Raw genomic sequence first — 48,170 nt, 5'->3', positions numbered from 1 at the left:
CTCAGTGACAGTCTCTTTCGGCGTGCCGTCGAACGCTCCACCGGCACCGCTCCGCCCGCGGCGGAGGCAGTCGGTGCTGCGCCCACCTGGGACACCGGACGGGTCCTCGAGGAGGCGGAGCAGTTCATCGACCTGTTCTACGGGGAGGGCGAGGGGCGGGACGGCTCGGCAGCACAGCGGATGGCCGAGATCCGCGCCGAGGTGGCCGACACCGGCACCTACACCCACACCGCGGCGGAGCTGACCTTCGGCGCGCGGGTGGCCTGGCGCAACAGCAACCGCTGCATCGGCAGGCTGTACTGGCGCAGCCTGCGGGTGCGGGACAGGCGCTCCACCCGGGATGCCGCTGACATCGCAGCCGAGTCGGTCAAGCACCTGACCGAGGCGGGCGGCGGCGGGCGGATCCGGCCCACCATCACGGTGTTCGCACCGGACCGGCCCGGGGCCCCTGGCCCCCGCTTCCACAACGAACAGCTCATCCGCTACGCGGGCTACACCCGCCCGGACGGCAGTGTCCTCGGCGATCCGCTGAACACCGGGATCACCGAGCTGGCGCTGCGGCACGGGTGGCGGGGCGGGCCCGGGACCCGGTTCGATGTGCTGCCGCTGGTGATCGAGACCCAACGGGACGGGATCGAGCTGTTCGAGCTGCCGCCTGAGGCGGTGCTGGAGGTCGAGCTGTCCCACCCCCGCTATCCCTGGTTCGCCGGGCTGGGGCTGCGCTGGCACGCGGTGCCGGTGATCTCGGCCATGGACCTGGAGATCGGCGGTGTCCGCTACCCGGCGGCGCCGTTCAACGGCTGGTACATGGGCACCGAGATCGGCGCACGGAACTTCGGTGACACCGAGCGCTACGACATGCTGCCGGTGGTCGCCTCGAAGATGGCGCTGGACACCAGCTCCGACGCCTCGCTGTGGCGGGACCGGGCGCTGGTCGAGCTGAACGTGGCCGTGCTGCACTCCTTCGCCAGGGCCGGGGTCAAGATCACCGACCACCACACCGAGGCCAAGCGGTTCCTCACCCACGTCGAGCGCGAGGAAGAGGCCGGCCGCAGCTGCCCCACCGACTGGTCGTGGATCGTGCCGCCGATCTCCGGCTCGGCCACCCTCGTCTTCCACCGCTACTACGACGAAGGGGACCTGCGCCCCAACTATCTGCGCAGGGAGTGCCCCGTCACGGGACAGCAGCACCCCGCGGCGCACCCCGCCGAGGACCACCCCGCGCCAGACGGTCCACAGCCCCCAGGAGGTATCACCGGATGACGCGGGAAACCGGACCCGCCGACCCCATCGCGGTCGTCGGGATGGGATGTCGTGTGCCCGGAGCCGCCGGGCCGGACCAGCTGTGGGCCAATCTGACCGCGGGGACCGACAGCGTGGCCGCGCCGTCGGCGAGCCGGCGCACCGCCGCCGTACCGACCGGTCCCGGGCTGCCCGAGCAGGGCGGATTCCTGGACTCGGTGGACGAGTTCGACGCGGACTTCTTCGGCATCCCGGCCCGCGAGGCGGTGGCCATGGACCCGCAGCAGCGGCTGGCCCTGGAGCTGGCCTGGGAGGCGATGGAGGACGCCGGCATCGTCCCCGGCGAACTGCGCCGGCAGCCGGTCGGCGTGTTCGTCGGATCCCTCTCGGACGACTACGCCCTGCTGGTCTCCCGCGGCGGAGCCCGGGAGCTGTCCCACCACGCGATGACCGGACTCCAGCGCAGCGTGATCGCCAACCGGGTCTCGCACCACCTCGGCGTGCGCGGCCCCAGCCTGCTGGTCGACACGGGACAGTCCTCCTCGCTGGTCTCGGTCCACCTGGCGTGCGCGAGCCTGCGCGCAGGCGAGTGCGAGCTGGCACTGGCCGGCGGGGTGAACCTGGCACTGGCGCCGGACACCCAACTGGCCGCGGCCCGGATGGGAGTGCTCTCGCGGCGCGGCCGGTGCCGGGTCTTCGACCGGGACGCCGACGGGTTCGTACGGGGCGAAGGCGGCGCTCTGGTCGTGCTCAAGCCACTCGCCGCGGCGCTCGCCGACGGCGACCGGGTGTACTGCGTGATCCGGGCCGGCGCGGTCAACCACGACGGCGCGGGCGAGGAGATGGCAGCGCCCGACCGGCGGGCCCAGGTGGAACTCATCAGGTCGGCTCACCGGGCCGCCGGAGTGCGGCCGGCCGAGGTGCAGTACGTGGAACTCCACGGCACCGGCACCCCCGCGGGCGACGAGGCCGAAGCACACGCACTCGGCGAGGTGTTCGCCGGCCGCGCGGCAGGCCCGCTGCCGGTGGGCTCGGTGAAGACCAACATCGGCCACTTGGAGGGCGCCGCCGGGGTGGCGGGGCTGGTCAAGACCGTACTGGCGCTGCACCACCGGAAGCTGCCCGGCAGCCTGCACTTCACCGCACCCCCGGACCGGCTGCCGCTGGAGAGCCTGGGCCTCTCGGTCCTGACCCGCACCTCCGCGTGGCCGGACCCGGACGCGCCGCCGGTCGCGGGCGTCAGCTCGTTCGGCATGGGCGGCACCAACTGCCATGTCGTCCTCACCGGGCACGGGAGCCACGAGCCGGCGCCGGGTGCGGACAGCGCGGCGCCGCTGCCGTACGCGCTCTCGGCGAGGACCCCAGAAGCGCTCGCCCGGGCCGCCCGCGAGCTGCGCACGTACGTGGCGGAACGGCCCGGACTCCGCTGCCTCGACGTGGCCTTCACGCTCGCCACCGCGCGCACCGCGCACCCCTGCCGTGCGGTCCTCTTCGCCCGCGACCGGGCCGGACTGCTCAGCCGCCTGGACGAGCTGTCCGACGCTGCCGGGGCGGTGCGGACCGAGGCAGCGGACTCCGCTGTTCCCGCGCAGGTCCGGCAGTCGGCCGACCGCTTCCTGGCCGGTGAACAGGTGGACTGGGCCGAGGTGTTCGCGGGGCACACGCCGCGGCGGGTGCCGCTGCCCACCTACCCTTTCCAGCGCCGCCGGTACTGGCCCGCCGAGCTGGAGACCACGGCGCCGGGGACCACGGAACCGGAGACCACGGCGCCGGAGAGCGGGCCGGTCGCCGCCCCCGCCGCCGGGGAAGCAGCGTCGCTGGGCACGGTGCTCGACCTGGCCGCCAGGGTGCTGGGGGAGACCGTGGCGCCCGATGTGCCGTTCCGCGACCAGGGCTTCGACTCGATGATGGGCCTGGAGCTGCGGGATCTCGTCGAGGAGCAGATCGGCGCCGACCTGCCGGTCTCCCTGCTCTACGACCACCCCACCCCCACCGCCCTCGCCGAGCACCTCGCGGAGACGGCGCGCGCGGAGCCCGAGCCCGCCGCCGTCCCGGCAGCAGCTCCCGACGAGGCCGACGACCCCGTCGTGATCGTCGGCATGGGGTGCAGATTCCCCGGCGGGGTGCGGACACCGGACGACCTGTGGCAGCTCATGGCCGACCGCCGCGACGCCATCACCCCGCCGCCCGCCGAGCGCGGCTGGGAGCGGATGGGGGTGACCGGTCTGCGCCCCGGCGGGTTCCTGGAAGAGATCGACCGCTTCGACGCGGAGTTCTTCGGCATCTCCCCCCGGGAGGCCGCCGCCATGGACCCGCAGCAGCGGCTGTTCCTCGAAGTGGCATGGGAGGCCATCGAGCGGGCCGGGATCGTGCCCGGAACGCTGCGCTCCACCCGGACCGCGGTCTTCGCGGGCGCCACAGCACAGGACTACGGCGCCCGGCTGCACGAACAGGCCGACGCGGCCGGGGGCTTCCTGCTCACCGGCGGCACCCCCAGTGTCCTGTCCGGCAGGCTCGCGTACGTACTCGGCCTCGGCGGCCCCGCGATCACCGTCGACACGGCCTGCTCCTCCTCGCTGGCCGCCGTGCACCTGGCCTGCCGGTCGCTGCGCAGCGGGGAGAGCTCGCTGGCCCTCGCCGGCGGGGTCACCGTGATGCCGCTGCCGGGGATGTTCACCGAGTTCGCGCGGCAGGGCGGGCTGTCGGCCGACGGGCGCTGCCGGGCCTTCGCGGCGGACGCCGACGGCACCGGCTGGGCCGAGGGTGCGGGCGCCGTGGTGCTGGAGCGGCTCTCCGACGCGCGGCGCAACGGGCACCCGGTGCTGGCGGTGGTGCGCGGCTCGGCGCTCAACTCCGACGGCGCGAGCAACGGGCTGACCGCGCCCAGCGGTCTGGCCCAGCGGCAGGTGATAGCCGAGGCGCTCGCCGACGCGGGCGTCGGCCCGCACGACGTGGACGCTGTCGAGGCGCACGGCACGGGCACCGCGCTGGGCGACCCCATCGAGGCGACCGCGCTGCTGGCCGCCTACGGCGCGGGACGGCCCGCCAGTCGGCCGCTGCTGCTCGGCTCGGTCAAGTCCAACATCGGCCACACCCAGGCAGCCGCCGGACTTGCCGGGCTGATCAAAATGGTGCTGGCGCTGCGGCACGGTGAACTCCCCGCCACCCTGCACGCCGAGCGGCCCTCCCCGCACATCGACTGGGCCGCCGGCGGGCTGGAGCTGCTGACACAGGCGGTGCCGTGGCCGCGGACCGATCGCCCGCGCCGGGCCGCCGTCTCCTCCTTCGGGATCAGCGGCACCAACGGGCACGTCGTCCTCGAACAGCCGCCGCAGACGGACGGGCAGTTGGCCGACGAGCAGCAGGCCGACAGGCAGTCGGCCGGCGCGCCGGAGCCGGGTGCCGGGCTGCCTGGAGCCGAGTCGTCGGGGTCCGAGCTGCTGGGTGCCGAGTCGCCGGGGGCCGAGGCCCCGGTGGTGCTCGCCCTCTCCGCCCGCACCGAGCCGGCGCTGCGCGACCAGGCCGCCCGGCTGCACGCCCAGTTGACCGCCGGCACCGACTGGAACCCGGCCGACGTGGCGCACTCGCTGCTGACCACCCGCACTCGTTTCCCGCGCCGCGCCGCCGTCACCGGCACCGCTCGCGAGCAGCTGCTGCGCGGGCTGGCGGCTCTCGCGGAAGGTGGCCTGGACCCTTCCGTGGTGCTGGGCAGCGCACTGGAGGAGCACCGTCCGGTCTTCGTGTTCGGCGGCCAGGGGGCGCAGTGGGCCGGTATGGGCCGCGAACTGCTCGACTCCGCACCCGCGTTCGCCGAGTCGGTCGCCCGGTGCGAGCGCGCGCTCGCCGCCCACGTGGACTGGAGCCTGACCGGAGTGCTGCGCGGCGACCCCGGGCAGCCGGGGCTCGACCGGGTCGACGTGGTGCAGCCGGTGCTGTTCGCCACCATGGTCGCGCTGGCCGAACTGTGGCGGGCCCACGGCGTGGAGCCGGCCGCCGTGGTCGGGAACAGCCAGGGCGAGATCGCCGCCGCCTGCGTCGCCGGGGCGCTGAGCCTGGACGACGCCGCGCTGGTCGTCGCCCGCCGCTCGCGGGCCCTGGTGGCACTGGCCGGGCGCGGTGCGATGGCCTCCGTCGCGCTGCCCACGGACCAGGTGCTCCCGCTGCTGTCCGAGTGGGGGGAGAAGGTGTCGGTCGCCGTACGTAACGGCCCCAACGCCACCACCGTTTCCGGTGAACCCGAGGCGGTCGCCGCGCTCGTGGAGCGGTGCGTCGCGGACGGGGTACGCGCCAAGGTCATCGCGGTCGACTACGCGTCACACTCCGCGCACGTCGCCGAGCTGCGGGAACAGCTGCTCGCCGAACTCGCCGGTGTCACCCCCCGGGTGCCCGCCGTGCCGCTGATGTCCACGGTGGACGCCGGCTTCGTTGCGGACGCCGGTCTCGACGCCGACTACTGGTACCGCAACCTCCGCCAGATGGTGCGCTTCGACGAGGCGGTCGGCGCGCTCCTCGCCGCAGGGCACCACACCTTCATCGAACTGAGCCCCCACCCGGTGGCACTGTCCGGCATCGCCGAGTGCGCGGACGAGGCAGCCACTCCCGTCACTCTCGTGGAGTCGCTGACCCGCGACGAAGGCGGCCTCGAGCGGTTCCTGCGCTCCCTGGCGAAAGCGGACGCGCACGGGCTTCCGGTGGACTGGTCCACGTCCGTACGCGGCAGCGCGGTCCCGCTGCCCACCTACCCCTTCCAGCGGGAGTCGCACTGGCTGACAGCCCCCGCGGGCGCCGGTGACCTCGCGGCAGTGGGACTGGAGGCGGCCGCGCACCCGTTGCTGGGCGCCACCGTCGAGATCGCCGAGGGGGGCGGGGCCGTACTGACCGGAAGCCTCTCCCTCGACGGCACGCCCTGGCTGGCCGACCACGCCGTGCTCGACACCGTCGTGCTGCCCGGAACGGCGTGCCTCGAACTGGTGCTGTGCGCCGCCCGCAGGACCGGCTGCCCCGGAGTCGCCGAACTGGTGCTGGACGCCCCCGTCGTGCTGCCCGCGCAGGGCGCGCTGCGCATCCAGCTGGTGGTGGCCGAACCGGACGAGAGGGGCCGCCGTACGGTGACGGTGCACAGCCGCGCCGACGAGGACGGCGCGGTGTGGACGCGGCACGCCACGGCGCTGGTGGAACCCGGCGCGGCCGGCGAGCCGTCCCGCACGGGCGCATGGCCGCCTCCCGAGGCGACCGCCGTACCGGTGGCCGGGCACTACGAGCGGCTGCGGTCGGTCGGCCTGGAGTACGGGCCCGTCTTCCGCGGTCTGCGCTCGGCCTGGACCGACGGCGAGGACCTGTGGCTGGAGGTCGCGCTGCCGGACGGCTCCGACGGCTCCGACGGCTCGCCGCAGGGATTCGGCCTGCACCCCGCGCTGCTGGATGCCGCGCTGCACGGGATCTGGCTGCGCGAAGCCGACGACGGGACCTGCAAACTCCCCTTCTCCTGGGCCGGGGTGCGGCTCTTCGACAACGCCGCGACCGCCCTGCGGGTACGGCTGGCACCCGCGGACGAGGACGGCGCCGTGGCGCTTTCGGCATGGGACGAGGACGGGGCGCCGGTCCTCACCGTCGACCACCTCGCGCTGCGCCCGGTCGCACCCGAGCTGCTCACCGGCTCCGCCGGGCTGTTCGCACCGGACTGGACCGAGGTCGCCGAAGCGGGTGACCGGCCCACCGGCACCGAGCCGCCCACCCCCCTCGTGCTCGGTGCCGAACTGCCCGCAGAGGTCCCCTCCGTGGCCGTACTCGGCTGCCCGGCCGGGCAGGAACCCGCGGCGGCGGCCACGCGCGTACTCGACGTGGTACGCGCCTGGGTACGCGAGGAGCGGTTCTCCGCCTCCCGTCTCGCGGTGGTGACCACGGGCGGCGACGGGGAGCTGTCCGACCCCGGGCACGCGGCCGTGTGGGGCCTGGTGCGGTCGGCGCAGACCGAGAACCCCGGACGGTTCCTGCTCCTGGACGCCGACGGGGCCGACCCGGACCCGGCGCGGGTCACCGCGGCGGTCGCCACCGGCGAGGACCAACTGCGCGAGCGGAACGGCACGTTCTCCACCCCCGCGCTGCGCCGTTCGGCGGGGCAGGAGCCGGGCGCCGGCAGCCCGCTCGGCGGCACCGTGCTGATCACCGGCGGCACCGGCGGACTCGGCGCGCTCGTCGCCCGCCGCCTGGTGACCACGCACGGCGTCCGCCGCCTGCTGCTGCTCAGCAGGCGCGGCCCCGGGGCCCCAGGCGCCGCCGCGCTGGTCGCCGAGCTGACCGCCCTCGGTGCCGAGGCCGAGGCGGTGGCCTGCGACGCGGCCGACCGTACGGCCCTGGCAAGGGTGCTTCGCACCATCCCCGAGGAGCATCCGCTGACCGGGGTGGTGCACGCCGCCGGGGTGCTCGACGACGGGCTGGTGTCCACCATGGACGCCGCGGCGCTCGACCGCGTGATGCGGCCCAAGGCGGCAGCGGCACTGGCACTGCACGAACTGACGGCGAAGATCCCGACGGTCGCCGTCTTCGTGCTGTTCTCCTCGGTCGCCGGGCTGCTCGGCACCGCGGGACAGGCCAACTACGCGGCGGCCAACGGAGTCCTCGACGCGCTGGCCCGCACGCGGCAAGCGCAGGGACTGCCCGCCACCTCGATCGCCTGGGGGCTGTGGTCCCAGCGCAGCGGGATGACCGGCCAGCTGGACGAGACCGCGATCCGCAGGCTCGCCGCCGCGGGCATCGGGGAGCTGGACACCGACACCGGGCTGCGGCTGTTCGACGCGGCGCTGCGCGCCCAGGCACCGCTGGTCGTGGCGGCCCGGCTGCACGGCACCGGCGGCTCCGGCATGCTGCGCGGGATCGCGCCCGCGCGTCCGCGCCCGGCGGTACGGCAGGCCCCGGCGCGCTCGGTGACCGACGAACTGTCGGGCCTGCCCGTCGCCCAGCAGCGCGAGCGGATGGTCGCCCTCGTCAGCGAGCACACCGCGGCCGCGCTGGGACACAGCACGCCCGAAGCGGTCGATGCGACCGCCTCGTTCAAGGCGCTCGGCTGCGACTCCCTCATCGCCGTCGAGGTGCGCAACCGGCTGGCGGCGCTGACCGGGCTGCGGCTGCCCGCGACCGTCGTCTTCAGCCACCCCACCCCCGCGCAGCTCGCCGACCGGCTGCTCGACCAGCTGGGGCTGACCGGCCAGGCACAGCCGGCCGGGGGCGACGAGCCGGCCGCGACCCCCGACGCCCCGGCCGCGACCCCCGACGACTCCGGCGGGGCGCAGCAGCCGCCGCGCATGCCGCAGGAGCCGCAGCGCACCGGCGCCGAGGAGATCGCACACATCCTGACCGAAGCGGACGTCACCGAGCTGTTCGAGTTGATCGACTCCGACCCCGACCCCGGCATCGACACCGGCCGACCCGACGGCTCCGATGCGGCGGTCTTCCTCAAAGGGGGCTCCGATGGCCGATGAGAACGAGCTCGTCGCCTACCTGCGCCGGGCGACGGCCAAGCTGCAGCAGACCCGGCAGCGGCTGCACGCCGTCACCGAGGCCGCACACGAGCCCATCGCGATCGTCTCCATGGGCTGCCGGTACCCCGGCGGGGTGCGCAGCCCCGAAGACCTGTGGCGGCTGGTGACCGAGGAGACCGACGCCGTCGGCGGGCTCCCCGAGGACCGCGGCTGGGACATCGCGGCCCTCGTCGATCCCGAGCCGGGAGTACCGGGCCGCACCTACGCGAGCGCCGGCGGCTTCCTCGACGACCCCTTCGGGTTCGACCCGGTGTTCTTCGGTATCAGCCCGCGCGAGGCGGCGGCCATGCACCCGCAGCAGCGGCTGCTGCTGGAGATCTCCTGGGAGCTGCTGGAGCGCGCGGGCATCGACCCCGACTCGCTGCGCTCCAGCGCCACCGCCGTCTTCGTCGGCGCGATGGGCGACCAGTACGGGCCGCGGCTGGGGGAGGCGGACCAGGAGTCGGCCGGCTATCTGCTGACGGGCACCGAACTCAGCGTCGCCTCCGGCCGGCTGGCGTTCCGGTACGGACTGCACGGTCAGGCCGTCACCGTGGACACCGCCTGCTCGTCCTCGCTGGTGGCCGTGCACCAGGCGGTGCGGGCGCTGCGGCTGCGGGAGTGCGATCTGGCCATGGCGGGTGGCGCGACGGTGATGACCTCGCCCGGGGTGTTCGTCGAGTTCGCCCAGCAGCGCGGGCTGTCCAGGGACGGCCGGTGCAAGTCATACGCCGCAGCGGCGGACGGCACCGGCTGGGCCGAGGGCGCAGGGCTGCTGCTGCTCGAACGGCTCTCCGACGCCCGGCGGAACGGGCACCAGGTGCTGGCCCTGGTGCGGGGTGGCGCCGTCAACTCCGACGGCGCCAGCAACGGGCTCACCGCGCCGAGCGGCCCCGCACAGCAGCGGCTCATCGCCGACGCGCTCGCCGACGCGCGGCTCGCCCCCGCCGACGTCGACCTGGTCGAGGGGCACGGCACCGGCACCACCCTCGGCGACCCGATCGAGGTGGAGGCGCTGCGCGCGGGCTACGCCGAGCGCCCCGCCGGCCGGCCGCTGTGGCTGGGCTCGCTGAAGTCGAACATCGGCCACGCGCAGGCCGCGGCCGGTGTGGCCGGCGTGATCAAGACGGTCATGGCGCTGCGGCACGGGGTACTGCCGCGCACCTTGCACGTCGACCGCCCCACCGACGAGGTCGACTGGGCGGACGGCCCGGTACGGCTGCTCACCGAGGCACAGCCCTGGCCCGACCGCGACGCACCCCGCCGCGCCGCCGTCTCGGCGTTCGGCATCAGCGGCACCAATGCGCACGTGATCCTCGAACAGGCCGATGGCCAGGGGCAGTCGGGTGAGCTCGGGCAGGCCGACAGCGGTGAACAGTCCGGTGAGCTCGGGCAGGCCGGTGAGGGTGCGTCGGTGGGCGTGAGGGCTGCCGACGGGTTGCCGGTTGTGCTGTCGGCCGCGACTCCGTCCGCGCTGCGGCGTGTGGCCGGGGATCTCGCCGGGCACCTGCGCGACCACCCGGAGACGGGCCTGGCTGATGTGGCCTACACGCTGGCCGTCGGCCGGGCCGCGCTCCGCCACCGGCGGGCGATTCTCGCCGCCGACCGCGACGATCTGCTGCGGCGGCTGTCCGAACCCGCGGAACCCGGCGCCGGGGCAGCGGTGGTGTTCGCGTTCGACGCGGGCGTCCCCGAGGCCGAGGCCGCGGCCCGGTTGGCGGAACTGCTGGAGACCGAGCCCGCCGCCGCTGCTTTCGCGGCCGAGTGCGGCGATGCCGCGCCCGCCTTCACCCTGCTGTACACGCTGGCCCGGCTGCGGCTGAGCTGGGGGCTTGCCCCACAGGCCGCGTACGCGTGCCGCAGGTCGGCCGGGATCGCCTACGCGGTCGCCGGAGCGTGCGACCTGGCGACGGCCCGCCGGGTGTGGGACGGCCCGAAGACGCCGGTCGAGCCCGCCGGTTCCGCTTTCCCCGTCCATCCGCTGTCCGAACTGCCCGGTGACGCGGTGGCGTTGGCCGACGAGTCCCCGGCCGAGTCGCTGTGCCGGGCCTGGGAGGCGGGAGCCACCCCCGACTGGAACGCCGTGTACGCGCAGCGGCCGGCGCGGCGCGTCGTCCTGCCGACGTACCCGTTCGAGACCGCGATGTACCGGCTGGCCGCCACCGGGCGGCACTCGGCGTCGGCGCCGCCCAGGACGGCGGCCGAGGCGGACGCCGGGGTGCCGGGCGCGGTGGCGGTGCACGCCCGCGAGGTGGCCGTCACCGGGACCGAACCGTTCCTCGCCGAGCACCTGGTCCGGGGCGTTCCGGCCCTCTCGGCCGCCGCGGGGAGCCTGCTGGGGCTGTCGGCCCTGCGGGCGCTGGACCCCGGCGTCACCGGGCTGCGGCGGGTCACCTTCGACCGGCTGTGCGAGGTGCCGGGTCAGCGGACGCTGTCGGTGACCGCGAAGGCGGCCGACGGGGGCCGGTTCGAGATCACCGCCGACGGCGTCACCTACAGCGCGGGCAGCGCGCTCACCGGCCCGGCCGGCACCCCCGAAGCCGCTTCCGCCAAGGAGCCGGTCCGTGTCGCCGGGGGAACGGTGGTCGGGCACGCCGACTGCTACGACCTGCTGCGCGCGGGCGGCCTGGACCACGGCCCCGGCCTGCGCGGTCTGCGCCGGGTCACCGTCGGGGACGGCGCGGCCGTCGCGGAACTCACGGCACCGACCGGCGGTACCGCGTTCGAACGTGAGGCGGCGCTCCTCGACCTGGCGCTCCAGGCCGCAGCCGTGTCCGTCCTGCACACGGCCGAGCCGGGCACCCTGCTGCTGCCGGTCGCGGTGGACACTCTCGTACTCGACGGCGCCGCCGACACCGCCACCACGGCCCACGTACGGACCTCCGCCGCACCGGGCGGCGTCACCGCCGACATCCAGCTCCTCGACCAGCACGGAAAGACCCTGGTCCGCCTCGACGGTGCGGTGCTGCGCACGGTGGGCGACACCGAGGCGGCAGCCGACCGCGGTGCAGCGCTGGTCGCCCGGCACTGGGAGCCCGGCCCGGACCTCGCCGCGCCCGGACCACTGAGCGGCACCTGCCTCGTCTTCGGCGACTCCCCGGTCCTCGGCGATTCCGCGGCGGGTTCCGCGCACGCCGGGGTGGGCGAACAGGTCGTGACGGTCGCCGCCGGTGCGGACTTCCGCCGGGTGGACCGGCTGCGCTACGAGATCGCACCCGGCCGCGCCGAGCACTACTCCCGGCTGCTGGATGCCCTCGCCCGGGACGGCCTCCGCCCGGACCGGGTGCTCCACACATGGGCGCGGGGCGCGGACCCGGACACGGTTGCGGAGGGCGACGTGGACCGCGGGGTCCGCTCGCTGGTGCATCTGTGCAGGGCGTTGCCGGCCATCGCACCGTCGGCGCCGGTGCGGATCGTGATGGCGCACGACGGTGCGCCGTCCGCGCTCGGGCTCGACGGGGCAGCCCGCACCCTGAACGCGGAGGACCCGCGGCTGCGGATCAGCGTGGTCGAGGGCCCGGACGAGGTGCTGCCCGCCGAGTTCGCCGCGACCGACCCGGTGGTGCGCCACCGCGACGGAGTGCGCCGGCTGCGCCGGTACCGTCGGGCCGCGGCCGGCGGAGCGCGCTGGGCGCCCCGCGACGGCGGGGTGTACCTCGTCACCGGCGGCGCCGGCGGTGTCGGTCTGAGCATCGCCGCGAGCCTCGCCGACCGGGCTCGCGTCCACCTGGTGCTGACCGGCCGCTCCGCCGAGCCGCGGCCCCGGGCACGCGCCGCCATCGACGAACTGGCGGGCAGCGCACTGTCGGTGACCTACCACCAGACCGACGTCACCGACCAGGCGCAGGTCGAGGCCCTGGTGGCGCGGGTGCGGGCCGAGCACGGCGGCGTCAACGGAGTGGTGCACGCCGCCGGCGTACTGCGGGACGCGCTGCTGGCCGACATCACCGACGCGGATCTCGATGCCGTACTGGCGCCCAAGGTGCGCGGTGCCGAGGTGCTGCACGCGGCCACCCTGGACGAACCGCTGGAGTTCTTCGCGCTGTTCACCTCCGTCGCCGGGGTCGTCGGCAATCCCGGCCAGACCGGCTACGCCTACGCCAACGCCGTACTGGACGCCATGGCGGAGCGGCGTGCCGCCTCCGGCGCGCCCGGCCACAGCGTGGCGCTGGCCTGGCCGCGCTGGCGGGACGGCGGTATGCGGCAGCAGGACAGGTCGGCGGCGGCCCTGCTGTCGCGCTACGGCCTCGGTGAGCTTTCCACCCGGGACGGCGCCGCGGCGTTCGCCGCCGCGCTGGAGCACCGTCCGGGCGCGCTGCTGGTCGTGCCGGGCGACCCGGGGACGACTCTCACCGCGCTGGACACCTTCTCCCTGGCGCCCGCCGCGACACAGCAGCAGCACCCCGGCGATGGCGCCGACGCAGCACCCGGCGACGGCGGCGCGGAGGACGACGCGGCGGCGCGCGCCCGGTCGCTGCTGCGCACCCTCGTCGCCGAGCAGACGCGGCTGGCGCCCGAGCAGGTCGAGGACACCGTGCCGCTCGAACGCTACGGGCTGGACTCGCTGATGGTCACCCAGCTCTCCGCCGAGCTGGAGATCCGGTTCGCCGCCGGGTTCGACAAGACCCTGTTCTACGAGTTCTCCACCATCGCCGCCCTCGCCGACCATCTGGCCGCCGAGTACGGAGACACCCTCACCCGGCAGCCCCGCCGGGCCCTGCCGGCGGCCGCCGAGCCCGCGAGGGCCGAGGTGTCGGCGCCGGCCGAGCAGTTCACGACTGCCGGGACCTCCGCGTCGGGCCGACCGTCCACGGCTGCCGGGCCTCCCGCCCGGCCGGAGGCGGGGCCGATCGCGATCATCGGGCTCAGCGGTCGCTATCCGATGGCAGACGACCTGGACACGTTCTGGGACAACCTGGTCTCCGGCCGCGACTGCGTCACCGGGATTCCGCCCCACCGCTGGGACCCGGACCGTGACTTCCACCCCGGGCGGGGCAAGCCGGGCACCAGCTACTCGCGCTGGGGTGCCTTCCTGGAGGGCGCCGACCGGTTCGACCCGCTCTTCTTCGGGATCTCCCCGCGCGAGGCCGAGCTGATGGACCCGCAGGAGCGGCTGTTCCTGCAGACCGCCTGGCACGCGGTGGAGGAGGCGGGGTACCGGGCCACGGACCTGGCCCGCCGCCCGGTCGGGGTGTTCGCCGGTGTGATGCACAGCCACTACCAGCTCTACGGCGTGGACGCGATTCGTGCGGGCAAGCCGGTACCGGGCTCGTCGCATGCGACCGTCGCCAACCGGGTGTCGTACACGCTCGATCTGCGCGGCCCCAGCGTCGCGGTCGACACCATGTGCTCCTCCTCGCTGCAGGCGCTCCACCTGGCCTGTACGTCGCTGCGCTCGGGCGAGTCCGAGCTGGCCCTGGCGGGCGGGGTCAACCTGTCCCCGCACCCGTACAAGTACGTCTTCCTCAGCCAGGGCAGGTTCCTCTCCAGCGACGGCCGCTGCCGGTCCTTCGGCGCGGGCGGTGACGGCTACGTGCCCGGCGAGGGCGTCGGTGCCGTGCTGCTCAAGCCGCTGGAGCGGGCCCTGGCCGACGGCGACCACATCCACGGCGTGATCACCGGACACGCCGCTGCCCACGGTGGCCGCACCAACGGCTACACCGTGCCCAGCCCGGAGGCCCAGCACCGGGTGATCGCGGCGGCGCTGGAGTCGGCGGGCGCCGACCCCGCCTCCGTCGCGTACGTGGAGGCCCACGGCACCGGCACCGGGCTCGGCGATCCGATCGAGATCTCCGGGCTGACGAAGGCGTACGCGGGAGCCGGGCGCATCGCCGTGGGCTCGGTCAAGTCCGGTATCGGGCACCTGGAGTCCGCCGCCGGGATCGCGGGCCTGACCAAGGTGCTGCTCCAGATGCGCCACCGCACGCTGGTGCCCTCGCTGCACGCCGACCCGCCCAACCCGGACATCGACCTGGGGCGCACGCCGTTCGAAGTGCAGCGGGAAGCCGCCGACTGGCCCGCCCCGCAGGCCGGTCCGCGCCGGGCCGGGGTGAGCAGCTTCGGCGCCGGAGGGGTCAACTGCCATCTGGTCGTCGAGGAAGGGCAGCCGGTACCCGTTGCCGCCGTACCGGCCGCCCAGCAGCGCCGCGAGCCCCTGCTGTTCGTCCTCTCCGCGCGCGAGGACGACCGGCTGCGCGCCTACGCGGCCCGGCTGGCCGGGTTCCTGCGCACCGCCCGCGTCGACCTGGCGGATGTCGCCCACACCTTGCGCGTCGGACGCGAACCGATGGAGCACCGGCTGGCCTTCGTCACCGGCGACGGCGCCGAACTGGCCGAAGTCCTCACGGAGTTCGCAGCGGGCCGCACCGTTGCCGGTCTGGTGACGGGTGTGGGTCCTGGCCCCGACGGAGCACGGCCGACCGGGCGGGGGAGCGCGGAGCGCCCGCAGGACGCCGATGCCGACCTCGCCGCGCTGGCACGGGCATGGACCGACGGCGCCGAACTGCCCGCCCCGCGCCCCGGCGGACGCCGGGTATCCCTGCCGCTCTACCCGTTCGCCGAGGAGCGCTACTGGGTGGACGTGCCGCACAGCACCGGCGCGCCGCAGGACACCGACGTGCCGCACAGCACCGGTCTGCCGCGCCACCTGGGCGACGCCGGAACCCCGCCGCAGGGCGCCGACTTCACCGTGCGGCCTGACGACCCGCTGCTGCGCGAGCACGACATCCGCGGCACCCGGCTGCTCCCCGGCAGCGCGTGCCTGGAGATGGTGCGCTCCGCAGCCGAGGCGAGCGGGCGCGGGCCGGTGCGCGGGCTGTCCTCGGTGACCTGGGGGAGCCCGGTCACTGCCGACGGCGGCGCGCGGCGGGTGCGGGTAGCACTCGGTGCCGGCGAGCGGGCGACGTTCGAGCTGACCGGCGAGGACGGAACCGTGCACGTACGCGGCCTGGTGGACTTCGGCGAGCCGCTGCCCGCACCGGCACGGCTCGACCTCGGAGCGGTACGCCGCCGCTGCGCCGGGCGCCGCAGTGGCGCGGACGTACACGCGTGGTACCGCGGCGCCGGGTTCGGCTACGGGCCCGCGTTCGACGTGATCGAGGAAGTCCACAGCGGGCAGCACGAGGCGCTGCTGCGCCTCCGCACCCCGGCAGCCGACACAGCCGGCGCGCCGGGCCTGCCGCACCAACTGCTGGACCCGGCCCGGCTGGACGGCGCGCTGCGGGTGTGCCACTGGGTGGGCGGACCGCCCGCCGGAGAACCCGCGGTCCCGTTCAGCACCGGGGCCGTACGCTTCCGTGGCCCGCTGCCCGGGATCTGCTGGGCGTACGCGGCCGTGCGCCCCGGCACCGACCCCGCGCGGCTCCGCTACGACGTGACGCTGACCGACGAGGACGGCCACGAAGTGCTCCGCGTCGAGGACTTCGCGCTGCGCGTCCTGCACGGTCAGGACGCGGCCGCGCGGCCGGCTCCGGCCTGGTACCGCCCCACCTGGCAGCAGGCGGAACCCCCGGTGCCGCCGACTCCCGCACCCACGCTGCTGCTGTGCACGAGCGATCCCGGCCTGACTCCGCACGGGCCGTGGGCGCGGGTCGTGCGGGTGCCGGAGCCCGCGGGGACGGCCGCCGCCGTGCGCGGTACCGAAGGCGACCTCGACGTGCTGCTGGCCTGGGGCCTGGAGGCCGCAGGGCCCGAACACGGCGTACTGGCAGCGCTGGCCCTGGCGCAGGCCGCCGCCGGACGCCGGGTGCGGTGCCTGGCCGTGGCGCCGGACACCGGGGAGCCCGCGCACGAGGCCGTCGCCGGGTTCGCCCGGTCGGCCGGCCGGCACTTCCCCTCCTTCCATCTGGCCACCTTGCGGGTCGGCCGGGGAGTCGACGTGGCACAGGCAGCCGCCGAGGAACTCGGTGCGGCGCGCGGTACCGAGGTGCTCCGCCGTACGGACGGCCGGTTCGTACGCACCGTCGAGCGGCTCGCCGAGTTGCCCGCAACCCGGCCCGCACCGCTCCGCCGGGGCGGCACCTACCTGATCACCGGCGCCACCGGTGCGCTCGGCCGCTGGCTGTCCTGCGAGCTCGCCCGGCGGTACGCCGCCCGGCTGGTGCTGGTCTCCCGCACCGCCGGCCGGCACACCGATCTGGCCGAGCGGGTACGGACGCTGGGCGGCGAGGCGCTGCTGGTGTCCGCGGACGTCGGTGCGGCGGACGGCGCCCGCCGCGCTGTGGCCGAGGCCAGGGCGGCCTTCGGCCCGCTGGACGGGGTCTTCCACCTCGCCGGCGTCTCCGACGACACCCCGCCGACCGAGATGGAACCGGCCTGCTTCGCCGCCGGAATGGCGGCCAAGGCCGACGGCACGGCACACCTCGACGCAGCGACCGCGTCCGAGCGGCTCGCGCTGTTCGTCGTCTTCTCCTCGCTGGCCTCGCTGCTGGGCGACTTCGGCGGCGCCGGCTACGGCACGGCCAACCGGTTCGCCGACGCCCACGCGCTGCGCCGGGGCGGGGCGCTGACCCTCGGCTGGCCGCTGTGGGCGGTCGGCGGACTCGACGAACGGCTCGACGACGGCCAGTGGACGGCCTACCGGGCGCTGGGCTTCGCACCGTTCGACGCCGACACCGGCTGGACGGCGCTGGAGCAGGCGCTCACCGCGGACGAGCCGTGGCTGATCCCCGCCGTGGGCGACCAGGACAGCATCGCCAGGACGCTGAGCGCACCCGGCGCCACCGCCACGCGGACTGACGCATCTGCGGCCGCCACGCGGACTGACGCGCCCGCCGCCGCCACGCCGACTCCCGCGCCCGGCGCCACCGGGCTGCGGGCCGTCGCGCTCGACGTGCTGCGCAACCAGCTGTCGGCCGTGCTCAAGGTGCCCGCCGAGCGGATCGGCGAGAGCGACACGCTCGACCGGTTCGGCATCGACTCCGTCATGATCATGGAGCTGAACGCGGCCCTGGCCGACTCGCTGGCCGATCTGCCGCAGACGCTCTTCTTCGAACACCGCACCCTCGGCGCGCTCGCCGACTACGTGTGCGAGCACCACGCCGATGAGCTGGCGCGGCTGGCCCCCAGCCCGACGCCCGCTCCGGACCCGGCAACTCCCGCTCCGGCGCGCGCCCCTGCCTCCGTAAAGGCTCCCGCAGAGGCCCCGGCGACGGCACCCGCGGAGGCGCCCGCGAAGCCCGCCGCGAAGCCGAGCGCGCCGTCCGGCGCTGCGCGGCCGCCCGTGGAGGACGACATCGCGATCATCGGCATCAGTGGCCGCTACCCGGGCGCCGACGACCTCGACACGTTCTGGGCAAGGCTGTGCGCGGGAGCAGACGAGATCACCGAAGTACCCGGCGACCGCTGGGACGCCCACGCGCACTACGACCCGGAGGGCCGTGCGCCGGACTCCGTCACCGGCCGGTGGGGCGGCTTCCTGTCCGCCGTGGACACGTTCGACTCGCGGTTCTTCCGGCTCTCCCCGCCGCAGGCCAGGGCGATGGACCCGCAGGAGCGGCTGTTCCTGCAGACCGCCTGGGCGGCGCTGGAGGACGCGGGCTACCCGCCGAGCAGGCTGCCCGCGGCCCGGCACGCCGACTCCGGCCTGGACGTGGGGGTGTTCGCCGGGGTCATGTGGGGCGACTACGCCACGCTGGCCGCCGAGGAGACGTTCCGCGGCAACCCGGTCTCCGTACCGGCCAACCGCGCCTCCGTCGCCAACCAGGTCTCCTACTTCTGCGACTTCCGCGGCCCGAGCCTGACCGTGGACACCGCCTGCTCGTCGTCGCTGGTCGCCGTGCACCTGGCGATGGAGAGCCTGCGCCGCGGCGAGTGCGCCTACGCGCTGGCCGGCGGGGTCAACGTACTGGCCCACCCGCTGAAGTACATGAACCTCAGCCGGATGAACATGCTGGCCGCCGACGGCCGCTGCCGTTCCTTCGGCGCGGGCGGCACCGGCTATGTGCCGGGCGAAGGCGTGGGAGCGGTACTGCTCAAGCCGCTGTCGGCGGCCCGGGCCGACGGGGACCGCATCCACGCGGTCCTCAAGGCGGGCGCGGTCAACCACGGCGGCCACACCAACGGCTACACGGTGCCCAACCCGGCCGCCCAGCAGGCGCTGATCGAGCGGGCGTGGAGCGCAGCCGGGCTGGACGCGGCCGGGATCGGCTACGTCGAGGCGCACGGCACCGGCACCGCGCTCGGCGACCCGATCGAGCACGCCGCGCTGGAGCGCACCGTCTCCGGGAACGGCCTGGCTCCCGGCAGCCGTGCGCTGGGATCGGTCAAGTCCAACATCGGCCATCTGGAGGGCGCCGCGGGCATCGCGGCGCTCACCAAGGTGGTGCTCCAGCTGCGGCACCGCACGCTGGTGCCGTCGCTGCACTCGGCCCGCACCAACCCGAACATCGACTTCACCCGGTCCGTGTTCGCCGTGCAGCAGGACCTGGCGCCCTGGCCTCGGACCGCGCCGGGACAGCCGCGCCGCGCCGGCATCAGCTCGTTCGGGGCCGGCGGCACCAACGCGCACCTCGTCGTCGAGGAGTACCGCGACGACCGGGCCGCGCCAGGTGCCCCGGGGCAGCCGGAGCTGCTGGTGCTGTCCGCGCTCACCGAGGACCGGCTGCGCGTGGCGGCCGGGCGCCTGGCCGACGCGCTGTCAGGGCCCTCGGCGCCCGCGCTCGCCGATGTGGCCCACACCCTGCGCATAGGGCGCGAGCCGATGCGCCACCGGCTCGCGCTGACCGCTCGCAGCACCGCCGAAGCCGCGGCCGTGCTGGGCCGGTTCGCGGCCGGGGAGCGGCCGGACGCCGTGTTCTGTGGTGACGCGAGCGCCGCCCATGTGCTCTCGGATGTGCTGTCCGGCACCGAGTCGGGGGCGGAGTTCGTCCGGGGGCTGCTGCGCGAGGGCCACGCCGAGCGACTGGGCCGGCTGTGGGTCTCGGGCGTGGACCTCGACTGGTCGGTGCTGCCCACCGGCCCGGTGCCGCCGCGGGTGGTGTCGCTGCCGGCCTACCCCTTCGAGCCGGAGCGCCACTGGCTGACCACCACGGCGCGGCCCGTGTCCGCGGGCACGCCGCAGCTCGTCGTCCAGCCCGCAGACCCCGTGGTGGCCGATCACGAGGTGGCGGGGGAGCGGGTGTTGCCCGGAGTCGCGCACCTCGCGCTGGCCGCGGGGGCGCTCGCGACGGGGCTGACCGCGTTCACGGTGAGCGACGTGCGCTGGCTGGCGCCCGTCCTGGTCGGCGACCGGCCGGCGCGGCTGGAGCTGAAGACCGAGCCCGCCGAGCACGGGACCGCCTATGAGCTGCGGGAGGCGGACGGCGTCCGCTCGCGCGGAGTTCTGCACCCCGGGCCGGCCGCCGAGCCCGCGCGGGTCGACCCGGCGGCGCTCGCCGGCCGGTGCGGCACCGAGGTGGACCCGGCCGGGATGTACGCGCGGCTGCGCCGAAGCGGCCTGCGCTACGGCCCGTTCTTCCGGCTCGCCACCGCGCTATGCACCGGCGACGGCGAGGTCTGGGCCCGGCTGCGCGCCGAAGCGGCCACCCCGGCGGGACATGCCGTGCACCCCGGGCTCTTCGACGCGGCCCTGCACGTACTGGCCGCGACCGTGCCCCAGGACGACGCGCCCGTGCTGCCGTTCGCCGCGGACCGGGTGACCGTGCACCGGCCGCTGCCCGCCGAGTGCCAGGTGTACGCGGTCGAGCGCGGAGGCCGCTGCGAGGTGACGGTGTTCGACGACGAGGGCGTCGTACTCCTCACGGTCACCGGGCTGGTGCTGCGCCCCCGCACCACGGAAGAGCCCGACTTCCTCCACGTGCCGTCGTGGACGGTGGCGCCGGCCGTGCCGCACCCGGCGCCGGACGACGGCCCCGTGCTGCTCGTCGCGCGCGCGGCCGACGGCGCGCTCGCGGACCGGATCGCCGCGGCGCACCCCACGGCCGAGGTGGTGCGCATCGCGCCCGGGGAGTCGGCGGCGCGCTTTTGCGAACTGCCCTCGGCGCGGCAGGGACTGGTCTACTTCCTCGGCTCCGTGACCGGCCCTGACGACCAGCGGGACGAGTCGGTGCTGGCGCTCTACGGCCTGCTGGCCGAGCTGCGCGACCGCCGGCTGCTCCCGGGGCCGCTGCGGCTGAAGGTGATCACCGGCGACGCCTGCCCGCTGGGCGAGCGGGACGCGGCCCGCCCCGGCGCCGCCGGGCTGGCCGGGCTGGCGATGACGGTGGACAGCGAGTTCGGGGAGCTGGGCACGGCGCTGCTGGATGTGCGGGGCAGCGAGGCCGTGGCCGAACCGGACCGGGTGGCGGCCTCGATCGTCGCGGAGCCGTGTGCGCCGCGCGTCCGCCAGGTGCTGCTGCGGGCCGGGGTCCGCTACACCCGCAGGCTGCGCAGGGCCCGGCTCACCGCACCCGAGGCACCCGCGTTCCGCGACGGCGGGGTCTATCTGCTCGTCGGCGGGCTCGGCACTATCGGGTTCGACACCGCGCTGCATCTGGCGGGGCGCTACTCCGCCCGCCTGGTGCTGGTCGGCCGCAGCCCGCTCGACGACCGCAGGCGGGCCCAGCTGGAGCGGATCGAGCGCGCCGGCGGGCAGGCGGTGTATCTGGCCGCCGACGTCACCGACCCCGCGCAGGTCACGGCCGCCGTCGCCGAGGCCAAGCGCCGTTTCGGCGCGCTGCACGGCGTGATCGACGCGGCGATGGTGCTGGTCACCACCGGCTTCGGCGAGCTGGACGCCGAAGGCTTCGCCGCCGCGCTCCGCGTCAAGGCGGAGGGAACCCGCGTGCTGTGCACGGCCGTTGCCGACGAGCCGCTGGATCTGCTGCTCTTCTACTCCTCCGGCATCTCCTTCGGCGGCAACCAGGGCCAGGCGGGCTACGCGGCGGGCAGCGTCTACCAGGACGCGTACGCGCTGTCCTTCGCCCGCACCGCCCGCTGTCCGGTGCGGGTGATCAACTGGGGTTTCTGGCACTCCGGCGGCGACCAGGACCGTGAGCGGGCCCTGGAGCGGCTGACCGCTTCCGGCGTCTCGCCGATCGGCGCGGCCGAGGGCATGCGGGCGCTGGAGCGCCTCGCGGGCGGCCCGCTCGCCCAAGTGGTGGCCAGCAAGGCCGAACAGCGCGTCCTGGCGGCCATCGGCGTCGATCCCGAGAGCGGCCTGGAGCAGGCCGGGCATGCCGCGCCGGTGCCGCTGCCGGTTCCGCGTACGGCCGCAGAGCCGGGCCGCGCCGAGCGGGCCGCGGCGCAGCTGCGCGCCAACCGGGCTCTCGACGCGCTCGCCGCGCGGCTGCTGGTCGCGGTGGTACGGGACCTCGGCGTCCGCGTCGAGCCGGGACACCGGGAGGACCGCCAGGCGCTGGCCGGCCGGCTCGGCGTGGTGCCCGAGCACCGCGCCCTGTTCGACGCCGCGCTCGACATGCTGACCGCCGCAGGTCTGCTGCGCGCCACCGGCGATCTGATCGAGGTCACCGAACAGGCGGGCGCCGAGAGCGTCGTCGCCGACTGTGCCGACCCCGACCGGGCCGTCTCCGCGCTGTTGGCCGAGCACCCGGCCGCGCTCCCGGCCGCCGAGCTGCTGGTGCGGTGCCTGCGCGCCCTCCCCGACGTGCTCACCGGCCGCCGGGACGGGGTGGATGTGCTCTTCCCCGACGGGTCCGCCGACCTGGTCTCCCGCTTCTACCAGTCCGACCCCGTCATGGAGCAGTACAACCAGCTGCTCGGCCAGGTGCTCGCCGAGGTGGTGGAGACCATCCCGGGCGGCCGGTCCCGCCGCCCGGTGCGGATTCTCGAGGTGGGTGCGGGCACCGGTGCCACCACCCGCGCCGCGCTGGCCGCGCTGGCACCGTTCGGCGACCGGGTCCACTACACCTACACCGATCTCTCCTCCACCTTCCTGCGGTACGGCCGCCGGGAGTTCGGCGAGCGGTCCGGCACCGACTTCCGGGTCCTGGACATCGAACGCCCGCCCGCCGAGCAGGGCTTCGCCGGCGAGCCCGGCTACGACGTCGTACTGGCGGCCAACGTGCTGCACGCGACCCGGCGGATCGAGACCACCCTCGACCACGTCAAGGACCTGCTGGTGCCCGGCGGGCTGGTCGTCGTCAACGAGGGGATACGCCCCGCCGCGTATCTGACGCTGATCTTCGGCCTGACGCGCGGCTGGTGGCTGGCCGAGGACACCGCGCTGCGGCTGCCAGCCGCGCCGGTTCTCACGGCCCAGCGCTGGCTGGACGCGCTCACCGCCGCCGGGTTCGCGCCGGCCGCCGAACTGGCGCTGCCGGACGAACCCGCGGGCCAGCGTCTGATCCTCGGCAGGGCGGACGGGCTGCGGGTGCGCCGGATACGGCAGCAGCCTCAGCACGCGGTTCCGGCCGAACCGGCCCGGCATGCGGGGCAGTTGCACGCCGCCACCGACGCCGCGCCGGTCGCCGCGCCCGCCGTCAGCTCGCGGGAGGCCACCGAGGCGCACGTCACCGCCGTGTTCGCGCGCGTGCTGGAACTGCCGCCCGACCGGCTCGACCCGGAGGCGACGTTCGGCGACTTCGGGGTGGACTCTCTCGTGGCACTGGAGCTCACCAAGGCACTGGAGACCGACTACGGGCCGCTGCCCGCCACGTTGCTGTTCGAGCAGACGACGATCCGTCAGCTCGCCGACCACCTGCACACCCTCCCGGGCGGCCCGTCGGCGGCCCCGGCACCGGACCCGTCCGCCGTCCGGCCCGCCGGGGGAGGGACCGCCGGGCCCGGAACCGCCACCCCGCAGCCGTCCCCGCAGACCGACCCACAGCCCGTCACCGGGCCCACACCGCAACCTGTCGCCGGGCCCGCACCGCAGCTCCTCCCGCAGGCCGGCGAGCCGGCCGGCGCACCGCGGGCCGCAGCGCCCGCGCCGGTGCGCGGTCCGGTCCGGGCCGCGGTGGACCGGCTGTCCGACGCCGAGGTCGACCGGATGCTCACGCTCCTGGGCGCTCTCGCCACCACGACCGACGAGAAGGGCGATACCGCATGACCGTGCCGTCCGAGCCCGGCCCCGGCTTCGTCTCAGGACAGGCCCCGGCCGACCGCCGCGAACTGCTCGCGCGGATCCTCGCCGACCTCGGCGTCGCTGCCGCGCCCGAGACCGAGATCGCCGTCATCGGCGTCGCGGGCCGCTACCCGCTGGCCGACGACACCGGCCAGTTCTGGCAGAACCTGCGCACCGGGCGGGACTGTGTGCGCGAGGTCCCCGCCGACCGGTGGCCGGCGGCCGAGCACTACGACCCGGCGGGCGGGCCGGGCCGCAGCTACAGCAAGTGGGCCGGGTTCCTCGACGACGTCGACACCTTCGACCCGCTGCTGTTCCGGATCTCGCCCAGCGACGCCGAGGACATGGATCCCCAGGAGCGGCTGTTCCTCCAGACCGCCTGGGCCGCTGTGGAGGACGCCGGCTATCCGCCGCGATCCCTGGGCGAAAGCGGTCCGGTCGGTGTGTTCGCCGGTGTCATGAACAACGACTACGAGTGGATCGGCGGCGTCGCCGAGGCACACGGAGTCTTCACCCACGCACGCTCCAACCACTGGTCGGTGGCCAACCGGGTGTCCTACACGCTGGATCTGCGCGGACCCAGCATGACCGTCGACACGGCGTGCTCGTCCTCGCTGACCGCCATCCACCTCGCCGTACAGAGCCTGCGCAGCGGCGAGTCGGCGCTGGCACTCGCGGGCGGGGTGAACCTGATCCTGCACCCGTCCCACCTGTGGCACCTCTCCGACCGGCAGATGATCTCGCCGGGCCGCGAGAACCGCGCTTTCGGCGCCGGGGCCGACGGATTCGTGGACGGCGAGGGCGTCGGCGCCGTGCTGCTCAAGCCGCTGGCCGCGGCGGTCGCCGACGGGGACCGGGTGCTCGGGGTGATCCGCGGTACGGCGCTGAACGCGGGCGGCCGCACCAGCGGTTACACCGTGCCCAACCCGGACAGCCAGGCGGAGGTGATCGCCGAGGCGCTGCGCCATGCCGGAGTGGACCCGGCCGAGGTCGGCTACCTGGAGGCGCACGGCACCGGCACCCCGCTCGGCGATCCGCTGGAGATCGCCGGGCTGCGCCGGGTCTTCGGCGGGCTGCCGGCGGGCAGCTGCGCGCTCGGATCGGTCAAGTCGACCATCGGGCACCTGGAGTCGGCCGCCGGCATCGCCGCTCTCACCAAAGTGCTGCTCCAGCTGCGGCACGGCACCCTCGCACCGTCGCCGCACGCCGAGCCGCTCAACCCGGAGATCGACCTGCGCGGCACCCCGTTCCACATTCCCCGTGCGGCACAGCCCTGGCCTGCCCGTGCGGTCGACGGGGTCGCACAGCCGCGGGTGGCGGGCATCAGCTCGTTCGGCGGCGGCGGCGCCAACGCGCATCTCGTCGTCGCCGAGTACGTCGAACAGGACGCCGGGGCCCGGGCCGCGCACTCCGCGCGCCCGGACCGCACCCCCCAGCTGGTGGTGGTCTCGGCCCGCACCGACGAGCAGTTGCGGCAGTCCGCAGGACGGCTCGCCGACTTCCTGGACGACGGCGAGCCGCACCCCGTCAACGGCGCGGCCGAGCGTGCCTGCGTGGCCGCGGTGGCCGAGGTGCTCGGCGTCGCGCCCGACGATGTCGACCCGGGCGTCGAGCTGCGCGACCTGGGGCTGAGCCCCGCGGAGTGGCCCCGGCTGCGCCGCCTGCTGGCCGACCGGCTGCCGCTGCCGGCGGTACCGCCCCCCGGCGGTACCGCCGCCACCCTGGCAGCGTACGCCGCACGGAACGCCGCCGACCTGCCGCGTACCGGCGCCGAACTCGCCGACATCGCACACACCTTGCGGGTCGGCCGCTCCCCGATGGAGGCCCGGCTCGCCCTCGTCGTCGCCGACACGGGCGCGCTGTACCGGGCGCTGCGCGCGGTGGCCGACGGCCGGGAACCCGCCTGCCCGCACTGGCTCGGCACGCCGGGCGGCGCCCCTGGCTCGGGCCCCGACGCCGGGCGGGCGGCGGAGCTGGAGCACGCGCTGGCCCACGGCGATCTGCACACGCTCGGCGCCCTGTGGGCCGCCGGCGCCGCCGTTGACTGGTCCCGGCTTCCCGGCCCGCCCGCCGGCTGCCGCGCACCGCGCCGCATCGGACTGCCCGGCTACCCGTTCGCCCGCAAGCGGTTCTGGATCCCGGAGCTTCCGCGCACGGGCGACTCGCGGGCGGCTGACTCGCGCGCGGCCGAGCTGCCGCCGGCAGCCGGACTCCCGGGTACGGCCGACTCGAAGGCGGCCGACTCACGCGCGGCCGAGCTGCCGCACGGAGTCGAACTCCCGCGCGCGGCCGACTCGCGGGCGGCCGAGCTTCCCCAACCCTCCTATTCTCCGCGCGCGGTCGAGGTTCCGCCCGTACCCGGGAGCGGTCGGCCGGAGCGGGAGGTGCCGCCAGCCGCTGCCACCGGGGAACCCGGCGGGGTGGGCCGGTACGCGCCCCGCTGGCAGCCGTCCGGTGCCGTACGTACGGCCGCGCGGCCCGAGGGCACCGTTCTGGTGCTCGCCACCGAGGCGGGACGCGAGCTGGCGGCGGCCCTCTCGGAGCAGGCCGAGGACGTGCGCGTCGTATGGCTCGACCCGCGGCAGGCGGCGGGAGGGGCGGGCGACCGGTTGCCGGCCGAGGTGGACACCGTGATCCACCTCGGCGGCGTACGCGACCGTGCGGGAAGCCCGGATGCGGCCGAACTGACCTGTGGGGCCGCGTCGTTGTTCGACCTGCTGACCCGCGTGCGGGCGCGCACGGTGCGCGTCGTGACCTCGGACGTGCACGCGGTCGGCGGCAGCCCGGGCGACAACCCGGTCGGGGCCGCGCTGCACGGCCTGGCCCAGGTCGCCTCGGCCGAACTCCCGCAGACCCGGGTGGCCTGCGTGGACCTCACCCGCCACGACGCGGTCGCCGACCAGGCCGCCGCGGTGCTCGGTGAGCACGCGCACCCCAAGGGCCGCGCAGTGGCGGTGCGCGCCGGACGCCGGTACGTGCGCACCCTGGCACCGGTGCCCGCGACGGCGCCGCAGCCCTACCGCGAGGGCGGCGTGTATGTGCTCGCCGGCGGAACCGGTGGCATCGGCACGCTGCTCACCCGGTATCTCACCGAGCGGTACCGGGCCACCGTGGTCCTGCTCAGCCGCGGCGAGCCGGGCGCGGCGCACCGTACCGAGCGGGAACGCGCCCGGGGGCTGGGCGGCGAGGTGGCGCATCTGCGCGTCGACGTCTCCGATCCGGAGGCCGTACGTGCCGCGCTCGCCCGGGTCGGCGACCGGTACGGCGCCGTGCACGGTGTGTTCCATCTCGCGATGACCTTCGACGACCGGCCGATGGATGGGCTGACCGGCGCCGAGTTCCGCTCCGCGCTCGCCGCCAAGGTCGACGGCACCCTCGCTCTCGACGCCGCGGTGCGCGAGCTGCGCCCCGACTTCGTCGCGCTGTTCTCCTCGACGGGGTCGTTCGGCTCCAGCTCGGGCAACAGCGGCTACACCGCGGCCTCGGCCTGCCAGGACGCGCTGGGCCGATATCTGGACGCCGTACGCCCCTACCCGGTGCGGGTCGTCAACTGGGGGTACTGGGGCGCCGTCGGCTCCGGTGCCCGTGACGGGCTGCCCCGGCTCTTCCGGGCCCTGGGCATCGGCGAACTGAGCCCCGAGGAGGGGCTCGGTGAACTCGCCGGTGTGCTGGCCGGAACCGAGCCGCAGGTCATGGTGATCCGGGCGGAACCGGCAGCGCTGACCGCACTCGCCGACACCCCCGCGGAAGCGGACGCCGACACCCCCGGCCACACCGAAGCGAAGAGCGGGAACCGGACCGGGGCCGACGCCCCCGCGGGCAGCACGCTCGCGGCGGTACGCGAACGGCTCGCGACCGCACCGACGGACCGGACCGGCATCGACCGGGTGCTCGCCGCGTACGGCAGCCTGGAGCCGCTGGTCGCCCGTGGCCTCGCCGGGGTGCTGTACCGGATGGGCGCGTTCCGCGGGGGCGAGCTGATCGACCGGGCGTCCCTCGCCGGGGAGCTCGGCATCGTGCCCGCGCACACCCGGCACACCGACGCGCTGGTCACCCTGCTGGTGCGGGCCGGATATCTGGCCGAGGAGGGCTCGTCGGTGCGGGCGCTGCCCGCCTTCGAGACCACGGCACGCGAGTGGGACGGCGCCCGGGTCGACGCCGAACTCGACCGGCTGCGCGCGCAGCACCCCGAGGTGGCCTCCACGATCCTGCCGGTCCAGCGGTTCCTCGCCGCCTACGCCGAGGTGCTGCGCGGCGAGGTCAACGCGACCGAGATCCTGTTCCCGAACGCGTCGCTGGACCTGGCCGTCGGCTTCTACCAGGGCAACCCGGTCACCGACTACTACAACGACCTGGTGCGCGGCGCCGTCGCCGAGCGGGTGCGCGCCCGGACGCCGCAACTCGCCCCCGACGAGCGGGTCTCCATCGTCGAGCTGGGCGCCGGAACCGGGGCGACCACCGAACGGGTGCTCCCGGCGCTGGACGCCGACGCCGCCCGCGTCGACTACTTCTACACCGATGTCTCCCCGCGGTTCCTGGAGCACGGCCGCTCCCGGTGCGGGGCGCGGCACCCCCAGGTCCGCTTCAAGCTCCTCGATCTGCGGTCCGACGCCGCCGCGCAGGGCTTCACCCCCGGCGGGCACGACGTGGTCGTCGCGACCAACGTCGTACACGCGACCCCTGACCTGGCCGAGACGCTCCGCTCGGTGCGCTCGCTGCTGCGTCCCGGCGGGTGGCTCGTCCTCAACGAGCTCACCGAGGCACGCGCCTCGGTCACCGTGGCCGGCGGCGTGCTCGACGGCTGGTGGTCGTTCCGCGACAGCGGAGTCCGCATCCCCGACTCGCCGCTCGCCGAACCCGCCACCTGGCAGCGGCTGCTGAGCGAGGCCGGGTTCGACGACGTGGCCGTGCTGTCCGGCGGCGCCGACCTGGGACAGACCGTGCTGGTCGCCGAGGCGGGCACCGACCGGGTGCGTACCGCAGCCCCCCTACGGCAGGCCGGGCGCAGCGCCGCGGTGGCCGCAGGCAGTGTGCCCGCCGGTCTGCGGGAGCTGGTCGAGAGCGTGCTCAAGCTGGACGAGCACATCGACGCCGACCGCCCGCTCGCCGACTACGGATTCGACTCCCTCACCGGCATGCAGGTCGTCACCGGCATCGCCGAGACCTACGGCGTGGAGGTGCGCCTGGTCGACATCCTGGAGCACTCCACCTTGCGCGCACTGGCGGCGCACCTGTCCGCGGAAGGAGTCCTTCCGGCCGACGAGGAGCCTGCGGCAGCCGCTTCGCCTGCGACTTCCCTCGCGGCGACTGCTTCCCCTGCCGCAGTCGTTTCTTCCGCGGCTCCGTCTGTGACAGCCTCCGCCGGGGCGCCCGTACCCGCCGCCGGCGTCCAGCGGCACCCCGCGTCCGAGGGGCAGCGGGCGCTGTGGGTGATCGAGCAGACCGCGCCGGGCAACTCCGCCTACAACCTGCCGGTGGCGCTGTGGCTCGGCCCGGACACCGACATCGCGGTGCTCCGTGCCGCGCTGGAGGAGCTGGTCGCGCGGCACCCGGCGCTGCGGACGACGTTCGCCGACGAGGACGGCACCCTCCAGCAGGTGGTACACCCCCGGGCCGAGCTGAGCTTCAGTCACGAGCGGGTGCCGGCCGCCGAGGCGGACGCCTTGGCCCAGCGGCTGCGGGCGCGGGCGAGGCAGCCGTTCGACCTGATCGCGGGACCGCTGGTACGCGCAGAGGTACACACCGTCCCCGACGGCAGGCACGCGCTGCTGCTCACCTGGCACCACGCGGTGTTCGACGGAACGTCCATCGCGGTCTTCCTCGAAGAACTCACCGAGACCTACCGGGCCCTGCGGGACGGCCGCCCGGTGCCGCAGCCGCAGCCCGCGGCCGACTACGCGGAGTTCGCCCACTGGCAGCACACGATGCTGGCGGGCCCGCGCGGCTCCCGGCTGCGGGAGTTCTGGCTCGGGCGGCTCGCGGACACCGAGCCGGTCCGGCTGCCGGCCGACCGGCCGCGCGCCGAGACCCCGTCCCTGGACGGGGCCAGCACCGAGCTGCGGCTGGACGCCGAACTGGTCGCGGCGGCCAAGCAGTACGCGGCCGAGGCCGGAGTGTCGCTGTTCGCGGTGCTGTTCACCGCCTACTTCGCCCTGCTCGACCTCCACTGCGAGCAGCGGCGGATCACCGTCGGCACCCCGGTGGCGGGGCGGCCGGAGGGACGGTTCGCGCGTACCGTCGGCTACTTCGTGAACCTGGTACCCGTCACCGTGGAGCCGAGTCCCCAGGACACCTTCGGCACGCTGCTGCGGCGGGTGCGGGCCGAGGCGCTGGCCGCGGTGGAGCACGGCGACTACCCGTTCATCCGCGCCGCCGAAGAAGCGGGCAGGCCGCTGGTCAGCACCGCGTTCTACTTCCAGAACTGGGTCGCCGGGCAGGACGGTCCTGGCCTGGTGCGGGGGCTGGTCGACGGTGTGCACCAGGAGGGCGAGTTCGAGCTGACCGCCGACGTGGTCGAGCTGGCCGACGGCTGCAAGCTGACGATGAAGTACGACCCGCAGCTGTTCGACCAGGCCACCGTGGACGGCTTCGCCGAGCGGTTCCGCACGCTGCTGGCCGCGGGGCTGGCCGATCCGGACCGCGGCCTCGCCGAGCTGGACGCGCGCACCCCGGCCGAGCGGGAGCTGGTGGCCCGGGAGCAGGCGGCGGCGCGGCGCGACTACCCGCGCGAGCGCACTGTTGTCGACCTGTTCGCCGAGCAGGCCGAACGGCACCCCGAGCGGACCGCCGTGGTGTGCCAGGGCGAGGAAGTGGGCTACCGGGAACTGCACGCCCGGGCCCGGGAGCTGGCGGCGCTGCTCCGCGCCCGCGGCGTGCGGCGCGGCGACACCGTCGCGGTCCTCGTCGAGCGGAGCCCGGAGCTGCTGGTGGCGCTGCTGGGGGTGCTGGCATCCGGCGCCGCCTACGTCCCGCTGGACCCGGCCTACCCGGCGGAGCGGATACGGCACATGACCAGCGACGCCGCCGTCAAGCTGGTCGTCACCCAGCGGCAGTTGGCCGAGGCCGCCGGTGCCGTCGACACACCGGCGCTGTGGCTGGACGCCCCCGAGCCCTTCGAGCAGGGGGTGCCCCCACGGCCCGGTACGGCCGACGCCGCGCAGGCGGGGACCGGGACGGGACCCGGGCCGGCCGACGACGCCTACGTCATCTACACCTCGGGCTCCACCGGCCGCCCCAAGGGCGTGCGGGTCGGACACCGGGCGCTGGTCAACCTGCTGTGGTCGATGGCGCACGAGCCCGGCTTCACCGAGCGCGACCGGATCTTCGCCGTCACCACCGTCTCGTTCGACATCGCGGCGCTGGAGCTGTTCCTGCCGCTGGTCGTCGGAGGCAGCGTCGAGGTCGCTCCCTCGGCCGTCACCCGGGACGGCATCGCGCTGCGGCGGGTGCTGGAGGCCGGCACAGCGACGGTGATGCAGGCGACCCCGGCGACCTGGCGGATGCTGATGGCCGCGGGCTGGAACGGCCGGCGGGAGCTGCGCGCGTTCTGCGGCGGCGAGGCGCTGGACCGGGAGACGGCCCGTGCGCTGCTGGCCCGCACCGGCGAGGTGTGGAACCTCTACGGCCCCACCGAGACCACCATCTGGTCCACGGTCGCCCGGGTCGGCGACGCCGAGCGGATCACGCTGGGACGGCCCGTCGCCAACACCGTCCTCCACCTGCTGGACGGCGCCGGGCGGCCCGTGCCCTGGGGAGTCCCCGCCGAACTGCACATCGGCGGCGACGGCCTGGCAGCCGGCTACCTGGGCCGCCCCGAGCTGACCGCCGAACGGTTCGTGCCCAACCCCGTCGACCCCGGGACCGCGCCGCTGCTCTACCGCACCGGCGACCTGGTGCGCCGCACCGCCGACGGGGCGCTGGAGTATCTGGGGCGCATCGACGCCCAGCTCAAGATCCGCGGCCACCGGGTCGAACCCGGCGAGATCGAGCAGGTGGCGCGGGAGCTGCCCGGAGTGGCCGACGCGGCCGTCGTCCTGGCGCGCAGCGGCGCCGGGGCAGCAGTGCTGCGCTGCTTCTACACCCCGGCGCCCGGCGGACCCCGCCCCGAACGCGCCGACCTGGCATGTGCGTTGCCCGACTACATGGTTCCGGACGAACTGGTCGAGCTGTCCGAGCTGCCCAGGACCGCCAACGACAAGCTCGACCGCAACCGGCTGGCGGAACTGCGCCCCGACAGGCCCCCGCGCGAGCGGCGCGCCGCCGCGACCCCTGTCGGCGGCACCGCGTCCCAGGGGCCGGAGGCAGCCGCCGGGGTGCGCGCCGACGAGGCCGAACTCGCCGGGCAGCTCGCGGACATCGTCGCCGATCTGCTCGGGGTGGCTCCCGAGGAGGTCGAGGAGACCGACCGGTTCGGTGCACTCGGCCTGGACTCGGTACGGCTGACCGAGCTGAGCGTGCGGATCCGGCGCACCTGGGGCGTGGAGATCGCGCCGCCCGCCTTCTTCACCCACCCCACCGCGCAAGCCGTCGCCGGTCACCTGCTTCAGGCACACCCGGAGGTCTTCACGACGCCGCGGTCCGAGCAGCCGGCGTCCACCGCGGCGGCGTCCCTCCCCGCGGCGCCCGGCTCCGGGGAGACGGCCGTGATCGGTATGGCCGGACGGCTGCCGGGCTCGCCCGACCTGGACGCGTTCTGGCGGCACCTGGCCGCAGGGGACGACCTGATCACCGAGACCCCCGCCGAGCGGTGGGACTGGCGGGCGCTCGGCCGCGAACACGGCGAGCGGGTCGGCCGGGTGGCCAGGTGGGGCGGCTATCTCGACGGCGTCGACCGGTTCGACGCGGCGTTCTTCGGGATCTCCCCGCGCGAGGCCGAGCTGATGGACCCGCAGCAGCGGCTGGTGCTGGAGGCGGTGTGGACCGCGCTGGAGGACGCCGGACTGCGCCCCTCGGACCTGGCCGGCTCGCGCGTCGGCGTGTTCATCGGGGTCTCCAGCGTGGAGTACGCGCAGCTCCAGCGGGACGGCGGCCGGCACCAGGAGGGACACGCGGGGACCGGGGTGGCCCAGTCCCTGGTGCCCAACCGGGTGTCCTACTTCTTCGACTTCCGCGGCCCCAGCGTGGCCGTGGACACCGCCTGCTCCTCCTCGCTGACCGCGGTCGCGCAGGCGGTCGGCGCACTGCGGACCGGCGCCTGTGACCTGGCCGTCGCCGGCGGGGTGAACCTGCTGCTGTCGCCCGAGGTGTATCTGGCGATGGCCGACGGTCAGATGCTCAGCGAGGACGGCCGGTGCAAGACCTTCGACAGCTCCGCCAACGGCTATGTGCGCGGTGAAGGCGTCGGGGTGGTCGTGCTGCGCGACCGCGCCGAGGCCGAGCGGGCTGGGGATGTCGTGCACGCGGTGATCAAGGCGGTCGCCACCAACCACGGCGGCCTCAGCTCCTCGTTGACCGCGCCGAACCCGGAAGCGCAGAGCGCGCTGCTGGTCGACGCCTACACAGCGGCCGGGGTCGGCCCCGCCGACGTGGACTACCTGGAGGCACACGGCACAGGAACCGAACTGGGCGATCCCGTCGAGGTGTCGGGGATGCGCGCGGCGTTCACCGAGCTGGCCCGGCTGCACGGCACGCCGCTGCCCGCCGAACCGTACTGCGGCATCGGGTCGGTCAAGTCGAACACCGGGCACCTGGAGACCGCGGCGGGCATGGCCGGGCTGTTCAAGGTCGTGCTGGCCATGCGGCATGGGCTGCTCCCCGGCAATCTGCACTACACCGAGCGGAACCCGTATCTGGAGCTGGACGGCGGGCCGTTCCGGGTGGTCGACCGGCCCACCCCGTGGCCGCGCGACCCCGGGCGCCCCCGGATCGCCGGGCTCAGCTCGTTCGGTGTCGGCGGCGCCAACGCGCACCTCGTCATCGAGGAACCTGCCCGGCGCGCCGAGCCGGTGGACGACCCCGCAGGACCGCTGGCGTTCCCGCTCTCCGCGCGGACCGCCACCGCGCTCGCCCAGCGCGCGCGGGCGCTCGCCGCGCACCTGGAGGACGAGGGCGAGGGCCGCGCACTGCGGCTCGCCGATGTCGCGCACACCCTGCTGACCGGCCGCGAGGAACTGGCCGAGCGCGCCGTCGTGGTGGCCGGGGACCGCACCGAACTGATCCGGGCGCTGCGGGTGCTCGCCGACGGCGGCGAGGCCGACGGCCTGGTGCGGGGCCGCGCCCGCAAGCGCGGCAGGCGCTCGGCGCAGCCCGCTGACGTCCCCGACTCCGGTACGGGCACCCTGCTCGACCGCGCCCGCCGCTGGGTGACCGGCGGCCGGGCCGACCTGACCTGCGCGGAAGGGGGACGGCGCGTGCCGCTGCCCACATATCCGTTCGAGCGAGTCCGGCACTGGGTGGGATCCGAGGCCCCGGATGCGGGCGCCCAGGGTCCAGGGCGTCTGCATCCGACCCTGCTGGACACCGAAGTGGCCGCAGCGGACGGCCCGGCGTACGAGAAGCACCTGACGCGCGACGAGTTCTACCTCGCCGACCACCTGGTCGGCGGCGAGCCCGTGCTGCCGGGCGTGGTCCACCTGGAGCTGGCCAGGCTCGCGGGTGAACTCGCGGGCCTGGGGCCTGTGCGCACGGTCAGCGGCCTGGTGTGGGGCCTGCCCGTCCGGCCAGGGCCCGGCGGACTGCGGCTGCGGGTGCGGCTGGCGGAGCCGGGCGCCCAGGACGACGGAGTCCGCTTCGAGGTGGTCTCCGCACCGGACGGCGAACCGGACGGCAGCACCGTGCGGCACGCCGACGGTGTGCTGCGGCCGGGCGAGCCCCGGCCGCAGGCGCCGCTCGACGTGGCGGCCGTGCGCGCCCGGTGTGGGACTGTGCGGACCCGCCAGGAGTGCTACGAGCGGGTGGCCGCGCTCGGTTTCACGTACGGGCCGAGCCTGCGCGCGCTCCAGGAGGTGCGGCACTCCGCCGACGAGGCACTGGCCACGCTGGTGCTGCCGGAGACCCGGCGCGCCGACGCCGCCGAGTACGGCTTCGAACCGGCGCTGCTCGACGGCGCGCTCCAGGTCGTCGGCTGGATCGTGGACACCGTTGCGGCGCGGGCCGAGGACGGGCGCACGGTGCCGTACATGCCCTTCTCCGTCCAGGAGATACGGCTGCTCGGCGAACTGCCCGAGATCTGCCTGGTGCACGCGGTCAGGGTGCGCTCAGCGCCGGGAGTGCAGGTGTTCGACCTGACGCTGACGGATCAGGACGGCAGCGCGGCGTGCCGCATCGAGGGCTTCGCCCTGCGCGCCCGCAAGCCCGAAGCCGGGGCCGAGGGCATGGCCAGGATGGGCGCCGGGACGGACACCGGCCGGGCGAGCACGGGTGGAACTCCCGTTGCCGGGACGGCCGTCCGTGGTGAGAGCACCGGCCGCGAGGCCGGGGACGCCGACGAGCCGATCGCGTTCGTGCCCACCTGGCGGCCCGCGGTCGACGAGCCCGTACCGGCTCCGGCCACCGTGGTCTTCCTCGGCGAGGCCGGGCCCGAACTGGTGGCCGCCGCGGGGCCCGCGAGGACCCTCACCCGCCGCCCCGGCGAACCCGTCACCGAACTGGTCGCGCGGCTGGCCGACGCGCCCTCACCCCTCGTCCTGGTGCAGACCCCGCCCGGCCGCGCCGACCTGGAGGACGCGCTGGACGACGGCTTCCACCTCGCGCGGGAAGTTGCCGCCGCGTGGGTGGCGGCGAGCCGGGGGAGCGCCCGCTGGCTGTACCTGTACGACAGCACCGCCGACCACCCCGAACTCCACGGCGCCATGGCCGGGTTCGCCCGCTCGCTGCGCTGGGAGTACCCCGACCTGGCGATGCGCGTCGTCGGTCACGCGGGGCTCGACCCGGCCGATGTACTGGCCGGCGAGCTGGCCCTGGGCGGCCCCGCCGAGGTCAGCGTGGAGGCCGGCGCCCGGCTGGTCCGCGCCTGGGCCCGCGCCGAACTGCCCAGCGGCAGCGGGGACGTCACCAGTGGTCCTGGCGTACATCTGGTCACCGGCGGCACGGGCGCACTCGGCCTGGCCTTCGCCGACTGGCTGACCGAGCGCAACCCGGCCGCGACCGTGGTGCTGGCCGGACGTACCGACCCGGACCCCGCCGTGCTCGACCGGCTGCGCCGCCACGGCGCCGACGTCAGCTTCGTCCGCGCCGACGTCGCCACCCGTGACGGCGTCCGGGCGGCCGTCGAAGCCGCCCGGCAGGCGGGCGAGTTGGTGGGCGTCGCCCATCTGGCCGGGACGCTGCACGACGCCTTCCTGCTGCGGAAGAGCCGCGCGGAGGCCGACGCTGTGCTGCGGCCCAAGGTGCTCGGCGCAGCCTGGCTGGACCAGGCCACCCGGCACGACCCGGTGCGCTACTTCCTGGCCTACTCCTCGACCGCCGCCGCCTTCGGCAACGTCGGGCAGGCCGACCACGCCACCGCCAGCGGCTACCTGGACCGGCTCATGGCCCGCCGCACCGAACGCGCGGCGGCGGGGGAGCGGTCGGGCGTGAGCCTGTCCGTGCAGTGGCCGCTGTGGACGGACGGCGGAGTGACGGCGGAACCCGCCGTGGTCGCCACGATGACCGAGCTGTTCGGCATGCGCCCGGTCGCCACCCGCCCCGCGATGGCCGCGCTCGCCCGCGCCCTGGACGGTGAGGCGGCGTCGGTGCTGCTGGCCCCCGGCGACGCCGACCGGATCGCCGCAGCCCTCGACGGCACCCAGGCGCCTGGTGCCGGTGCCGGGGCCGGGGCCGGAGCCCGCGCCGGGGCCCGGCCTGCGGCGGCGGCCGAAGCGCCGCGCCCCACCGTGACGGCGCGGGTGTCCGGGGAAGCGCCGGACGCGGGGCGGCTGCGTGCGCGCGCCGAGGAATTCCTCGCCGCGCTGCTGGCGGAGCAGTTGAAGATGCCCGCCGACGACATCGACCCGGAGGAGGACTTCGACAGCTACGGCGTCGACTCGCTGATCGTGATGGGCGCCACCGCCACGCTGGAGAACCACTTCGGCCCGCTGTCGAAGACCCTGTTCTTCGAGTACGTCACCCTGGGCGAGCTGGCGGAGTACTTCGCCACGGAGCACGCCGAGGCGCTGACCGCAGCCCTCGCCGAAGGAACGGCATCCACCGACCCGGCCCCGCACCAGGAACAGGCCCAGGACCAGCCACAGGAACCAAACCTGGACCAGGCCCAGGCCCAGGCCCAGGCCCAGGAACATGACCAGGCCCAGGAACAGGACCGGGGCCGGGAGGCGGCATCGGTCCCGGCTCCGGCGGCCGCAGCCGTGGCCGAGGCGCCACGGCCCGCACGCGCCGACGAGGACATCGCGATCATCGGCGTGGCCGGACGCTATCCGCAGGCGGACGACCTGTGGCAGTTCTGGAAGAACCTGCGCGCGGGCCGCGACTGCGTCGAGGACGTGCCCGAGGACCGCTGGGACCACGACCGGTGGTACGACCCGGAGCCCGGCACCCCGGGCAGGACCGCGACCCGCACCGGCGGCTTCCTGCGCGACATCGACAAGTTCGACCCGATGTTCTTCCGAATGTCCCCGGTCGAGGCCCGCCATCTCGACCCGCAGGAGCGGATCTTCCTGCAGACCGTCTGGCACCTGCTGGAGGACGCCGGCCGCACCCGCGCCGACCTGGCGGCCGTACGGACCGGTGTGTTCGTCGGCATGATGTACGGCCACTACCAGCTCTACGGCGTGGACGCGGCCCTGCACAGCGGTGCCGCCGCCACCTCGTCGTCGTACGCGGCAGTGGCCAACCGGGTCTCCTACTTCTACGGGCTGACCGGACCGAGCGTCGCGGTGGACACCATGTGCTCCTCGTCGCTGGCGGCCATCCACCTCGGCTGCCAGGCCATCCGCACCGGGGACTGCGAGGTGGCCATCGCGGGCGGGGTGAACATCACCAGCCACCCGGTGAAGTACCTCCAGCTGTCCCGCAGCGGATTCCTCGCACCCTCCGGCGCGTGCCGCAGCTTCGGCGAGGGCGGCGACGGGTTCGTCCCGGCCGACGGGGCCGGTGCGGTGCTGCTCAAGCGGCTGTCCAGGGCCGAGGCCGACGGGGACCGGATCCTGGCCGTGGTACGCGGCTCGGCGGTCAACCACGGCGGCGCGAGCAAGGGCTACAGCGTGCCCAACCCGCGCGCCCAGGCCACCCTGATCTCCGAGGCGCTGACCAGGGCGGACGTACGGCCCTCCGAGATCGACTACCTGGAGGCGCACGGAACCGGCACCTCGCTCGGCGACCCCGTGGAGATCAACGGGCTGTCCCGGGCCTTCGCCGGCGACCCGGACCTGGCAGGCCGCACCATCCCGATCGGCTCGGTGAAGTCCAATATCGGGCACGCCGAGTCGGCGGCCGGCATCGCCGCGGTGACCAAGGTCCTGCTGCAGCTGCGCCACCGCGAACTGGTGCCCTCGCTCCACTCCGAGCGGCCGAACCCGAACATCGACTTCGCGGACACCCCGTTCCGGGTGCAGCGCGAGTCGGCCGCCTGGCCCGCGCGGACCGGGCCCGACGGCCGGGAGCTCCCCAGGCTGGCCGGGATCAGCGCGTTCGGCGCGGGCGGCAGCAACGCCCATGTGATCCTTCAGGAGTACGTGCCGGCCCCGCGCCCCGCGCACCGGCAGCGCCCGCCGTATCTCGCGGTGCTCTCGGCCAAGAGCGCGGACCGGCTGACCGAGGCCACCCGCGGGCTGGCCGACTTTCTCGCGGGCGACGGCCACGGGACCGACCCGGCGGCACTGGCGTACACCTTGCAGGCAGGCCGGGAGCACATGCCGCACCGGCTGGCCGCCGAGTTCACCGACGTCGCCGGCCTCGTACGGACGCTGCGCGACCACCTCGCAGGCCACGGCGCGGTCTCCACGGGCGTCGCCGACCGCAAGCGCGCTGCCGAGACCGACCCGGCCGCGTGGGTGCACGGCGCGACGGTCGACTGGCGCGCCATCTGGGGCAGCAACCCGCCCGCACCGGTCCCGCTGCCCGGCTACCCCTTCGAACGGGACCACTGCTGGCTGCCGGAAGCCGCCGAGGACTTGGCGGGCCCTCGCCGCGCACGCGACGCGGCGCCGGCTGACGCGGCGCCGGCTGACGGGGATACGGCCGTCCCGACGCCGGCCGAGCCCGCCCCTGCCGGCGGCGGTGAACAGAGCGGAGGAGTGTTGCGCGGCGAGACCGTACTGTCCATGGACACCCCGTACATCGCGGGGCACCGGGTCGACGGCCGGGCGCTGATGCCGGCGCTCGGCTATCTCGACCTCGTGCAGGGCGTGTTCAGCGCGCACGGGTACCCCGCAGGCACGCTGCGGATGTCCGATCTGACCGCTGCCCGGCCGCTGGAGGTCACCGACGAGGAGCCGGTGCGGCTGTCCGTCGAGGCCGCGCCCGAGGGGCCCGGCCGCTGGGCCGTCACCGTCGCCGACGAGGCGGGCACCTACGCCACGGCACGGCTGGCCGCGGAGCCGGCAGTGCTCACCGGGACCCTGGATGTGGCCGCCGCACGTGCCGCGGCCACCCGGCGGGTGCCGCTGGCCGACATCTACGCCGCCGACGAGCGCGCGGGGCAGGTCTACACCGGTGCGGCGCGGGCCGGGGGCGAGATCTGGGAGTGCCCGGGGGCGCTGGTCGCCGAGCTGGTCGCGCCCCGCGCGGCCCAGCAGGGCCGGGTTCCCGACTTCGACCCGGCGCTGCTGCTGGCGAGCGCCGTGGCGCCGGGGCTGCTGATGACCGAGGGCCCCAGCCGGTATCTGCCGGTGCATGTGGCGTCGTTCACCGCCGCAGGGCCGCTGCCCGAGCGCTGCTACGCCCGGGTCGGCACCGACGCGATCCGCCGCGGTCCCGAACTGGTCACGCTCGGTGTGCAGCTCTACGACGAACACGGCCGCCAGGTCGCCGAGTTGACCGGCCTCTCCAGCAAGCTGGTGGACAGCGCCGGCCGGCAGCGGCAGCCCGCCGCACCGGCCTCGCCCACCGCCGTGAGCGGCGACGAGGCGCTGCTGCGCGGCGTGCTCGCCGCCCGGCTGGGCCGCCGGCCCGAGTCCCTCGATGTCCGCTCCGGATACTTCGACCTGGGTATCGAGTCGGCCCAAGTGCTCGAACTCGTCGTCGCCGTCGAGGAACTCGTCGGCGAGAGCCAGCCGCCGACGCTGCTGTTCGAGCACACCAGCATCCGCGAACTCGCGGCTCACCTCGCCCCGCGCTACCCGCGGGTGTTCGACGGGACCGCGGCCGGGACCGAGGCCGTCACCCCGCCCGGAACGGGCGACTCCGCCCGCGCCGGGACCGACGATGGCTCCGGGCAGGGCTGGGCCGGCGGGCTGACGCCGGACGACGCCGACCGGTGGGTGGCCCGCGAGGTGCTGATCCGGCTGCGCGAGCTCGGTCTGTTCGCGGACGGCCCTGAGTCCAGGGCCGGACTGGCGGCCCGGCACGGTGTGGTGGACAAGTACCACCGCTGGCTGGATGAGGCCCTGCGGCTGCTGGCGGCGGCCGGGTTCGTCGAGGACGCCGACCCGGTGACCCTGCTGGACGCGGGCCGAAGCGCCGCCGACCCGGCCGCCGATCCGCTCTGGGCGCAGCTGCGGGCCCGGCTGGCCGCCGACCCGTACTGGCAGGCGCAGCTCTCGCTGGTCGAGGACTGTGTCGCCGAGCTGCCCGCGGTGCTGACCGGCGCCCGTCCGGTCACCGAGATCCTCTTCCCCGGCGGCTCGCTGGACCGCATGACGGCCGCTTACCAGGGCAACTCCATCGCCGACGGGCTGAACCAGACGGTCGCCCGGACCGTGGCGGAGTTCGTACGGAACAGCGAACAACCGGTGCGGATCGGCGAGATCGGCGCCGGCACCGGCGGCACCACCGCGGTGGTGCTGCCCGCGCTGGACGCCGTCGGCGGACCTGCCGAGTACTGGTTCACCGACCTGTCACCCGCCTTCCTGACCAAGGCCGAGGACAGGTTCGGCCCCGGACGCGACTACCTGCGCTACGGACGCTGGAACGTGGAACAGCACGGCGCGGGGCGGCAGCTGGCGGGCGGCCCGTTCGACGTGCTCATCGCCTCCAACGTGCTGCACGCCACCGGCGACCTGCGCACCGTCCTGGCCAACCTGGCCGAGGCGCTGCGTCCCGGCGGACTCCTGGTGATCAACGAGGTGACCCGCAAGTCCGCGCTGCTCACCCTCACCTTCGGGCTGCTCGACGGCTGGTGGCTCTACCAGGACGAACACCTGCGCATTCCCGGCGCGCCGCTGCTGACGGCGCCGGGCTGGCGGCGGCTGCTGCGCGAGCACGGGTTCGGCGACATCGCCCGGCCCACAGCGCACGACGAGGCGTTCGCCGAGGTGATCACGGGAACGGCGGGCGCCGCCGAGGCGAGTCCGGTACGGCTGCTGACCGAGGACTGGCAGCCCGCACCGGTGTCCCTGGCCACACCGGCCACACCGGCCATCCCGGGCTCCTCGGCCGCACCGGCGTCCCCGGCCGCGAACGGGGCAACCGCCGCCGGGCCCGGACGCGTTGCCGTACTGACCACCGACGCCACCGCCGGGCTCGCCGACCACCTGGTGCGGCAACTGGACGATGCGGTTCTCGTGCACGTCGGCACGCCCGCCGAGGCGGAGCCCACCGCGGACACCGTCGTCGACCTGACGGCGTGTGGGGCGGCGCCCGACGACCTGTTCGACAGCTGGCTGCCCCGGGTGCAGCGGGCCTGCACAGGCGCCCGCCGGCTGATCGGTGTCACCCGGGGACTCGACGCGGACGGGCTGCACACCTCCCGGGTGGCAGGGCTCTACGGGATGCTCGGCAGCGAACTGCGCAGGCTGCGCACCACTCACGTCGACCTCGACCCCGCCGGCTCCGACGCCGAAGCGGCCGCCCAGCTGCTGGCGGAACTGAGCGCCACCGACGCGCCGAGCCGGATACGGCACCGCGGCGGCACCCGGCTGCGCCCGGTGCTGCGCGAGCAGGCGCCGGGCGACACGTCGGGCGACGCGCAGGCCGCTCCCGTCTTCGGGCCTGACGAGGTGCTGGTGGTGACCGGCGGCACCCGGGGAGTCGGCCTGGCGGCGGCCCGGCACGCGGTCACCGCCTGGGGCGTGCGCGAACTGCTGCTGATCGGCCGTGAGGAACTCCCGCCCCGCGCCGAGTGGGCCGAGCGGGCCCGCCAGGACGACGCGCTCGGCCGTAAGCTGCGCGGTCTGCTCGGCCTCGCCGCCACCGGCGCCCGGGTCAGGACCGCCGCCGTGCCGCTGGGCGAACCCGGCGCCGGGACCGCGCTGGCCGCGCTGCTGCGCGAGGGCGGCCCGGTCGGCGGAGTGCTGCACGCCGCCGGCACGGTGGACGAGGCCACGCTGTCCTTCGGCCGGAAGACGGTGGCGAGCGCCCGCCGGGTGCTGGCGCCCAAGGCCGACGGGGCCGAGGAGGTGCTGCGCGCGGTCGCGGGGCACCCGGTGCGCTTCGTCGTGCTGTTCTCCTCGGTGGCCTCCGCGCTCCCCTCGCTGGCCGTGGGCCAGAGCGACTACGCCATGGCCAACACCCACCTCGACCACCTCGCGGAGCGGTCCGGCACCGTGCCGGTGGTCAGCGTGCGGTGGCCCAGCTGGGAGGGCATCGGCATGGGCGCGGCAGGCACCGGGCCCGCCTACCGGGCCGCCGGTCTGGCCCCGCTGCGCGAAGAGGACGGGCTGCACGTGCTCGACCTCGCCGCCGCAGACGCGGTCGGCCCTGTGGTGCTTCCCGTGGTCTCCGCCGACGACCGCCCGGTCGACCAGCTGGGAGTGGTGCACGGAACGGAACCGGGCACGCCCGGGGGCGTCGCAACGGCCGCCTCCGCTGTTCCCGTTGCCGCCGCTGCTGCCCCGGCTGCCGTGGCGTCGGTGCCCGTCGCGGGCGCGCCCGATGCGGGCGCGCAGTCCGCGGCGGCCGCCTGGCTGCTCGATCTGATCGCCGAGCAGCTGGAGTTCGACCGTGACCGGCTCGACGACCACACCCCGGTCCACGACTACGGCACCGACTCGATCACCCTGGTCGAGCTCACCCGCACCGCTTCCTCCCGGCTCGATGTGGAGCTGGACCCGTCGGTGCTGATCGAGCACCCGACCGCCGCCGAGTTCGCCGAGTGGCTGACGGCCCGCCACCCGGACGTCGTACGGTCCCGGTTCGGCACCACGGCCGAGGGTCCGGCCGCACCGGTTGCCGACACTCCCACCACCGGCACCCCCGGCGCCGGGAGCACGGCCCCGGCCGCCCCCCTGGCACCCGAGGTGCGCGGCGGTGACGCCGAAGGCCCCGCGATACGCGAGCAGGACCTGGCGGTGGTCGGCCTCTCGTGCCGGTTCCCCGGCGCCTCGGACCCCGAGTCCTACTGGCGGCTGCTGGCCGAGGGCCGGTCGGCCATCGCGCGGGTGCCCGAGGACCGCTGGCCCGGCGAGGGCGGCGGCTTCCACGCGGGGCTGCTGGCCGACGCCGACCGCGAACTGGATCCGGAGCACTTCCGCATCGGCCCCGAGGACGCGGCGGCCATGGACCCGCAGTCCCTGCTGCTGCTGGAAGAGACGCTGTTCGCCTGGTGCGAGGCGGGCTACCGGCCGGAGGAGGTCAAGGGCCGCGAGATCGGCGTCTACATCGGCGGCCGCACCGCACGGCTGCCCGCCAGGGAGCGGGTGCTGGCCAGCCGCAACCCCGTGGTGCTCGGCCAGAACTATCTGGCCGCGAACATCTCCCGCCACTTCGACCTGCGCGGCCCCAGCGTGGTGGTGGACACCGCGTGCTCCTCGGCCCTGGTGGCACTGAACCTCGCAGCGCAGGCGCTGCGCGCCGGAGAGATCGAGGCTGCCGTGGTCGGTGGCGTCACCCTCATCGAGGGGGCGGCCGCGCACCAGGTGTTCGAGCAGCGCGGACTGCTCACCCAGGGACCGGAGTTCCACGCCTTCGACCGGCGCGCCGGCGGGTTCGTGCCCGCCGAGGGCGCCGGAGTGGTGGTCGTCAAGCCGCTGGCCGCAGCGCACGCGGACGGCGACCGGATCCTGGCCGTGATCAAGGGAATCGCGGTCAACAACGACGGCCGCACGGCCGGGCCCGCCACCCCGAACCTGGCCACCCAGCAGCGGGTGCTCTCCCGCGCACTCGCCGCCAGCGGCCACGCGCCGGAGGAGATCGGCTATCTGGAAGCCAACGCTTCCGGTTCGCCGGTCACCGACCTCATCGAGCTGAAGGCCGTCAGGTCGGTCTACCGGTCGCAGTCCGCCGCGGAGTGCGCGCTCGGCTCCGTCAAGCCCAACATCGGCCACCCCCAGTGCGCAGAGGGCATTGCCGGGCTGATCAAGGTCGCCCTGATGCTCCAGCGCGGGCGCCGGGTGCCCTACCTGAGCGGGCAGCAGCCGCCGGAGCACTTCGATCTGGCCGCCTCACCGTTCCGGTTCGACCGCGCCGAACAGCCGTGGGAAGGGCAGCGCGTCGCCGCGCTGAACAGCTTCGGCGACGGCGGCACCAACGCACATGTGGTCATGGCGGCCTGGACCGGCGGCGGGGGCAGCCGCACCCCGCTGCCCCGGCCGGCCCTCAACCGGCGCCGCATCGAGTCGGCCGGCGTGCCGGTGGGACCCGCGCCGGAACCGGTGGGCCCGCCGGCCACAGCTCCGAAGACGGCCGAACCGGTCGCCGCGGGGATCACGGCCGAACCGGTCGCCGTACGGGGGAAGCCCGAACCCGTCGCCGTGATCGGGATGGCCGGCCGCTATCCGGGAGCGGCGGACCTCGACGGGTTCTGGGCGAATCTGCTCGGCGGTGTGGACAGCGTCGTCGAGGTGCCGGGCGACCGCTGGGACCCTGCCGAGTACGCCGGTTTGCGCAGCGCCTCCGGCCGGCCGCTGTCGTCCTGGGGCGGCTTCCTGGACGACGTGGACGCCTTCGACGCCGCGCTGTTCCGGATCTCCGCGGCCGAGGCCGCCGTCCTCGACCCGCAGGAACGGCTGTTCCTCCAGACCTGCTGGGCGGCGATCGAGGACGCCGGGCACACGCCCGAGTCGCTGTGCCCGGCCGGCCCCGCGGGCCGCCGCCCTGGCGGGGTGTTCGCGGGCGTGATGCACAAGGACTATCCGCTGCTGGGCGTCGAGCACGCGGCCCGCGGCGGGGACCCGGTGCCGCTGGGCCTGAGCCAGGGACAGATCGCCAACCGGGTGTCGTTCTTCTGCGACTTCCACGGGCCCAGCATCGCCGTGGACACGCTGTGCTCGTCGTCGCTGACCGCCGTGCACATGGCCGTACGCAGCCTGCGGGACGGAGAGTGCACGGTGGCTCTCGCCGGCGGAGTGAACCTGTCGCTGCACCCGGCCAAGTACATCGGCTACGGGCTGGTCAACATGCACTCCACCGACGGCCGGTGCCGCTCCTTCGGGGCCGGCGGCGACGGCTACGTGTCCGCCGAGGGCGTGGGCGCCGTCGTACTCAAACCGCTCTCGGCCGCCGAGCGCGACGGCGACCACATCTACGCGGTCATCCGCGGCAGCGCCGTCAACCACGGCGGCGCGGCAGGCGGTTTCAGCGTGCCCAGTCCGCCCGCACAGGCCGCGGTGCTCACCGCAGCACTGGAGGACGCGGGCACCGACCCGGCCACCATCGGAGTGCTGGAGGCCCACGGCACCGGCACCTCGCTGGGCGACCCGATCGAGGTGCGCGCACTGGCGACCGCGTTCGGGGACGCGGCGAAGCCGGAGTCCTGCTCGCTGGGCTCGGTCAAGTCCAACATCGGCCACGCCGAGGGCGCTGCCGGTGTCTCCGGGCTCACCAAGGCGGTGCTGCAGCTGCACCACCGCACCCTGGCGCCGACCCTGCACGCCGACCCGCCCAACCCGCTGCTGGAGCTGGACGGTTCGCCGTTCCGCATCCAGCGCACCGCCGAGGAGTGGACCACACCGGACGGCGGCCCGCGGCGGGCCGGGGTGAGCTCGTTCGGCGCCACCGGCGCCAACGCGCATGTGGTGCTGGAGGAGTACACCGGCCCCGCGAACCACCCGGCACCGGCCGCCGCCACACCGTCCCCCGTGGTGGTGCCGCTGTCGGCGCGTACGGTGCCGGCGCTGCGGACGATGGCTGAGCGGCTGCTGGAGAGGGTGCGCGGCGGCGCCGCCGACCCGGCCCGCGAGGTCACGGCCCGGCTCGCCCAGGTGCTCGGCACCGACCCGGCCGAGCTCGAACCGCACCAGCCGTGGCACGAGTACGGCATCACGGCGGCCGAGCTCACCCAGGTGGCCAGGTCGCTCGCCGAACTGCTGCCCTCGGGCCGGCCGCCCCGGCTCACCGCGGCGCACACCACGGCCCAGGTCGCGGCCCTGCTCCCGCACCGGCCCGCGGGGCTCGCACTCGCCGATGTGGCCCACACGCTGCAGCACGGGCGGGTGGAGCTCGACGAGCGTGCGGCGTTCGCCGTGGCCGACCTGGCCGGACTCGCCCGGGCCCTCGACGGCTTCCTCACCGACGACCGGGTACGGGTGCACGGCACGGAACCGGGCCTGCGGGCGCTCGCCCAGCGGTGGGTGGACGGCGCGGCCGTCGACTGGCACGCACAGGCCGGTGCCGCGCATGGCCGCAGGATCAGCCTGCCCGGCTACCCGTTCGCCCAGGACCGCCACTGGTTCACCGACCACTCCACCCCGGCCGGACCGGACCGGTCCCTGGACGCGGACCGTGGCGACCACCCGGCGCGCGCTGGGGCGGTCAACGGCCACAGCCCGAACGGCAATACGCCGAGCGTGCCCGGCCCCGCCGGTGATGTCGACGGCGACGGGGGCGGCGGCCGTAGCCATGACGCCCGAGGCCGCGGCCACGACGTCCGCGGCGGAGGAAGCCACGACGGCCATGGCCCGAACGGCGATACGCCGAGCACGTCCGGCCTCGCCGGTCATGTCAACGGCGGCCACGACGCCCGCGGCCGCAGCCACGACGCCCGGAGCGCTCACGGCTACGACGCACAGGCCGGTTCCGTCAACGGCGCGGCCAAGGACGGTGCGGGAGCTGCCTCGCTCACCGAACCGGCCAGGGGAATGCTGCGGGTGCCGAGCTGGGAGCGGCGCTCACCCGCGGAGGGCACGGCGGACGCGGGCGGCCGGGTGCTGGTCGTCGAGTCCGGCGCCGCCGCGCTGGCCGAGGCGATCGGGGCGCACCACCGCGCGGCGGGCGCCACGGTGCTGCCGGTGACCACCGGTTCGAGTACGGTCGCCACCGGCTCGCTCCGTACCGTCTCGGCCGGTGACCCCGACGCCTTCCGTGCCGTGCTCGCCGACGTCGGCGAGGTGGACAGGGTGCACTTCGTCGTCGGCGCCGAGGACCCGTACGCACGGGTGGACGCGGACGTCCAACTGCTGGCCCTGCGGCTGCTGCGCGCCCTGTCCGAACGTGACGCCGCCGGGCGGATCGACTGTCACTTCGTCACCCACGACACCCACGGCCTCGACGGGCGCGCGGCCAACGCGACAGGTGCGGGGCTGACCGGGCTGGCGTACTTCCTGGCCCAGCAGCGACAGCGGTTCGCGGTCCGCAACCTGGACGTCTCGGCCCGCGACACGGACCTTCCGGCACTGGCCGCGGCGATCGTCGCCGAACCCGCCAGCCCGGTGGCCGAGCTGACACTGCTGCGGGACGGCGAGCGGTACCGGCAGCGGTTCGACGCGGCCGAGCCGCCGGGCGGCGAGCCAGGGCTGCGGACCGGCGGGGCCTATCTGGTGATCGGCGGAGCAGGCGTGGTCGGCCAGGCCGTTACCCGGCATCTGCACAGGCACTACGGCGCCCGGGTCGCCTGGCTGGGCCGCAGGCCCCAAACCGACCCGGCGGTACGGGAAGCGCTGGCCGCGGCGACCGTCGGCGACCGCGCGCCGGCCTACCTGAGCGGCGATGTGACACAGCCGGAGCAGATGCGGAACGCGGTCGCCAGGGCGAAGGCCGAGCTTGGCGGCCTGAACGGCGTGGTGTTCGCGGGCGCGGCCACCATCACCGAGCAGGCGCGTGCGGTGACCGCGCTGGACGACGCCGAGTTCCGCCACCACTACGAGGTGAAGGCGCGGGGAGCCGTGCACGTCGCGGGCGCGCTCGTGGACGAGCCGCTGGACTTCCTGTGCTTCTTCTCCTCGGCCCAGGCGTTCGCGTTCGGCGGCGCCGGAACGCATCCCGGGTACGCGGCGGGCATCACCTTCGCCGACGCGTTCGCCCGGACCATCGGCGGCGCGGCGCCGTTCCCGGTCGCCGTGCTCAACTGGGGTGCCTGGGCCGCGTCGTTCGGTGAGGCAGCCGCCGAGCACCCAGGTGTCGGCTTCCTCAGCGACGAGGAGGGCGCCGCCTGCTTCGACGCGGCAGTACGACTGCTGACCTCCGGCGGCCCCACCCAGACGATCGGCCTCCGCCCCGGCGGC

The 48,170-nt window shown here is 75.4% G+C and carries 4 protein-coding genes; all 4 read left to right on the top strand.

Going from position 1 to position 48,170, the window contains the following annotated elements; genetic code table 11:
* On the top strand, positions 1 to 1,263 hold a 1,263-nt coding region (locus tag ITI46_RS08865), incomplete at its 5' end, for a nitric oxide synthase oxygenase (RefSeq protein WP_209238889.1).
* Positions 1,260 to 8,720: a type I polyketide synthase gene (locus ITI46_RS08860; RefSeq protein ID WP_209238888.1), complete on the top strand. Its 7,461-nt coding sequence runs from the start codon at positions 1,260 to 1,262 to the stop codon at positions 8,718 to 8,720. The genes ITI46_RS08865 and ITI46_RS08860, both read left to right, overlap by 4 nt.
* Positions 8,710 to 23,745: an SDR family NAD(P)-dependent oxidoreductase gene (locus tag ITI46_RS08855; protein ID WP_209238887.1), complete on the top strand. Its 15,036-nt coding sequence runs from the start codon at positions 8,710 to 8,712 to the stop codon at positions 23,743 to 23,745. The genes ITI46_RS08860 and ITI46_RS08855 overlap by 11 nt, the downstream gene beginning before the upstream one ends.
* Positions 23,742 to 48,170: non-ribosomal peptide synthetase (locus tag ITI46_RS35445; RefSeq protein ID WP_209238886.1), on the top strand; the 24,429-nt coding region annotated here is incomplete at its 3' end. The genes ITI46_RS08855 and ITI46_RS35445, both read left to right, overlap by 4 nt.

The sequence above is a fragment of the Streptomyces oryzae genome, from assembly GCF_017676365.1.
Classification (GTDB): Bacteria; Actinomycetota; Actinomycetes; order Streptomycetales; family Streptomycetaceae; genus Streptomyces; species Streptomyces oryzae.
The sequence above is the reverse complement of the archived record's forward strand: the minus strand, read 5'-3'. Positions and strand labels throughout refer to the sequence as shown.

What these genes read in the sequence shown, in the direction of transcription:
- ITI46_RS08860 (WP_209238888.1), top strand. Translation starts at nt 1,260, where the DNA reads ATGACGCGGGAAACCGGACCCGCCGACCCCATCGCGGTCGTCGGGATG.
- ITI46_RS08855 (WP_209238887.1), top strand. Translation starts at nt 8,710, where the DNA reads ATGGCCGATGAGAACGAGCTCGTCGCCTACCTGCGCCGGGCGACGGCC.